The sequence below is a fragment of the Paenibacillus sp. JT22N1 genome (genome assembly GCF_059692155.1).
The window spans coordinates 1-57,671 of record NZ_JCAUAW010000029.1; the positions used below are offsets into that span (position 1 = coordinate 1).

57 protein-coding genes, 1 rRNA gene, 1 other RNA gene, 1 pseudogene and 2 riboswitches (1 of these 62 running past the window's edge) are annotated in these 57,671 nt (G+C 46.4%); of the genes and pseudogenes, 19 read left to right on the top strand and 41 right to left on the bottom strand.

What is annotated here, in order from left to right; genetic code table 11:
* The 17 genes from AC58UU_RS34845 to rpoE form a co-directional block, all read right to left on the bottom strand.
* Nucleotides 1-285 (bottom strand): 16S ribosomal RNA (locus AC58UU_RS34845); the annotation flags it as partial.
* Nucleotides 286-599: 314 nt separating this feature from the next.
* The gene (locus AC58UU_RS34850; protein ID WP_497322150.1) at nt 600-821 is read right to left on the bottom strand and encodes a pro-sigmaK processing inhibitor BofA family protein; all 222 of its coding nucleotides are present in this window, start codon (nt 819-821) and stop codon (nt 600-602) included.
* A gap of 48 nt (nt 822-869) precedes the next feature.
* On the bottom strand, nt 870-1,157 hold the full coding sequence (locus tag AC58UU_RS34855; protein ID WP_497322088.1) for a DUF2508 family protein: 288 nt from the start codon (nt 1,155-1,157) through the stop codon (nt 870-872).
* Nucleotides 1,158-1,288: 131 nt separating this feature from the next.
* Nucleotides 1,289-1,885 (bottom strand): recombination mediator RecR, encoded by a 597-nt coding sequence (recR, locus tag AC58UU_RS34860; protein WP_047685391.1) that lies wholly within the window; start codon nt 1,883-1,885, stop codon nt 1,289-1,291.
* Nucleotides 1,886-1,928: 43 nt separating this feature from the next.
* On the bottom strand, nt 1,929-2,240 hold the full coding sequence (locus AC58UU_RS34865) for a YbaB/EbfC family nucleoid-associated protein (RefSeq protein ID WP_307437747.1): 312 nt from the start codon (nt 2,238-2,240) through the stop codon (nt 1,929-1,931).
* A 20-nt stretch (nt 2,241-2,260) separates the two neighbouring features.
* Nucleotides 2,261-4,012: a DNA polymerase III subunit gamma/tau gene (gene dnaX / locus AC58UU_RS34870; RefSeq protein ID WP_497322089.1), complete on the bottom strand. Its 1,752-nt coding sequence runs from the start codon at nt 4,010-4,012 to the stop codon at nt 2,261-2,263.
* A gap of 78 nt (nt 4,013-4,090) precedes the next feature.
* Complete coding sequence (locus tag AC58UU_RS34875; protein WP_497322090.1) at nt 4,091-5,524, bottom strand: ATP-binding protein; 1,434 nt, start codon at nt 5,522-5,524, stop codon at nt 4,091-4,093.
* Nucleotides 5,525-5,712: 188 nt separating this feature from the next.
* An RNA gene (gene ffs / locus AC58UU_RS34880) (signal recognition particle sRNA large type) lies at nt 5,713-5,976 on the bottom strand.
* Nucleotides 5,977-6,033: 57 nt separating this feature from the next.
* Nucleotides 6,034-6,447, bottom strand: coding sequence for a hypothetical protein (locus AC58UU_RS34885; RefSeq protein WP_497322091.1), 414 nt, complete (start codon nt 6,445-6,447; stop codon nt 6,034-6,036).
* Between the two features lie 91 nt (nt 6,448-6,538).
* On the bottom strand, nt 6,539-6,736 hold the full coding sequence (rpmE, locus tag AC58UU_RS34890) for a 50S ribosomal protein L31 (RefSeq protein WP_029197218.1): 198 nt from the start codon (nt 6,734-6,736) through the stop codon (nt 6,539-6,541).
* Between the two features lie 120 nt (nt 6,737-6,856).
* Entirely contained in the window at nt 6,857-8,131 is a 1,275-nt protein-coding gene (locus AC58UU_RS34895; RefSeq protein ID WP_497322092.1) for a radical SAM family protein, read from the bottom strand.
* Between the two features lie 101 nt (nt 8,132-8,232).
* Complete coding sequence (rho, locus tag AC58UU_RS34900) at nt 8,233-9,528, bottom strand: transcription termination factor Rho (protein ID WP_307437722.1); 1,296 nt, start codon at nt 9,526-9,528, stop codon at nt 8,233-8,235.
* Nucleotides 9,529-9,590: 62 nt separating this feature from the next.
* The gene (gene murA, locus AC58UU_RS34905; RefSeq protein WP_497322151.1) at nt 9,591-10,850 is read right to left on the bottom strand and encodes a UDP-N-acetylglucosamine 1-carboxyvinyltransferase; all 1,260 of its coding nucleotides are present in this window, start codon (nt 10,848-10,850) and stop codon (nt 9,591-9,593) included.
* A gap of 351 nt (nt 10,851-11,201) precedes the next feature.
* The gene (gene fba / locus AC58UU_RS34910; protein WP_047685406.1) at nt 11,202-12,056 is read right to left on the bottom strand and encodes a class II fructose-1,6-bisphosphate aldolase; all 855 of its coding nucleotides are present in this window, start codon (nt 12,054-12,056) and stop codon (nt 11,202-11,204) included.
* Between the two features lie 129 nt (nt 12,057-12,185).
* Nucleotides 12,186-12,578: a response regulator gene (locus AC58UU_RS34915; RefSeq protein ID WP_029197213.1), complete on the bottom strand. Its 393-nt coding sequence runs from the start codon at nt 12,576-12,578 to the stop codon at nt 12,186-12,188.
* A gap of 157 nt (nt 12,579-12,735) precedes the next feature.
* Nucleotides 12,736-14,337 carry a CTP synthase gene (gene pyrG / locus AC58UU_RS34920; protein ID WP_497322093.1) on the bottom strand — a complete coding sequence of 534 codons (1,602 nt, stop codon included), beginning with the start codon at nt 14,335-14,337 and terminating at the stop codon, nt 12,736-12,738.
* A 275-nt stretch (nt 14,338-14,612) separates the two neighbouring features.
* Nucleotides 14,613-15,194, bottom strand: a complete 582-nt coding sequence (gene rpoE / locus AC58UU_RS34925) for a DNA-directed RNA polymerase subunit delta (protein WP_497322094.1) — start codon at nt 15,192-15,194, stop codon at nt 14,613-14,615.
* Nucleotides 15,195-15,807: 613 nt separating this feature from the next.
* Between rpoE and AC58UU_RS34930 the strand changes: the two genes are divergently transcribed.
* On the top strand, nt 15,808-16,968 hold the full coding sequence (locus tag AC58UU_RS34930; RefSeq protein WP_497322095.1) for a S8 family peptidase: 1,161 nt from the start codon (nt 15,808-15,810) through the stop codon (nt 16,966-16,968).
* A 321-nt stretch (nt 16,969-17,289) separates the two neighbouring features.
* Here AC58UU_RS34930 and argS read toward each other — a convergent pair whose 3' ends face one another.
* From argS to speE, 4 genes are all read right to left on the bottom strand, one after another.
* The gene (argS, locus tag AC58UU_RS34935) at nt 17,290-18,963 is read right to left on the bottom strand and encodes an arginine--tRNA ligase (RefSeq protein ID WP_497322096.1); all 1,674 of its coding nucleotides are present in this window, start codon (nt 18,961-18,963) and stop codon (nt 17,290-17,292) included.
* A gap of 5 nt (nt 18,964-18,968) precedes the next feature.
* Entirely contained in the window at nt 18,969-19,379 is a 411-nt protein-coding gene (locus AC58UU_RS34940; RefSeq protein WP_047682791.1) for a YwiB family protein, read from the bottom strand.
* A 208-nt stretch (nt 19,380-19,587) separates the two neighbouring features.
* Nucleotides 19,588-20,091, bottom strand: coding sequence for a DinB family protein (locus AC58UU_RS34945; RefSeq protein ID WP_497322097.1), 504 nt, complete (start codon nt 20,089-20,091; stop codon nt 19,588-19,590).
* A 222-nt stretch (nt 20,092-20,313) separates the two neighbouring features.
* Nucleotides 20,314-21,141, bottom strand: a complete 828-nt coding sequence (speE, locus tag AC58UU_RS34950; protein WP_029197206.1) for a polyamine aminopropyltransferase — start codon at nt 21,139-21,141, stop codon at nt 20,314-20,316.
* A 284-nt stretch (nt 21,142-21,425) separates the two neighbouring features.
* On the opposite strand from speE, the gene AC58UU_RS34955 reads away from it, so the two are divergent.
* A complete protein-coding gene (locus tag AC58UU_RS34955) occupies nt 21,426-23,528 on the top strand; it encodes a transglycosylase domain-containing protein (protein ID WP_497322098.1) in 2,103 nt (700 codons plus the stop codon).
* Between the two features lie 172 nt (nt 23,529-23,700).
* Here the strand turns inward: AC58UU_RS34955 and AC58UU_RS34960 are convergent, their stop codons facing one another.
* Complete coding sequence (locus tag AC58UU_RS34960) at nt 23,701-24,192, bottom strand: YwhD family protein (protein ID WP_497322099.1); 492 nt, start codon at nt 24,190-24,192, stop codon at nt 23,701-23,703.
* A gap of 286 nt (nt 24,193-24,478) precedes the next feature.
* Here AC58UU_RS34960 and AC58UU_RS34965 point away from each other — a divergent pair, with 286 nt between their 5' ends.
* The 6 genes from AC58UU_RS34965 (at nt 24,479) to AC58UU_RS34990 (ending at nt 29,517) form a co-directional block, all read left to right on the top strand.
* A complete protein-coding gene (locus tag AC58UU_RS34965) occupies nt 24,479-26,479 on the top strand; it encodes a M1 family metallopeptidase (protein ID WP_497322100.1) in 2,001 nt (666 codons plus the stop codon).
* Between the two features lie 115 nt (nt 26,480-26,594).
* Nucleotides 26,595-27,413: a hypothetical protein gene (locus AC58UU_RS34970; protein ID WP_497322101.1), complete on the top strand. Its 819-nt coding sequence runs from the start codon at nt 26,595-26,597 to the stop codon at nt 27,411-27,413.
* A 166-nt stretch (nt 27,414-27,579) separates the two neighbouring features.
* Nucleotides 27,580-27,718: riboswitch (cyclic di-AMP (ydaO/yuaA leader) on the top strand.
* 3 nt (nt 27,719-27,721) lie between these two features.
* A complete protein-coding gene (locus AC58UU_RS34975; protein WP_497322102.1) occupies nt 27,722-28,198 on the top strand; it encodes a C40 family peptidase in 477 nt (158 codons plus the stop codon).
* A 161-nt stretch (nt 28,199-28,359) separates the two neighbouring features.
* A riboswitch (guanidine-I (ykkC/yxkD leader) is annotated at nt 28,360-28,462 on the top strand.
* Nucleotides 28,463-28,552: 90 nt separating this feature from the next.
* Nucleotides 28,553-28,873: a quaternary ammonium compound efflux SMR transporter SugE gene (sugE, locus tag AC58UU_RS34980; RefSeq protein ID WP_497322103.1), complete on the top strand. Its 321-nt coding sequence runs from the start codon at nt 28,553-28,555 to the stop codon at nt 28,871-28,873.
* 93 nt (nt 28,874-28,966) lie between these two features.
* Complete coding sequence (locus AC58UU_RS34985; RefSeq protein WP_497322104.1) at nt 28,967-29,200, top strand: hypothetical protein; 234 nt, start codon at nt 28,967-28,969, stop codon at nt 29,198-29,200.
* 131 nt (nt 29,201-29,331) lie between these two features.
* Nucleotides 29,332-29,517 (top strand): hypothetical protein, encoded by a 186-nt coding sequence (locus AC58UU_RS34990; protein WP_497322105.1) that lies wholly within the window; start codon nt 29,332-29,334, stop codon nt 29,515-29,517.
* A gap of 59 nt (nt 29,518-29,576) precedes the next feature.
* Here the strand turns inward: AC58UU_RS34990 and AC58UU_RS34995 are convergent, their stop codons facing one another.
* From AC58UU_RS34995 to AC58UU_RS35020, 6 genes are all read right to left on the bottom strand, one after another.
* Nucleotides 29,577-30,221 (bottom strand): TetR/AcrR family transcriptional regulator, encoded by a 645-nt coding sequence (locus AC58UU_RS34995; RefSeq protein ID WP_497322106.1) that lies wholly within the window; start codon nt 30,219-30,221, stop codon nt 29,577-29,579.
* A gap of 34 nt (nt 30,222-30,255) precedes the next feature.
* Nucleotides 30,256-30,513 carry a hypothetical protein gene (locus AC58UU_RS35000; protein ID WP_497322107.1) on the bottom strand — a complete coding sequence of 86 codons (258 nt, stop codon included), beginning with the start codon at nt 30,511-30,513 and terminating at the stop codon, nt 30,256-30,258.
* Nucleotides 30,514-30,604: 91 nt separating this feature from the next.
* Nucleotides 30,605-31,498 carry a methyltransferase domain-containing protein gene (locus tag AC58UU_RS35005; RefSeq protein WP_497322108.1) on the bottom strand — a complete coding sequence of 298 codons (894 nt, stop codon included), beginning with the start codon at nt 31,496-31,498 and terminating at the stop codon, nt 30,605-30,607.
* Nucleotides 31,499-31,725: 227 nt separating this feature from the next.
* The gene (locus AC58UU_RS35010) at nt 31,726-32,682 is read right to left on the bottom strand and encodes a hypothetical protein (RefSeq protein ID WP_497322109.1); all 957 of its coding nucleotides are present in this window, start codon (nt 32,680-32,682) and stop codon (nt 31,726-31,728) included.
* A 2-nt stretch (nt 32,683-32,684) separates the two neighbouring features.
* Complete coding sequence (locus tag AC58UU_RS35015) at nt 32,685-33,755, bottom strand: ABC transporter permease subunit (protein ID WP_497322110.1); 1,071 nt, start codon at nt 33,753-33,755, stop codon at nt 32,685-32,687.
* A 145-nt stretch (nt 33,756-33,900) separates the two neighbouring features.
* On the bottom strand, nt 33,901-35,616 hold the full coding sequence (locus AC58UU_RS35020; RefSeq protein WP_497322111.1) for an ABC transporter ATP-binding protein: 1,716 nt from the start codon (nt 35,614-35,616) through the stop codon (nt 33,901-33,903).
* Between the two features lie 149 nt (nt 35,617-35,765).
* On the opposite strand from AC58UU_RS35020, the gene AC58UU_RS35025 reads away from it, so the two are divergent.
* From AC58UU_RS35025 to AC58UU_RS35040, 4 genes are all read left to right on the top strand, one after another.
* Nucleotides 35,766-36,548 (top strand): lipase family protein, encoded by a 783-nt coding sequence (locus tag AC58UU_RS35025; RefSeq protein ID WP_497322112.1) that lies wholly within the window; start codon nt 35,766-35,768, stop codon nt 36,546-36,548.
* 185 nt (nt 36,549-36,733) lie between these two features.
* Nucleotides 36,734-37,204: a hypothetical protein gene (locus tag AC58UU_RS35030; protein WP_497322113.1), complete on the top strand. Its 471-nt coding sequence runs from the start codon at nt 36,734-36,736 to the stop codon at nt 37,202-37,204.
* Nucleotides 37,201-37,707 (top strand): hypothetical protein, encoded by a 507-nt coding sequence (locus tag AC58UU_RS35035; protein ID WP_497322114.1) that lies wholly within the window; start codon nt 37,201-37,203, stop codon nt 37,705-37,707. Before AC58UU_RS35030 ends, AC58UU_RS35035 begins: the two co-directional genes overlap by 4 nt.
* 118 nt (nt 37,708-37,825) lie before the next feature.
* On the top strand, nt 37,826-39,361 hold the full coding sequence (locus AC58UU_RS35040) for an MDR family MFS transporter (protein ID WP_497322115.1): 1,536 nt from the start codon (nt 37,826-37,828) through the stop codon (nt 39,359-39,361).
* A gap of 84 nt (nt 39,362-39,445) precedes the next feature.
* On the opposite strand, the gene cysK is transcribed toward AC58UU_RS35040, so the two are convergent.
* Nucleotides 39,446-40,378, bottom strand: a complete 933-nt coding sequence (gene cysK, locus AC58UU_RS35045; RefSeq protein ID WP_497322116.1) for a cysteine synthase A — start codon at nt 40,376-40,378, stop codon at nt 39,446-39,448.
* 236 nt (nt 40,379-40,614) lie between these two features.
* Between cysK and AC58UU_RS35050 the strand changes: the two are divergent.
* From AC58UU_RS35050 to AC58UU_RS35060, 3 genes and pseudogenes are all read left to right on the top strand, one after another.
* Nucleotides 40,615-40,985 (top strand): annotated as a pseudogene (locus tag AC58UU_RS35050) (putative endonuclease domain-containing protein); the annotation flags it as partial.
* A gap of 103 nt (nt 40,986-41,088) precedes the next feature.
* Complete coding sequence (locus AC58UU_RS35055) at nt 41,089-41,847, top strand: exodeoxyribonuclease III (protein ID WP_497322152.1); 759 nt, start codon at nt 41,089-41,091, stop codon at nt 41,845-41,847.
* A gap of 72 nt (nt 41,848-41,919) precedes the next feature.
* Nucleotides 41,920-42,231 (top strand): DUF3817 domain-containing protein, encoded by a 312-nt coding sequence (locus AC58UU_RS35060; protein WP_497322117.1) that lies wholly within the window; start codon nt 41,920-41,922, stop codon nt 42,229-42,231.
* 247 nt (nt 42,232-42,478) lie between these two features.
* Here AC58UU_RS35060 and AC58UU_RS35065 read toward each other — a convergent pair whose 3' ends face one another.
* Genes AC58UU_RS35065 through AC58UU_RS35075 form a run of 3 tightly spaced genes read right to left on the bottom strand, consistent with a single transcriptional unit; the run spans nt 42,479 to nt 43,999 of the window.
* Nucleotides 42,479-42,787, bottom strand: coding sequence for a hypothetical protein (locus AC58UU_RS35065; protein WP_497322118.1), 309 nt, complete (start codon nt 42,785-42,787; stop codon nt 42,479-42,481).
* A 50-nt stretch (nt 42,788-42,837) separates the two neighbouring features.
* The gene (locus AC58UU_RS35070) at nt 42,838-43,347 is read right to left on the bottom strand and encodes a DUF4188 domain-containing protein (RefSeq protein WP_497322119.1); all 510 of its coding nucleotides are present in this window, start codon (nt 43,345-43,347) and stop codon (nt 42,838-42,840) included.
* 16 nt (nt 43,348-43,363) lie between these two features.
* Nucleotides 43,364-43,999, bottom strand: a complete 636-nt coding sequence (locus tag AC58UU_RS35075) for a TetR/AcrR family transcriptional regulator (RefSeq protein ID WP_497322120.1) — start codon at nt 43,997-43,999, stop codon at nt 43,364-43,366.
* Nucleotides 44,000-44,342: 343 nt separating this feature from the next.
* Between AC58UU_RS35075 and AC58UU_RS35080 the strand changes: the two genes are divergently transcribed.
* Entirely contained in the window at nt 44,343-44,999 is a 657-nt protein-coding gene (locus tag AC58UU_RS35080; RefSeq protein WP_497322121.1) for a DUF2306 domain-containing protein, read from the top strand.
* A gap of 105 nt (nt 45,000-45,104) precedes the next feature.
* Here AC58UU_RS35080 and AC58UU_RS35085 read toward each other — a convergent pair whose 3' ends face one another.
* The 6 genes from AC58UU_RS35085 to AC58UU_RS35110 form a co-directional block, all read right to left on the bottom strand.
* A complete protein-coding gene (locus tag AC58UU_RS35085) occupies nt 45,105-46,676 on the bottom strand; it encodes an ABC-F family ATP-binding cassette domain-containing protein (protein ID WP_497322122.1) in 1,572 nt (523 codons plus the stop codon).
* A gap of 49 nt (nt 46,677-46,725) precedes the next feature.
* Nucleotides 46,726-48,030 carry an MFS transporter gene (locus tag AC58UU_RS35090; protein ID WP_497322123.1) on the bottom strand — a complete coding sequence of 435 codons (1,305 nt, stop codon included), beginning with the start codon at nt 48,028-48,030 and terminating at the stop codon, nt 46,726-46,728.
* Complete coding sequence (locus tag AC58UU_RS35095; RefSeq protein WP_497322124.1) at nt 48,009-48,680, bottom strand: ArsR/SmtB family transcription factor; 672 nt, start codon at nt 48,678-48,680, stop codon at nt 48,009-48,011. Before AC58UU_RS35095 ends, AC58UU_RS35090 begins: the two co-directional genes overlap by 22 nt.
* A 281-nt stretch (nt 48,681-48,961) precedes the next feature.
* Complete coding sequence (locus AC58UU_RS35100; RefSeq protein ID WP_497322125.1) at nt 48,962-49,798, bottom strand: sulfurtransferase; 837 nt, start codon at nt 49,796-49,798, stop codon at nt 48,962-48,964.
* A 30-nt stretch (nt 49,799-49,828) separates the two neighbouring features.
* Entirely contained in the window at nt 49,829-50,302 is a 474-nt protein-coding gene (locus AC58UU_RS35105; protein ID WP_497322126.1) for a GNAT family N-acetyltransferase, read from the bottom strand.
* Nucleotides 50,303-50,383: 81 nt separating this feature from the next.
* Nucleotides 50,384-51,043: a hypothetical protein gene (locus tag AC58UU_RS35110; RefSeq protein ID WP_497322127.1), complete on the bottom strand. Its 660-nt coding sequence runs from the start codon at nt 51,041-51,043 to the stop codon at nt 50,384-50,386.
* Between the two features lie 45 nt (nt 51,044-51,088).
* Here AC58UU_RS35110 and AC58UU_RS35115 point away from each other — a divergent pair, with 45 nt between their 5' ends.
* Nucleotides 51,089-51,595, top strand: a complete 507-nt coding sequence (locus AC58UU_RS35115; RefSeq protein WP_497322153.1) for a GNAT family N-acetyltransferase — start codon at nt 51,089-51,091, stop codon at nt 51,593-51,595.
* On the opposite strand, the gene AC58UU_RS35120 is transcribed toward AC58UU_RS35115, so the two are convergent.
* The 3 genes from AC58UU_RS35120 to AC58UU_RS35130 are packed head-to-tail and all read right to left on the bottom strand — an operon-like array spanning nt 51,584 to nt 54,057.
* Entirely contained in the window at nt 51,584-51,895 is a 312-nt protein-coding gene (locus AC58UU_RS35120; RefSeq protein ID WP_497322128.1) for a 4a-hydroxytetrahydrobiopterin dehydratase, read from the bottom strand. The genes AC58UU_RS35115 and AC58UU_RS35120 overlap by 12 nt on opposite strands.
* Nucleotides 51,896-51,915: 20 nt before the next feature.
* Entirely contained in the window at nt 51,916-53,724 is a 1,809-nt protein-coding gene (gene recQ, locus AC58UU_RS35125; protein WP_497322154.1) for a DNA helicase RecQ, read from the bottom strand.
* Between the two features lie 39 nt (nt 53,725-53,763).
* Nucleotides 53,764-54,057 (bottom strand): hypothetical protein, encoded by a 294-nt coding sequence (locus AC58UU_RS35130; RefSeq protein WP_057304499.1) that lies wholly within the window; start codon nt 54,055-54,057, stop codon nt 53,764-53,766.
* 170 nt (nt 54,058-54,227) lie between these two features.
* Between AC58UU_RS35130 and AC58UU_RS35135 the strand changes: the two genes are divergently transcribed.
* The gene (locus tag AC58UU_RS35135) at nt 54,228-55,868 is read left to right on the top strand and encodes an SWIM zinc finger family protein (protein ID WP_497322129.1); all 1,641 of its coding nucleotides are present in this window, start codon (nt 54,228-54,230) and stop codon (nt 55,866-55,868) included.
* Nucleotides 55,856-57,671: the 5' portion of a DEAD/DEAH box helicase gene (locus AC58UU_RS35140; RefSeq protein WP_497322130.1), read on the top strand. 1,061 nt of this gene lie beyond the right edge of the window; 1,816 of the gene's 2,877 nt are visible here — the first part of the coding sequence; its start codon is at nt 55,856-55,858; the stop codon falls past the right edge of the window. The genes AC58UU_RS35135 and AC58UU_RS35140 overlap by 13 nt, the downstream gene beginning before the upstream one ends.

Genomic DNA, 57,671 nt, shown 5'->3' on the forward strand with positions numbered 1-57,671 from the left:
GCATCGTCGCCTTGGTAGGCCGTTACCCTACCAACTAGCTAATGCGCCGCAGGCCCATCTATAAGCCACAGATTGCTCCGTGTTTCATAATTCTCTCATGCGAGAAAATCAATTATCCGGTCTTAGCTATCGTTTCCGATAGTTATCCCAGTCTTATAGGCAGGTTACCTACGTGTTACTCACCCGTCCGCCGCTAACTTATCCCGAAGGATAAATCCGCTCGACTTGCATGTATTAGGCACGCCGCCAGCGTTCGTCCTGAGCCAGGATCAAACTCTCCATAATAGTGGACGATTGCTCATCCGTATATCTGAAAGCTGAAATGCTCATTGACTTGCTAGCGAGATTTTGCAATCTCTTTTTGAACGATTTCTCGTTCGTACTTACTCACTCGTTGTTCAGTTTTCAAAGATCAATTGTACTGTTCGTCCTACTCTCTCTCGAAAGCCGGAAGATCAATATAACACACTAACAATTCTTTTGCAACTTGTTTTTTCCAAGTTACTTCTTTATCCCCGCATGTCTCAGCGGCAACTTTTATAAGATACCACAGATGCTGCAGCCGAGTCAATACATGATTTACTTGAATGTTCTTCCATCTAGAGCAAAGTCAGTTTTAAACCTACAAGAAGTAGGATCCCAGGAATCCCTAGAACAGTAACCGTCCCTAGAGTGGCTGTATTTATAGGGAGTTCAAATTGTGTATAAGTACTCAATAAGTTCAATGTATATAAGAGAAATGCTGCAACAACAACATTCAACCCCAGTGCTGATAACACCCTCCCTCCGCCGCGACTACGAAATATCAGGAACACTAGCATGAGAGATGAGAGTATGAGTACCCCCCATATGACATATTTAAGATACACTTACTTCACCTCCATTAACCGATCACTGTCAATTAAACTTACACCTAACCTTTTGGCTTGTTTGATGAGCATTTCAAATCTTTTTTCTGCAGCTTCCATCGCATAGATGGCATAATCAATCTGATCCTTGTCCAAAGCAAACTCAAAGTGCGCTTGAGCCGCCACCCAAGTCGCATGAGCTGTACGAATCTCTTGGATCAGCATCTGCTTGTCCTTTTTCAGTTCTTCTTGCACGCTTTTCGTCTTTGGGTTCTTCATCCCGTACTTTCCTAATAAAGCTGGTCGCACAAGCAAACCTCCATTCCTCATATAACCGGATTGATTTATCCATATGGGAGAAACGGAGATTTTAGAACTTTAAGATACTTTTTGGGCAGTAAAAAAGAGAGCTTTGCAGCTCCCTGATTATTATGCAGTATTTATAATTCCCTGCGCCCTTCCATGGCTTTGGTCAGAGTCACTTCGTCCGCATATTCCAAATCTCCGCCTACTGGCAGCCCATGTGCGATACGCGTAACTCGGAGACCGAAAGGTTTAATTAACCTGGACAAGTACATGGCAGTAGCTTCTCCCTCGATATTCGGATTGGTAGCCAGAATCAATTCCTGCACTGTTTCATCACCCAAACGTTTGAGTAGTTCAGCGATATGAATTTGATCCGGTCCAATCCCCTCCATCGGGGAAATCGCACCATGCAGCACGTGATAATACCCTTCGAATTCTTTGGTACGTTCCAAAGCGACCAAATCCTTAGGTTCTTGTACGACACAAATGATGGAACCGTCCCTGCTCTTATCTTGACAGATGCGGCAGGGATCAACGTCCGTAATGTTACAACAGACGGAGCAGTAGTGAAGGTTCCGTTTCACATTGACAAGCGCCTTCGCGAAGTCAATCACTTCTTCTTCTTTCATGCGAAGAACGTGAAAAGCTAGGCGGCCTGCCGTTTTGGGACCTACCCCCGGCAGACGGGAGAAAGCATCGATTAACTTGGCGATCGGTTCGGGGTAATACAAAGGAAGACTCCTTCATCATTCAGAATCGTTATAATTGGTTGCCTTAGAACAATCCAGGGATATTCATACCGCCTGTGAATTTGCCCATATCTTTGTTTGCAATTTCTTCTGCTTTGGACATTGCATCATTTACTGCCGTAAGTACGAGATCTTGCAGCATTTCAACATCATCCGGATCAACAGCTTCAGGCTTAATTGTAATGCTTTGCACTTTTTTGTGTCCGTTAATAATAACAGTAACGACACCGCCGCCTGCTGTACCTTCGATCATTTTCGTACCTAGTTCTTCTTGGGCTTTCATCATTTGCTCTTGCATTTTCTTCACTTGTTTCATCATTTGGTTCATGTTATTCATGGTAGGTAGCTCCTTCATATTTAGTCTTCTTTAATTGTCACTAGCTCTTCGCCAAACAATTGGATCGCTTCAGAAATCCATTCTTCTTTGGCAGCTGTTCCGTTATCTTCGCCATCAGCGACTAGCTCCATCACTTCTGGAGCGCTACTAGCCGCATCATTCTTAGCGTCGTCCCATTCTTTACGCATAATCGTAAGTAAACGCATAGGCTTGCCAAGCACCGAAGTAAGCACTTGCTCGATTATGACCTTGTTTTCTGGCTTTTCAGTTGTATTGCGATGCATCTCATTCTTGAAAGCCACGAGTACGACATCATCAAGCATAGACACCAGATCACCATTAACGAACCAAGCATGTACGGTAATCTTCTTTTCTTTGACCTCGCCTAACACTTGACTCCACTTCATGAGAGCAGCTTTGGTTTCTGAACCCTCTGCGGCTTTCAAGTAACCATCCAGCTTGATGCCCGATTTCTTCGAAGGGGCTGAGGCCACCGGCACTTTGGCAGAAGCTGCTTGCCTAGCATTGGAATCGGCCGCTGCACCCGTTACTCCCGATTTTACCAGTGAAGCTATCTGTTCTTCAAGTTGTTGAAGTTTCTGGGTCATTTGGGCAAAAAGATCACCTTGAGGCAAACGCCCTCCAACTTCCGCCGGGATACTGACACTCGAACTGCTCTCTGCTCCTCTGTGACCACCGCTAATTTTCATAATCGATATTTCTAGCAGGGTCTGAGGCTGTACAGAGTATTTCATTTCGCTTTGGTAATGATTCAACGTCTCAATCATAGCCATCATTTCACTCGGTGAGAAGTGATTCGCTACTTCCCTAAGGTCACCCATATCAAAAACACGTTCTGTAATTACAGGTGAATTCGGCACCATGCGAACCATGAGCAAATCACGGAAGTAATTGATCAAATTTTCAATACATTTGTCAGCGCTCTTGCCTTCCTGCATAAAAGTATCGATGAGCTCAAGCGCAGCTCCAAGATTCTTCTCTTTGATGTAAAGAACGAGCTTCTTGAATTGATCGGAAGCTACACCACCGGTGATAGACAAAATGTCTGAGAGCTGAACTTCACCTGTCGCAAAGGACGCGGCCTGATCCAGCAGACTGAGCGCATCCCGCATCCCACCATCCGATAGTCTCGCTATATAATGGAGCGCTTCCTCGCTAACCGAGATCTGCTCTTGATCACAAATATATTGCAGCCGCAGAACCTGATCTTCCATCGAAACTCTCCGAAAGTCAAAGCGTTGACAGCGGGAAATAATTGTAGCCGGTATCTTATGCGGTTCCGTTGTTGCCAAAATAAACATGACATGCGCCGGAGGCTCCTCAAGCGTCTTCAAAAGGGCATTAAAAGCTTCGGTCGTGAGCATGTGCACTTCATCGATGATGTACACCTTCTGCCTTACTTCTGTAGGGGCATACTTTACTTTATCACGAATATCCCGAATTTCTTCTACACCGCGATTGGAGGCAGCATCGATTTCGACAACGTCCATGACAGCACCTTCGGTGATTCGTTCACATGCTGAACAAGCGTTGCACGGCTCTTCCGCAGGACCGTTTAAGCAATTGATTGCCTTGGCTAATATTTTGGCCGTACTGGTCTTACCTGTTCCTCGAGGTCCGTTGAACAAATAAGCATGTGTAAGTCGATTTTCTCGCAAAGAATTCTGCAGCGTCTGCGTGATATGTTTCTGACCGACAACTTCACGAAACGTCTGAGACCTCCACGTTCGGTACAGAGCGATATGTGCCATAGTGTTCCTCTCCAATAATCCCTGCATGGAATGACTGAATCCATTATACTATAACGCACCTATGGATGAAATAGACGATCAAGTATAAGGAATCGATATCGTAAACGTCGTTCCAAAGCCCTTGGAAGAAACACGTATCGTCCCACCCATATCATGAATGATTCGTTGGCACACCGACAGGCCTAATCCGGTACCTGTATCCTTGGTTGTGAAGAAAGGATCAAAAATTTTGTCAATCACGAACATCGGTATGCCAGAACCTGTGTCATGAATGTCAATGCAGACATTTCGTTCCACCGTGTCCACTTTCTCTGAAATCGTTAAAACCCCTCCATCCGACATAGCCTCGATGCCATTTTTACAAACATTTAAGAATACCTGCTTGAGCAGCTCTTTATCAGCAATCACTTCCGGCAAATGGTACGAGGCCTCATATTGAAGATTCACATCGTACAAGATAGCTTCATTATTGATAATAGGCAATATCCCTCGCAGCACTTCAGTCACATCAATCCTCTCATAAGAAACATGCTTCGGCTTACTCAGCAGTAGAAATTCGTTCACTAACTCGTTGATCCGATTGATTTCCTCCAGCATGACTACCGTGAAACTCTGCTCTCTCTCCATCCCTTTCACTTCAAAAGTGCGCCGAAGCACCTGAAGAAATCCTTTGATTGAAGTTAGCGGATTCCGAATTTCATGAGCAGTGCCAGCTGCAATTTGTCCAATCATAGCAAGTCTGTCACTTCTTTGAACCATTTCTTCCAGCGAGCGCATATTCGTGACATCCTTGAAGATGACATAAGCCCCTACAATGTTACCTTGATTATCTTTGAGGACATTTGAATCCAGCAGTAACTCAAACCGCTCTTGATTATTCGTCCATGAAACCGCATGATTGCGGACTATAGCACCATTCAAAATCGTTCGTTGGACAAGCTTATGCTGACTCGGGATCGCAGCAAAGATCTCATCTAAAGACTTATTAAGAATATGCTCCCTATCCATTCCTAGAATCTGGCAAGCCCGATCACTGACGTCAACAAGCGTAAAATTCACACTTATCAACAAAACACCTAAATTAATATCTTTCAAAAAAGCGTCCGAGAACCGCTGCAGCAAGCTTAATTGCGAGCTATCCTGATGCTTCATGGTCAAGAGATACATAAACTTATCACCGCGCATAAGCTTCAACATCGAGAATTGATAAAACATCGTTTCACCATTCTTGCCTACTAGGAATCCATGGGGCCATTCCCCTGGACTGGAATCGTTCTTAAAGTAAAATTCGTACAGCTCACGCAAAGATGCCCTCACTTTAAAAAGTTGAGGGAATGAGATATGCGTAATTTCCTCGGCTGAATAGCCCGAGTATTTCAAAACTTGATCTGTTGCTAAAATGATCTTGCCATCCTCATCCACAACGAGCATACCCGTTTGTATGCTATGGTTGAATAGCTTCCGCATTTCATCGATGGATACCATGTAATCTTGAGGGTCATGAATGGACATTTCAGCAACACCTTCACTTTCTCTCTATTCAATCGCAAAATGCGCAAACGTTACGTTACATGAATCTACATGTTATAACCATTCTCTTTAGAGCAAGAATTTTCCTTCCCTTGAAAAAAAGAAAAAACGCCCAAGATACTGGCGTTTTGTTAGGTGTCATTATGAAAGTTCACATATAATCATTAAAACCGTGCACCTGTTATTGATAAAGTGATACAAGCGAACTCTTACCGTTGGCTCAAATCAGGCAACCCCTCGGCACATGAAACATCTCACTTACGGCTGCTTCCTTCCAGACCTGACCGGGTTCATGAGCATTCATTGCGAAGGACCCGACTCTCAACACCACGTGTAAAAGCCAGACCTCACATCACAGTACCGCTAACAGGAATTCAACCTCGCTACAGCGGATTGCGAGTTACAGGGCACCGCTACCTCCCCATCTAGCACGGTAAAAATAGTATAGCTGATTCAATTATAAATAGCAACCGAGGGGAAAATCTACCTATTTAGGGAACCATTTTTACGATCACTTTGTAGCGCGGCATGTTGGTGTTCAGCGCCATTTGAGCTTGGGAACGAAGCTCCTCCACTTGCGCAGCCGTCAAAGATGGCCTTGGTTTTATTTTCACCTTAGCGGTCGGTCCGTTAATAGAGATATTGGTTTTCTCAATACCTTGCAGCTGTGAGAGCACGGCCTTCATTAAGTTCGAATCATCCTCGTAGTGATGATAAGTAGGGTTAAGCGGGTCGTTCGGATTCACACTCGTAATTCCCAAGTAACCGTCTTGCTTGTAATGCTGGGCTTTATAATTTGCATCATTGGTCTGAGGCGGGTTCTTGTTACCTGAATTAATTCCACAGCCAACTAAGCTTGTAATGAGCAGGCTGGCAACCGTAAACCTAAGCAGACCCCTAAACATAAAAACACCTCCCATTGGACTCTAAGCCTAAGCTTAGGATGACCAAGGGAGGTTGTCTTATGCTGATTGGCAGCAAAGTAATTGATGCCAATTAGATTCCGTATTTCTTTTTGAACTTGTCGACACGGCCGCCTACATCGATAAACTTCTGTTTACCTGTGTAGAAAGGATGGCAATTAGAGCAAATCTCAACGCGAAGATTTTGCTTAATAGAACCCGTTTCGAACACGTTACCACAAGCGCAAGTCACTGTGGTTGCATGATAAGTAGGATGAATACCTGCTTTCATGATGGTTCACCTCTTTCCGCCCTGAATCATTTGCTGAAACAGAGTTAATGGACGTACTTATGCATTGTATCATATTCGGAAGTCTTGATGCAATGGAAAAAAGACCATGGATGGCTTCCTTTAGAGCACCGTAGTGACCGTTCGGTCACTCGTGTAGAACTTCGGAGTATGCGAGTAGGAACCCAACACAACATCAGGAAGTTCTTGCTCGAAAATCTCAATCATTTGCTTCATCCCAAGCAGTTCACCTCTTGCTTTGGGGATAATGCCAAGGTAACTCTCGGGATCAATATTCAGGTTGCGCAATTGAATCAATTTTAGTCCCGTTCTTCGTACGAATTCGATCATCGCTTCGATCTCTTCTTCTCGATCGGTTACACCAGGGAATACAAGATAGTTGATCGAAGTTATAACTCCTTTATCCGTGGCGTAGCGGAGAGACTTCTCAACATTTTTGAGCGTATAAGCTCTTGGCTTATAGTAGGCGTTATAGTGATCATCCAGCGCGCTAATCGTACTAACCCGCATGAGATCAAGCCCGGCATCAACAATGCCGCGGATATGATCCGTGAGACCTGCATTGGTGTTGATGTTAATGAAGCCCATCTTCGTTTGCTCACGCACTTGCTTGATGGCATCGATAATAATCACAGCCTGCGTGCTAGGTTCCCCTTCACAGCCCTGTCCAAAGGAGATAATACTCTCAGGCGTCCGCAGATGCTCGAGCATGATCTGAGTGATCTCTTCGACCTTTGGCTTGAAGTTCATACGAGTCTGAGGCGCTACGAAGCCACTCTCATCCGGTTGTTCCGAAATACAGCCGAAGCATCCTGCGTTACAGGAATAGGATACCGGAACGGCCCCCTCCCAGCGCTGAAGGAACGTATTCGAAGCTGTCAGACATTCATATCCTAGTGCACAGTTGGACAAGTGCGCATATAATCGATTATCCGGATACTTAGCAACCAATCGTTTGACCTCTACCTCAAGCTCAGTAGGGTCACAATGAACGGGATTCCAGTAATAAGGATTATCTGTCAATCGAGCGGCTACATAGAAACCGTCATTTTTCCATACGACAGCCGTGTATCCAAACAGGGGCAGCGCTTTAGACTTGTCTGATTTCACATAGCCAGGGAGCAGAAGCCTAGTGAAGCCTTGCGGGAGCAAGGCCCCAACGGCGTGATAATCTCCCTCAACCAGCTTCATATCACCTGTTGCGGCGTCAATGCCTACCGGACGAGTAAACGGAAGACTGACTAATGTTGATCCCTCAGGCAGAGGAATTAACTCATCTTCTAAAATTTCTGTTATCATTTCAGCGTTTCGACCAAGTGCCAAGAAATCAGGATGGTCAAAAACGTTTCCTTGTAAGTCTGAATAAACCAAGTTCATAACGGTACTCCTCTTTGTGCGTCACGGATAAACGACATAAGTCGCCCTTAAGGACGACTGTGTTTGTCATGATTGATGCGAAGCATTTTATTATTGGAAGCTTATGAAGCTGAATTTTTGACTTTACCTTTGTTAACCCCTGTAGATCCTGCTGAAGGGGAAGCCAGAGAGTCCAAAAACTCTTGATTGGTCTTCGTATCGGCAAGCTTCTTAATGAAAGATTCTGTATATTCATGCGAATCATTCATCCCTCTGCGAAGCGCCCATACCTTCTCGAGCTCGTCTTTACCTAGGAGTGCTTCTTCGCGGCGCGTGCCGGATCTACGAATATCAATCGCAGGGAAAATACGGCGTTCAGCCATTTTACGATCCAGATGAAGCTCTAAATTACCTGTACCTTTAAATTCTTCATAAATGACGTCATCCATACGTGAGCCTGTTTCTACGAGTGCAGTAGCAAGAATCGTTAAGCTGCCGCCTTCTTCAATATTACGAGCGGCCCCGAAGAAACGTTTAGGCCGATGAAAGGCTGCAGGGTCTATACCACCCGTTAACGTCCGGCCTGAAGCAGGAACCACAAGGTTATAGGCTCTAGCCAACCTGGTAATACTGTCCATGAGAATGACAACATCTTTCTTATGTTCAACTAGACGCATCGCACGCTCTAGAACTAACTCAGCGACTTTAATATGATTTTCTGGGAGCTCATCGAAGGTAGAAGCAACTACTTCGCCTTTAACGGAACGCTGCATATCGGTAACTTCCTCCGGACGCTCATCGATAAGCAGAACGAAGAGTTCAATTTCTGGATAATTCGTGGAAATGCTGTTCGCTATTTCTTTCAGCAGCAATGTTTTCCCAGCTTTTGGAGGCGCTACAATCAGACCGCGTTGGCCTAATCCAACAGGGGCAAGCAAATCCATAATACGCATGGAAATTTTGTTAGGCTCAGTTTCGAGTGTAATCCGAGTGTCTGGATAAAGAGGTGTCAATGCTGGGAAATGAAGTCGTTCCGCTGCTGTTTCCGGCTTCTCACCATTCACCGCTTCAACTTGAAGAAGCCCGAAATAGCGCTCATTCTCTTTGGGCGGACGACATTTGCCCGATACAATGTCCCCGGACCGCAAATCAAATTTGCGAATCTGGGAAGCGGAAATATAAATGTCCTCTGAGCTTGGAAGGTAATTAATTGGACGCAAGAATCCAAAGCCTTCCTGAAGGATCTCAAGAACACCTTGCATGAACATTAGACCACTCTCAGCAGCTTGTGCACGTAAAATTGCAAAGATGAGTTCTTTTTTCTTCAGCGTACCGTAGTATTGGATCTGATGTTTCTTAGCTAGTTTATATAATTCAGTAAGCTTGAGTACTTCAAGCTCAGCAAGCTGCATGCTCATGTTTCAACCACCAAACTATTAAATTTTCAATTGGATTCTAGCATTGCCTGTTACTTGGTACTTTATTCCTCGCTCTCGCGCCAAACCTCAGCACCCAGTGAAGATAAGTTGAATACCAAGTTTTCATAACCACGATCAATAAACTCAACCCCGGATACTTCTGTGATGCCACCTGTTCTTACACTAAGGCCCGCAAGTACAAGAGAAGCTCCTGCTCTCAAATCCGTTGCTCTCACTTTGGCAGAACTGAGCTGTGAACCCTCAATAATGGCTGAGCGTCCTTCGACTTTCATCTTTGCTCCCATACGCACAAGCTCTGGAATATGCTTGAAACGATTGCTATAAACGTGGTCCGTTAATATACTAACTCCTTTAGCTTGGCAAAGTAAGCTCGCCATTGGAGATTGTAGATCCGTTGCAAACCCTGGGTAAATTAATGCTTTCACGTCGACACTTTCGTATTCAGGCTGACCCACAACACGAATCGACTCATCCATCTCATAGATATGAACGCCCATTTCCTGAAGCTTTGCAGTCAGAGCCTCCATATGTTTAGGAATGACATTGTCGACGGTCACATCGCCGCGTGTAGCCGCTGCAGCAATCATGTACGTACCTGCTTGAATACGGTCAGGAATAATGGAATGGCGGCAACCATGCATCTCAGTTACGCCTTCGATACGAATGGTCTCTGTTCCAGCGCCCTTAATTTTGGCACCCATCGAGTTTAAAAGCGTTGCCACATCTATGATTTCAGGCTCTTTGGCCGCATTTTCGATAATCGTAATGCCCTTAGCGCGTGAGGCCGCCAACATGATGTTAATCGTTGCTCCAACACTCGCCATATCTAAGTATATTTTAGCACCGCGAAGTTCTTTGGCGCGTATCTTTAATGCGCCATTCTCATTGCTAACCTCGGCACCCAAAGCTTCAAAACCTTTAATATGCAAATCAATCGGACGCGGTTCAAAGTTGCAACCACCCGGCAAACCAATCGTCGCTTCTCCAAATCTTCCGAGCAGCGCTCCCATTAAATAGTAGGATGCTCTAAGCTTCTTTACTTTGCCATTCGGCATAGGAAGTGATTTCATTCGACTTGGATCGATCGTCATCCGATCCTCGTTCCAGTCTATGGTAGCCCCTAAATCCGTCAAAATTTCTGTATATATAGCCACATCGCTCAGATGAGGCAGATTATCCAAAGTAACCGATGTTTCAGCAAGAATGGCGGCTGGAATGAGTGCAACTGCACTATTCTTAGCCCCGCTAATTTGAACTGTTCCCCGTAGTGGACGTCCCCCGACCACCATTAATTTTTCCAACATGATTCTCCCCCTAAACCAGGTGCCTACTTACTAGGTAGTAAATCAAAGCAACCAAATACAACCTAACCCCACACAAACTACTACCAAAGATATTCGACTCCACCGCGTCCTTTAAGACTAGCGACCGTCAAAAATCAAGCGAACGAGCGTATAAAATTAATAATTTCTTATAAATCCATATAAAAAAAGCGACCATTTACAAAATAAAACAGCTACGGTTCTCTCGGAGAACATAGCGCAAAAAAATAGAAGAAGGAAACGCTCGTAACGACACAGACGGACGACATTCTTTCGTCTATCCTCCGTCTGTGCCTTACTGCATTTCCTACCCTGTCTATACAATTGGAATTAAGCTTGGTTGCTGCTTCCGAACAATTGAATTTTGGATTTTACTACTTCGATCATAGCGTTACGTGCTGGGGTGAGATATTTACGAGGATCATAAATTTTAGCATCTTTAGCCAGAGCTGCGCGGATATTTTCTGTACAAGCCACTTGGTTCTCTGTGTTAACGTTGATTTTGCCAACGCCTGCCGCGATAGATTTACGAATCATTTCGTCAGGAACGCCGGATCCACCGTGAAGAACAACAGGAACTGGAATCGCTTTGGAAACCGCTTCGATAATATCAAAGTGAATGTTAGGCTCGCCTGCGTACATACCATGTGCAGTACCTACAGCGATAGCCAGACAGTCAACACCTGTTTCTTCATAGAAACGGATAGCTTCTTCTGGTTTTGCAAGGTTAGCGTGCTCTTCATCAACAGAGATGTCGTCCTCAACGCCGCCAATTGTTCCGAGCTCACCCTCAACGGATACGCCCATTGCACGAGCTGCTTTTACGACTTCTTTCGTCAAACGAATGTTTTCTTCGAAAGAATAGTGGGAACCATCGAACATCACGGAGCTGAATCCTGCACGGATACATTTCATTGCTACTTCAAAGGAACTGCCATGATCTAAGTGTAAAGCGATCGGCAGACCGGATTTTTTAGCTGCAGCTTCAGCAATTGCTACTGTAAACTCGATGCCCATATATTTCAGTGCGCCTTCGCTAACACCATAAATGAACGGGGATTTTAATTCGATTGCAGCTTCCACAATCGCTTGAGCGAATTCAAGGTTGTTCATATTAAATTGACCCACCGCGAATTTGTTCGCTTTTGCTTTAGGTAAAAATTCATTCATTGAAACCAATGCCATGTTTCTCTTCCTCCTAGAACCTATAGTATTTGCGCATACCGCTCTTTGTCATACCTGAGTTATTATAGCACATAAATTTTCAAATGATAACCAAGCCCTCGTTTTTTGGCAACAAAAAAGACCCTATGACTAGGATCCCACTGCAAAACCGCTGCTTGATTCATTATTAAGCTGCATATTAACCGCCATACGCAATTCATCAATATCAAAAGGCTTCGTAAAGTGCATAATCGCACCCAAATCTGTTGCTTCTTTAATCATATCGAGCTCACCATAAGCTGTCATCATAATTACTTTGATCGATGCATCAATGGCTTTAACATGTTTCAAAATATCCAGACCGTCCATACCAGGAATTTTCATATCCAGTAGTATAAGATCAGGCGAAGAATTTTTCACGATTTCCAAGGCCAACTTGCCATTCGAAGCCTGATAGGTATCGTACCCTTCGTTACTGAATACCTCCATGAGTAGTACGCGAATTCCATTTTGATCGTCGACAATCAATACCTTTTTCTTCATCAGCCTATTTCCCTCCCGAAAACGAATAACAAACTCCCATGTATATGTTTCTAAAGTTATTCGCTATTCATTTTCGATTTCCTTCTGAGGGACAAAACTAATTGAAAAGTTTTACAAATAAGTTGGTTATCTGGAGCGACAACCGTTATAGCAGGATTTAACGAGTGATCAACTGAGCGGCTTTCACGAATTCACGGAAAAGCGGCTGCGGACGATTCGGACGCGATGTAAATTCCGGATGGAATTGAACAGCAAGGAACCAAGGGTGACCTGGAAGCTCGACCATCTCAACCAATCGACCGTCCGGTGACGTACCGGAAATGCGCAAACCAGCAGATTCAATCAATTCGCGGTATTCATTGTTAAACTCATACCGGTGACGATGTCTCTCATAGATAAGCTCATCATTGTAACACTGTTCAGCAAGAGAGCCCGGAACAACCTTACACGGATATAAACCAAGACGCATTGTACCGCCTAAATTCTCGATATCCTTCTGCTCTGGCAGTAGATCGATGACCGGATAAGCCGTTGTAGGATTAATCTCGGAGCTGTTCGCACCATCCAAGCCTGTAACGGAACGCGCATATTCAATGACAGCAACCTGCATACCTAAGCAAATCCCAAAGAACGGAATTTCCTTTTCACGGGCATAGCGGATCGCTTCCACTTTACCTTCAATACCGCGATCACCGAATCCACCAGGTACAAGAATACCTTGAACACCTGAAAGAAGCTGATGGACATTATGCTCAAAAATCTCTTCTGCATTCACCCAACGGATATTAATTTCGGAGTCATTATCGATGCCGGCATGACCTAGTGCTTCAACAATACTTAGGTAAGCGTCATGCAGCGCAACGTATTTCCCCACGATCGCAATCTCTGTCTTCTTCGTCAATGATTTAACTTTACGAACAAGGCTTTCCCATTCCTTCATGTCCGGCTCGTTCGTCCGTAGTTTCAGGTGATTAACGACATAATCGTCAAGCCCTTGCTCGCGAAGCATCATCGGAACTTCGTATAAAGTTTCTGCATCCTTACACTCAATAACAGCAGCAGGATCGATATCACAGAATAAAGCTAACTTACGTTTCATATCTTCCGTTAGGGAATGCTCCGTACGGCAAACGATAACATGAGGCTGAATCCCTAGACCGCGTAGTTCTTTTACACTATGCTGTGTAGGTTTCGTTTTCACTTCACCAGCTGCTTTAATATAAGGAATCAGCGTAACATGAATGTACATAACATTCTCGCGGCCGATATCATTTTTCATTTGACGTATGGCTTCTAAGAAAGGCAAGCTCTCGATATCGCCCACGGTTCCGCCAATTTCTGTAATAACGACGTCAGATTGAGCTTCACGGCCTGCACGAAGGACGCGATCCTTAATTTCATTCGTAATGTGCGGGATAACTTGTACTGTACCACCCAGATATTCGCCTCTACGCTCTTTGGTAATGACGGAGGAGTATACTTTACCTGAGGTTACGTTGGAACTTTTGGAAAGGTTAATATCAATAAAACGCTCATAATGACCTAAGTCCAAATCCGTTTCTGCCCCATCGTCGGTTACGAACACTTCACCGTGCTGATAAGGACTCATAGTTCCCGGATCCACGTTAATGTACGGGTCAAACTTTTGAATGGTAACTTTTAAACCTCTGTTTTTGAGCAATCTCCCTAAGGACGCTGCTGTAATTCCTTTGCCAAGGGATGAAACTACGCCTCCCGTAACGAAAATGTATTTTGTCACTATGTACGCCTCCTAGAGTTTTAGTATGGTTTTGTAATATAAGAAACTTACGTTGTAAGGCATAAGCTTATCTTTTGCCAGAAGAATGACTTTGTAAGCATTAGCTTCTGCTAAATAAGGCTTTTCATGAAAATAAAGTGAAAAAACACTAAAAAAACAAAAAAAGTGACACCCGTAGTGACGGGGCACTTTTTGAACGCTTGAGCGAAATGTTAAGATTCTTTTAAAGCCCATGCAATAGTTTACTCTGAACAGATAGGGGCTGTCAAGACAAGTTATTTGCCGTCTTCAGCCTCTTCATCCAAATCGTCTTCCTCGTCTTCCTCATCGGAATCCCCATCTAAATCGTCTTCACTATCTTCGTCTGTTTCTTCAATACCCGCTTCACCAAGATCCTCTTCGATCTCTTCATCTTCGAAGAATTCAGTATCCTCTTCCGCCTCTTCCTCTTCGGTTTCGGTACCAAATGTATCGTACTCATCTTCTTCTGCGTATGTATCTTCTTCCTCAGCGTAGATGTCTTCATCCAGATCGTCATCTTCGTCGTTAATGATTCTCGGACGCTTCGCGTTACCAACCGCATCGTCTGATTTCTCGACAGGATACCAGCGTTTCAACCCCCATAGGTTCGTACCCACGCAAGCAAAACGTCCATCGATGTTGATTTCCGTATATAGTTGGGCAATCACTTGCATAACATGCTGCTCGGACAGCCCTTTTATTTTAGCAATTTCAGCCATCAGGTCACGATAGTAAAACGGCGTATTCGCCGACTTCAGTAATTCAAACGCCAAATCCACCATGGGCATTTCGCGCGCTTGCTCTGTGGTGATTTTGAGTGTGTATTCGCTACTCATCTAAGGCACATCCTTTTCGATCGTGATCGTCTTCTTCAGTTCTTCTATCTACCTTATCCAATATCTTCATTAAGTAAAACCTATTTTTTCTAAAAATGCAACTACCCCTAAAATAAACGGCTACGCCGTCCTCTTAGGACGAGTGCGTTTATCAAAAATATAGCCGACTTATTGTGTGAAACATATAAATTCTTATATTTCAAGGATAAACTATTTCCGTCGTCCTGACGACGAGCGAGTTTGTCAAGTTTGATGCGGAACAAGAGTATAGAATTCATACTTTCGTTTCAACTTAGAAACCTTTCGAGCAGTTGCCTTATACACCCCTTCGCAGAGAAGAAAGCGTTCCCCCTAAAATGAATACAAGCGAAGGTCCCCCTCCGCTTGCGACTGTATCCTAAGGAAGCGGCGTGAATGAATCACAGCCGTTTCCACTACCTGAGAAAGAGACACTCCTGCCCGCGCCTCTCTATTTATCCTATGTAAAACCTACGCATCTGACACGGCTTCGCACCCATTTATTTCTGTAGAGACAATGACACGGTCATTCGGGGTGACCTGTACATATGATAGGGGAGATTCGATTCTAAGCTGTCATGGGGGGGATGGCACGATGGATATAGCCACCTTTCTTCATTTGCTTCATGAGGAAATCGGTCTCACCAAGCATTCTGGCAAGAAGCATCTCATCCATTTCTCATCGGCTAAGGACTACTATGCATGCAAATCTGCGCTGAAACGAATGAAGTCTCAGTTCACAAATCTTTCCAAGGTCCGCGATCTAAGAATCATTCACGCCTTCTCCTGCACGCTTCGTCCCGATACCAAGCTCAGAGGTATCTCCGGTATGCCGAACATCGAGGAAGATACCAAAATAACCGTTCACCAAGCGATGGGTAACAAAATTACCTCCAGAAGATCAAGCAATTTATCAGGCTCTCACACGATACCTTGGGGCATCGATCAAGTAGGCGCGCCTGAAGTCTGGAACAAATCGGTAGGTCAGAATATTCGGATCGGAGTCATCGATACCGGAATTGATTACAATCATCCTGACTTACGCAATTCGATATCACGGGGCATCAATTTATTAAACCGCAGCATGCTGCCCTATGATGACAATGGACATGGCACGCATATCGCTGGAACCATCGCGGCGGCTGGCCTCCATTCAGGGATTATCGGCGTAGCCCCTAGAGCCATCGTTCATCCGGTAAAAGCATTTGACCACGCTGGAAGCGCTTATGTCTCGGACATTATTGCCGGTATCGATTGGTGTGTTCATAACGACCTCGATATTATCAATATGAGCTTCGGTATGAAGTCCTACAATCGTTCTCTCGAGCAAGCTGTCATGAACGCGTTTTACAGAGGTAAAGTCATCGTGGCTTCGTCCGGCAATGACGGCAAAAAGAAATCAGTCGATTACCCTGCCCGCTTCCCCCAGGTCGTCTCCGTTGGAGCCACAACTCGGTTAGGCAAAATTGCTCCCTTTAGCAATCGCGGGAAGCAAATTGATATTTACGCACCAGGCGAGCGGGTCTACTCGTCCTGGCTTAACGGCAAATACAACGAGCTAAGTGGCACTTCGATGGCCACTGCCCATGTCAGCGGCGTCATCGCTTTGATGTTATCGATCAAGCCGATGTCGCCGCCGCAGATTAAAAGTGCGCTGCGGCGCTGCTCGATTGGTCTTAACAAGCGAGAGAGCACGCGCTGGAAGCCCGGGCATTTGAACGCTCGGCGAGCGATCCGGGCGGCGCGGCAGGGCTGAGGCGGGTTGGAGCTTGTGCTGTGGTCCTACGAATATTGCACAAAATACAACATTATCACTCAAAAATGGCCAATTTGGATGAAATACTGCTATTTTGTTGCACGGAATACAACAATTCTCTGCTTGGAGCGAAAAAAACGGGGAAATTGTTGTACGTTTTACAACAATTCCACTCGCATGCCAGGAATAAAAGGGCCTGCGTTTGCGAAGAGATACTCCACAAGTTAAGTCCACCATACTTCTGGTATTAACAAAAAAAGGGACGATCACTCATGTCTGCGTAGACATGGGGATCGTCCCTTCGGTTTTGCGGAGCAGATGCTACATCCGCTCTGGGGCGGATACGCCAACCACGCGAAGCGTGTTGGCTAAGGTAATGCGAAGCGCGCCAAGCAAAGCGAGGCGTGCCTGGGTCAAAGCCGCGTCATCCGTGATGACATAGTGGCCTCTGTAATAGCTATGGAACTGACTTGCCAGTTCATAGACATAGCGGATGAGCCTATGCGGCGCATATTGATCGGCCGCATAGGCGATTTCCTCAGGAAGCTCGCCCATCTTGCGCAGCAAGTCGAACTCAGCTTCCGACGTAAGCTGGGTAAGGTCTACCTGCTCCAGCGGCAGCACCTGGATGTTCTGCTCTTCCGCCTGACGGAAGATGCTGCAAATCCGTGCATGTGCGTACTGCACATAGAACACAGGGTTCTCATTTGACTGAGAAACCGCCAAGTCCATGTCAAAGTCCAAATGCGAGTCCATGCTGCGCATCGCGAAGAAATAACGAATCGGGTCTACGCCGACTTCGTCCATGAGATCCTCCATCGTGACTGCTTTGCCAGTCCGTTTGGACATTTTCACCTTTTCCCCATTTTGGAAAAGGCTCACCATTTGGGCAATTAACACAACGAGTCGATCAGACTCAAAACCAAGCGCCGTCATAGCCGCTTTCATCCGTGGAATGTAGCCATGATGATCCGCGCCCCAAATATTAATCAAACGCTCAAAGCCGCGCCCAAATTTATTGCGATGGTAGGCAATATCGGGAGTAAGGTAAGTAAAGGACCCGTCATTCTTAATCAGAACGCGATTCTTGTCGTCACCCAACGGTGTTGTATTTAACCAAGTTGCGCCTTCTTCTTCATATATGTGTCCATTATCCCGCAGCTCTTGTAGAACGGGTGGAATGAGGTTATCTTCATAAATCGACGTTTCGGAGAACCAGTTGTCGAAATGAACACCAAAGCGACCCAAATCGCGTTTGATTTTGTCGAGTTCTTTTTTCAACCCATAGGTACGGAAATAGGCACGACGCTCATCTTCTGGCAAGCTAAGAAGACGATCTCCCTCTTCCGCAGCAAGATCCGCGGCAAAGCCTTTGATATCTTCACCGAAGTACCCGTCTTCCGGCATCTCCGCTTCTTGTCCGAGCGCCTGCAAATAGCGGGCTTCGATTGATTTGGCCAAATTGACCACTTGGTTGCCGGCATCATTGATGTAGTACTCTCGGGATACGTCGTATCCAGCGAGATCGAGCACGTTGCACAGCACGTCCCCCACTGCCGCTCCACGAGCATGTCCCAAATGCAAAGAACCCGTTGGATTCGCGCTTACGAATTCCACTTGCACTTTAAGCCCTTGACCGACGTTCGTCGCACCGTACCGATCACCTAGTTTTTGAACATTTTCAATAACCGGGTATAGGTACACTTTGTTCATTTTAAAATTAATAAAACCAGGACCCGCAATTTCCGCTTCTGCGATATTGGCTTTATCCTTTTGCAGGTTAGCGATAATTTGCTCGGCAATTTGTCTTGGGTTCTGCTTAGCAATTCGGGTTAGCTGCATCGCGACATTCGTTGCGAAATCCCCGTGTGTCTTCTCTTTCGGGACCTCAAGAATAATCTCCGGTATTTGCGCCACGTCTACGATGCCTGCAGCTGTAACAGCTTCTATAATGGCTTGTTTAACTATGGCTTTAACTTCGTTTAGTACATCCATTCGTCTTACTCCTCCTGAATTAACAACTTGATCCTGTATGTTCCCGCATGAGTGCCTGATGCATATAAATCATAGCTCCACCTTGTTATACCGATGCCATGTACGGCTTCCGAGGTTAGCTCATGTGTCTCGATTTCGAGTTCCAATCTACCTTGGGGTGTTTGATAAAAGCCAATCCTCTTCTCGCCGGGTAGAAATGTTTGCTCTGCTTGCACGTCTCCTTGGCGGACGATTCGTATCTGATTATCTTCCAGCTTAATGAGCGTCACTGTTCGTCCAAGTTCGTTCGGCTCTTCTTCATAGCGGATGTACGTGTGATTGCCTTTACGATAAAGATCCCCTCGTGCTTTCTGCACGGTTGTCTCGCTCCCGCTTCGACTTTCAATTCGGATCCGCACGCGTTGCTTAGCCGTCATGGTCCGTCATTCTCCTATTCTGCTGGTCCTGTGTGCACCTTATGTCAAGATAAGGCATGTTAGGTAATAGTTTATATGAAAGGTTCGCCGAATTCAATGTACGGAAGAGATTAGTTCGTTGTCATCGTTAACGAAAAGAAGCCCCCTATCCACTGTAATGCGGATTTAAAGGCTTCCCATCTCTACCTATTCAATTTTATCTGCACTTTTAAAAAGCAGGAATCGGCATTCCTACGTTTGCCCATTGCTCCTTCGCTGGACCATATGCTCCAATGACAGGCACACCCGCTTGGCGCATAAGTATCGTCAGCTGGCCGCGGTGGTGAATCTCATGCTTAACGTAGTTGTACAACGTCTCGCTGATCGTCCACTGCATACCGAACATATGAACAACTTCTTGCAGCTTTGCGTCAGTAAGTTGTGTGCGAACTGCTTCGATAATCCCCTGTGAAGTAGCTCGGTAGGCGTCCGCAATCGCAGCGGCATGTGATGGTGGTTCGCTGGACGCAGATGGCGCTTCAAACTTCCAACCAGCCATATGCAGCATACCCTTATCATTGTGAACCAAGTGCCACGCTATAAACCCAAGCGTTCTATAGCCTTCGGCTTGAGGCTGCTGCAGAGATTCATCCGTTAAGGCATCAAGCAGTTGTTGCGTCGTAGCGGATTCTTGCTGATATTCTTTAATAAAACTTTCTACCGTAGCAAACATCACTATTACCTCCATGGGTGGTACAGGATTGGCTGGATTCCCATTAGGTGATTCTTCATCCTGTCCTACTGTTATTTATTTCTAGTATATCTTGGATTGACTGACAACGGTATGACAGTATTCTAAAGTTATTATGAAGTTTATTCATTCCAAAAAAAGCCGTCAGCTCCTCTAAATATCAAGATTAGCTGACGACTTTACTATGTTGATGTTAATGGAGTCTTATTTAATCAAATCTTCAACAAATTTAGGCAATACAAATGCCGCTCTATGTAGGCGCGGTGTGTAGTACTTCGTTGGGAATTCTGGGATTGCTGCTTCCTCAACTTGCAGTGGATCGTGCTTTTTGCTGCCCATTGTGAAGGTCCAGAGACCGCTTGGGTACGTAGGAATGTTCGCGCTGTACACACGTACGATTGGGAAGATTTCTTTGACATCCCGGTTAACCGTTTGGATCAGGTCTGCTTTGAACCAAGGGTTATCCGTTTGTGCAACGAAGATCCCGTCTTCTTTTAACGCATCAAAGATACCTTGGTAGAAGCCTTTGGAGAACAGCTCAACAGCTGGACCAACAGGTTCAGTGGAATCGACCATGATAACGTCGTAGGTGTTTTTGTGATCGTGAATGTGCATGTAGCCATCGTTAACAATGACTTCTACACGTGGGTTGTCCAGTTCGCCGGCAATGGTTGGCAGGTACTTTTTGGAGTACTCGATAACTTTACCGTCGATATCAACAAGAACAGCTTTTTTCACTTTCGGGTGTTTCATGATTTCACGAATTACTCCGCCGTCGCCGCCGCCTACTACAAGCACGTACTCTGGGTTCGGGTGGGTAACAAGCGCCGGGTGCGCAACCATTTCATGATAGACGAATTCGTCTCTGACCGTTGTCATAACCATACCGTCCAGGGTAAGCATTGTTCCCCATTCTTCGGTTTCGATCATCGAAAGGTCTTGGAAGTCCGTTTGTTCTCTAACGTATGTCTCTTTTACTTTTGCTGTAATGCCGAAGCTATCGGTTTGTTTCTCTGTGTACCACAGTTCCATGTTTATTCCTTCTTTCGCTGCTATATTTGGATGAATAAATCCTGACATTCGTTGTCTCTAACAGTGTTCCACCAGTTGGAAAAGTCATGCGAAGCGGCGCTGTTATTTCCAGTCCCTTCATACGCACAAATTGTATTATAGTTCATTACCCCCAAAATGCAATATTTTCCTAGGTTTTTTAAACATTTAATAAAAAATATTTACAATTCGTTGAATACGGACTGCCATGCTTTTCCATACTGGATAGTAATGCCTTAGAGCATGGAGAAAGGAGGTAAGAAGAGATGTCCGAGAACGAGAACCATCGTCAGCCATCCACTGGCACACCACAAGCACCTAGGGAGAAAGAGGTACCTGCGTCTATGCGCTGGATGCGTCGTATCAAGAAAATGTTCTCATTCCTATTCACTTCCTGCGTTCTGCTCCTCATCGTGGCCGCTGGCTTTCTCGTCTATTTACGTACTCAAACACTGCCCGTCACCAAAATGCTGCAAACCTCCCAAATGTACGATACACATGGCGAACTGATCGACACCTTCTATTCGGGTCAAAATCGACAGGTCGTCTCGCTGAGCGAAATATCGCCTTATCTCATTAAAGCAACGCTCGCTGTGGAGGATCAGCATTTCTATGATCATTTCGGCGTAGATGTGAAGGCAGTAGCAAGGGCAGCTGTTGTCAATGTACAAGCCATGGCAAAGGTGCAAGGTGCAGGAACGATAACTCAGCAATTAGCTAGAAATTTATATTTAAATCATGATCGTACTTGGTCGCGTAAAATCAAGGAAACCGTGTTCGCTGTGCAAATGGAAATGCAGCTGACGAAGGATGAAATTCTGACGAATTATTTGAATCAGATCTACTACGGTCATTCGACGTATGGGATTGAAACGGCTTCCGAGCTTTTCTTCGGCAAGCATGCCAGTGAATTAACGCTGGCGGAAAGCGCGATGATCGCTGGTGTTCCTAAAGGGCCTCGCTACTACTCGCCGTATTATGATCTGAAGAATGCGATGGATCGGCAAAAGGTGGTGCTGCAGACGATGGTGCGCAGTGGCTTCATTACTCAAAGCGCTGCTGACGCCGCAGGGAAAGAGAAGCTGACGATTCAGCCGCTTACGAAGAAGAAGCCAGCAGCAGCCCCATACTTCCGAGATTATGTGCGCGCACTGGCCACGGATAAGCTGGGCATACCCGAGGAGCAATTCGATGAAGGCGGCATTCGCATTTACACGACGCTCGATAAAAATGCGCAGCAAATCGCTGAGAGTGTTATCACCAAGCAGCTCACGGGTAAAACAGACCTTCAAGCCGCTCTAGTGGCAATCGACCCAAGGACAGGAGAAATTAAAGCGATGGTCGGCGGTCGCGACTATTCCGAGAATCAGTTCAACCGTGCACTCTCGAATACGAGACAGCCGGGGTCCTCTTTTAAACCCATTGTTTATATGGTCGCTCTGCAAAATGGCTATACACCTGTGTCGCAGGTAAAAAGTGAGCCGACGGTGTTCACCTACGATGAAGGCCGCCAACGGTACACACCCAGAAACTTCAACGATCAGTATGCGAATGCAAATATTGATATGCGCCAGGCGATTTCGAAGTCTGACAACATTTATGCGGTGCATACGATTCTGGATGTCGGTCCTGCGAAGGTTATCGAGCTGGCCCGCAAGCTGGGCATTGCTTCACCGATGAAGCCGCTGCCGTCACTGGCTCTGGGGTCTTTCCCCGTAAGCCCTCTCGAAATGGCGTCAGCGTTCGGTACGATTGCGAATCAAGGCGTTCATCAGGAGACGACGGCGATTGTGCGGATTGAGGATGCGAACGGTCGAATCTTATATGAAGCGACCCCGCAAGCTGAGCCTGTGCTTGATCCAGCTGTCGCCTATGTAATGACGAATCTGATGGAGAGCGTGTTCGAAGAGGGCGGAACCGGTAACCGCGTAGCCAGTACGATTAAGCGTCCGATAGCAGGCAAAACCGGTACGACCGATACCGATGCGTGGCTGGTTGGCTTCACACCGGAGCTCGCAACTGCCGTATGGGTCGGCTATGACAAAAGTAGGGATATTTCCACGGTTGAATCACATTTGGCTTCTCCGATTTTCGCGGAATTCACAGAACAAACGTTAGAGGCGATACCGCCTAAGTTGTTCCCGATTCCTGAAGGGGTAACAAGTGTCTATATTGATCCGGTGAGCGGCAAGCTGTCCAATGAGGACTGTCCGAACTCACACATGGAGGCTTTCCTGGTTGGCACGGAGCCGACAACGTTCTGCACAGGCAAACCTGCGAAACCAGCTTCGAACGATGATCCAAAGGGAACCCCCAAAGGTCAAAACGGCTCTTGGTGGAATGATATCAAACGCTGGTGGAACGACTAATCCATCTGTTTCCAGAGAACACAAAAAGGCAGAACTAAGCGCGTCTTAGTCTGCCTTTTTGCTGTCCTAGTATATGAGGTAACATACACTAGGGTCTAGTATACTCGGTTCACCCAAACGTAACAATGGATGACACATAATGTTCATAATCTCGATTTATGCGTGTAATCGCTTATGAAAGTGCATCTTTCAATGCTTGATCCGAGCGATTCCACCATTCCTCGTTGTGTGCGATCAGCTGATTTTTGAGCAGCGCCCGCTCCTTGTCATCCAAGCCGTCGAAGATGAATTTACGCTTCATTGCAGCATCCATCTTGTTCACATGCTCGGCTAGAATTTTCCACCCTCTGCGAGCTTCTGTGTCAATCAACATTTCGCAAGCTGTCATACCAGCGTAGTAAGCTCCTTCTTCCGTACGGTCGACTGCCACCCAAACGATCCAAGCTTTACGCCCGTTTGGCACATCTTCTTTGTTTATTGAGAATTTAATGCCTTTTTCGATCTTGCTTTTGGCATGAAGTGTACCTTCGTCCAGGTAGGCTTCATCCCCATCAATAATGACACCAGATACGTTGCTTAGGTCGATTGCTCCGGCACCGAATCCTTTATGATTCACTTTGGAACTTACTATATTTAAGGCCAGCTTCTTTTTATCCGCTTCCATGAGGGCACCTTCCAGTCTTCGTAATGTTAAAATGACGCTTTGCTCTCATTGTAGCTAAAGTCATCCTCCAGAACAAGGGCTGGTTGCAGTTAGAACCCCCGGTCATCAAACCTCATCAGCGTGGGGAACCCTTATTCATCGATTTCAACACCCTTTATACCTTATAAACTCATTAATTAGCTACTTCGTTCCCCTCCTTCTAACAATTCTTTTCCAAGCTCAGAAATATTCCCTAGGTTGTCTACATATACATGCTGTAGATGCTTGTTTAGGCGGGGTGGATATCATGAGTGTTCTATTCAAAAACCGCAAGGTTCAATGGTTCGTTGTCATGCTCCTTGCAGCAGGCACTGTCCTGCTGTCTGAAAATTTGCTCCCATCTGCAAGTAAATGGGCCGTTCCAGTCGTCTCTAAGGATGAAAAGTCTGCTCCGGCGCCGGACATGCAGCCTGCAGATAGCGCCAAGCCATTAGAGAAGCAAGCGCCAACAGCGCTTAGCTATCGTATTGCGGAGTATCACATGAACGTTGCTTATACGCCCGAAACGAGGGAGCTCAATGGGCAGCAAACGTTGACTTGGGAAAATCCGGGAACTGTCCCTGTGCAAGAGCTTTACCTCCATTTGTATCCCAATGCATTTGCCTCAAAGAAAACGACGTTTATGCGTGAATCAGGTGGTAAGCTCCGTGAAGATGAAGCCAAGGCAGACAGTAGCGGCAGTATGAAGTTGCTTTCTGTGAAAACGGTTGACGGAGAGGATCTCAGTATGCGCATGGCGTTCGTGCAGCCCGATGACGGCAACAAGGACGATCACACGCTGCTCAAAATTCCGCTGCCTAAACCGGTAGGAGCCGGAGAGAAAGTCACAATCAAGACGGAATTCCTCGTCAAGCTGCCTGCCGCCTTCGCAAGAATGGGCTATGTGGATGACTTCGTCATGGCCGGACAATGGTTCCCTAAAGTTGCTGCCTATGAACGTATTGGAACAAGAGGACGTACGGAGCCGGGATGGAATCTCCACCAGTACCACGGAAATTCGGAATTTTATGCCGATTTCGGGATGTATGACGTGAAAATTCAAGTGCCGGCGAACTACACCGTAGCAGCTACCGGTTTCCCGGTTAAGCCTGCTGTGACCGACAACGGGATGAAGACGTACCAATTTTATGCGGATGATGTGCATGATTTCGCTTGGTCGGCATCGCCTCATTTCGTTTATGTGGAAGAACCCTACTCGACCGCACAAATACCTGGGGTCAAGATCAAGCTCTATCTCGATCCCAATCATCAGGACTTGAAGGACCGTTATATGTACGCTGCCAAAAAGGCACTTTCCCGCTACAGCCAATGGTACGGATCGTATCCTTATTCGACCCTTTCGATTGTCGTACCTCCCCCAGGAGGCAACGGTGTGGGCGGTATGGAATATCCGACTTTGGTAACGGCGTGGGATGCTAGTGACAAGAAACCAGATCTAGAACTAGAACGTGTCGTAGTTCATGAGATTGGACACCAATTCTTCTATGGACTCGTAGCTAGCAATGAATTCGAAGAAGCTTGGCTGGATGAGGGCTTTACCTCCTATGCAGAGGATAAAGTCATGGAAGCAGAGTACGGGGTGTCCCCTAATTTACCTGTCGAATCAAGCTTTATTACATCTCCACATACCCTCCAGCAGAACTCGTGGGCCTATAAGGGACATGATCAATACGCAGAGAATGTGTACACACGAGGTAAGCTGGTGCTTAAAGCCATTGAGAAGCAGGTTGGCAGCAAAACAATGGACCGCATTATGCGCACTTATTTCCAACGTTGGGAATTTAAACACCCTTCTACGAAGGACTTTCAGAACGTTGTTGAAGAAGTGACCAAAACGAAGTGGGATGATTTCTTTAATCAATACGTATACGGCGCCATGATGATGGATTACGCCGTGGAGAGCATTCGCGTCAAATCCGTGGGCAGCAAAGGGGCAGAGTCCTACGAAAGTGCCGTTCTCATCTCCAAACGAGGCGGCAATTCGCCAGAGGTGCCGATCCAGTTCCATTTCTCTGACGGCACAGTGCTTGATAAAACATGGGATGGTAAAGAAAGCAGTATCGAATTCAAACTAACCCACAAGACTCCTGTAGACTGGGTTCGAATTGATCCTAATTACTCGCTCGTGCTGGAAAATAAACATATTAATAATTTTATGCAAACGCAAGTGGATGCCAAGTGGAAAATCCGTTGGAATCTCGGTCTCATTCAATTCCTGCAAGCCATATTCGGCTGGGTCGCCTGGTAAGCGGCTAAAGCAACACCCAGGTACATGCTTACGAAGTAAGTTTTCCTACTGAAAACTCTTAGATTATGCTTTCGATGCCAGTTTTGCTAAAGCAAAACTCTTAGGAGGGACAACTGTGGCAACTTATATCAAGTCTGGCTTCAGGGCGGCTTTACGGCAACCTTTCGCCACGATCGTCTTGTTCCTGTATCAGATGGGCTGGGGCATCCTGCTGTATAAGCTTGTGCAGGGTGTTCTCGTCCCTCTCATGCACCGCTATCCAGGTGGCGAGCAGCCGAAGCAAGCGCTGCAGTTATTTCTAGCTGAAGGACAGTTCCAACTGGTCAAAACCGATCTTAGCCATTCCTACCTTTGGTGGCTGGCTGCTTTACTTGTTATTCGCATGCTGCTCACCCCAATGTTGAATAGCGGCGTCTACTACTCGCTGACCCATTCCCAGCAAAATGCCGGCTATCGCTTTTTCCGAGGCATCAAGGAGCTCATGCTCCCATTCCTAATCGCGTATGTCGTTCGAATCTCGCTTTCCTTACTGCCGCTCATATGGCTGTTTCCTAAAGCGCAAAAACAATTCGCACATACCACATCGTATGAGCAAGCAGCCCTCCAATTGCTGCCATGGCTTCTCGGCTTGCTCGTCTATGGCTTTCTCTTACATCTTCTTTTTATGTACGTACAGTTCGCGATTGCTGCCAAACTTGGCATTTTGTCCACCGTTATCACTTTCGTTCGCAGTTTGTTTCCTATTATCGGGCTTGCGCTTATCCTCCTGTTCGCCTCGGGACTATTGGCAGGGGTCACAGTCACAGCAACTTACATATGGGCAGGTCTGGTAGCGCTAATCATTTATCAGATCTTCCCGCTTTTCCACATTTTTATCCAAATGTGGGCCATAACTTCCCAATATCAGCTTCTATCTGCCAAAATGGACAGTTAATCACCTATAAATAAGCTGAAATTAGCACATTTTCTCCCCCCCTTTGCAAAAAGGGGCTTTTTTTTGTCTATTTCCCTAACAAACTTGCATATTTTAATTAGAAGACTCATAGAAAGGAGGATTTTAAAAGTTTATGACGAATTAAAAGGTCTAGCATCAAAAAACCAAATATTTCATGCCGAATTCTCCATTTTTTGGAGAAACGGGGGAACCACACCGGGTGAATTGATCTTGCCAGACAGGGATCATAGGGAACCTTCAACCGAACCCTCCAGCTAACCTCGTAGGCACCGGAAGGAGACAAGCAGTTGAAAAAGATTGTTGCTCTTGTTTTTAGCCTTGTTTTGTTTTTGAGTATCGGTTTAGGAAGCGTGTCAGCGGCACAATCCACTTTGGATGAAACAGTTGACGGATTGCTCGGAATTCCGTACAGAACGGCGGGAACGACCACAAAGGGCTTTGATTGCTCTGGTTTCACCTCCTACGTTTTCGACAAATTCGGCATTGATCTTCCTCATAGCTCATCATCTCAAAATAAAGAAGGTTACTGGGTTGACAAAAAAGATCTTCGCAAAGGCGATCTAGTGTTCTTTGACACAAGTGGCGGTAATGGTATTTCTCACGTAGGTATCTATCTTGGAGACGGTGAATTCATTCACTCTGCATCCAATGAAGGTATAGTGAAAAACAAACTTAGCCAATCTTATTACGCGAAGCGGTATGTATCAGCCAGACGAGTTCTGTGGGATGATATCTACAATCAACTAACTGCTGAATCCAAGTAAACTCTGCAAGACTCATGAATAAAGCCCGGAAAAGCCCTGCTCGAAAGAACAGCTGCTTTCAGGGCTTTTATTCTTTTCTGAGGGTTCATTCAAAATGAAATTATTCCTACATCCCAATTCTTCTAACTTGACATCGCATGTTAGCCGTTCTATAATAACGGCATATTGTTTTCTAGGGTTCCGTGGCGTTCATCGCCAGACTGGTCCGAGGGGAAACACGCAGCGAATACGCTGTGGTCACGGAGGGGAAAAAGCCCGGGAGTCATGTCGCTTTAGCGATATAACTTCCAGGCTATTTCCTTTTTTTTTGCGGCAAAATAGTACGTATAACAAATTCAAGAGGAGTGATTCATCATGGCATGGTTATATCTCGTCATTGCAGGTGTATTTGAGGTAGCATGGGCGATCTCATTGAAATTTTCTAATGGTTTTACACGGTTAGTTCCTTCCATCGTCACGATTGCAGGGATGATTGTCAGTTTCTATTTTCTAGCGGTAGCAACGAAAACTCTCCCCATCGGCACAGCATACGCGGCTTGGACTGGAATTGGTGCTGTCGGTGCGATTATAATCGGCACCCTTTTTCTAGATGAACCCATTAGTTTAACAAGGATCTTGTTCATGATTCTGATCCTAGTTGGCGTTCTCGGCCTTAAATTTACTTCTGGGCATTAGAGATTTTGTATAAATCGTTCCCTATCTATGCAAATTAATCCTTACAAGGATGGAGGAGCGTTATGATAAGAATGTTTAGGAGGGAAATTTAACGTGAATACACCTGATGATATCAATCGAAAACAGAATCGTGAAGACGGATTGCTCGTAGAGGGGCTAGAAGTTGACTCCGATGTTAACGAGGATCGCAACCGAGAGCAGCAATTGGACGATTCGTTTCAATATTGGTACCGTAACGTTGGTTACTGGGTGCAGCAAAAGGAAGATATAACACAGGTGCCGAAAGAGAATGTCTTCGATGCCGCCGCTGGGATGGATGCCGAGTAATCACTATAGCCAATACCCTCACCAAAGCTGAATGACTCTAAAATCGAATTTTAGAGTTATGCGTACCAGTTGTGAGAAAGCATAGTTAATCAAACGACAGTCTCTCTAGAATATCATTGGAGGAATGAACGATGTCTGACAATACGAATAACGTTGATGTTAACAAAACGAGTATCTTTAAAAACGGGGTTCAATCCGCAACGAATTATGTACAAAACGCCATTGAAAACGTAACTGGATCCACACAAGACGCAACTCAAAACTTAGTGAATAACGTAATGAAAAGACGACAAAATGAAAGTGAAAATAATAAATAATAATAGGGAATAAAGCTTAGTCAGAAGCAGCCGAAGGGCTTTGACTAAGCTTTTTTTGTTTATTTTAAATCGTGAGTAATTGCTACCAATAGACTATCTATATTATCCATATATGCTTCTAGCAATGTCTGAGATTCCAACATATGAATATGAACCTGAAATGGAATCCCATAGAAAAGCGCTACCAACTGGCTCGAAAAGAGCAATATCTTAGATTCCGACAAGTTCTCTATTTGCGATAGATAGACATGAAATAAGGCTTCTAAAGGAAGAATTTGAATATGAATTCCTTCTATAGAGTTTTGCGAGATAATATAGCGCTCATATTCACTGAGTTCCTTTTTCGTTGGTTCAGCTTTTAATTTAGAATAGTATTGAATGATGGCAATCAGAATTTTCTTAGCATGAGGTATCTCTGCTGCAGTTCTAAAAACTTGACGTATGCCATCTATCCCGAAATAGGTTCCCTTATCTATCTCAACGCTTCTTTGATAACACCATTGCAGTACAAAATAGTCGAGAACTTCCTCTTTGGAAGTAAAGTACCTAAAAAAAGTTACCTTCGAAATACTTACCCGATTACATACATCTTCAATATGGATTTCATCAAAATGATGACTTTCAAGCGAAAGTAAAAACTCATCTAGAATACTTAACATCGTCTGATATTTTTTTCGTTCTCTTAAAGGAAGATTATTATCCATTTGACCACCTTACTTAGAGTTTGGAAACCCGCCTTCAATTTTCCTTTTTCGTTAAATATAATTTCCGCCCCGTTTCCCCAATTGTCTCTAGGAACGATGTAACGTATTGCGGCGAATAACCCGTAGTCATTAAGTCAAACATTTTCATGCCATTGGCCTTATTCTGAATAGCTGGAATGGTCACAAACAACATAGTAAAATACACGATTTGTGAGGCAACAAACCATGCTAATGCTTGAATCCAAGTTGATGTTGCCATAAACCACTTACTTATTTTCGAAAAAATGCTCATTGTTAACTCCCTCCAAATATGTTACTCATTTAACAAATGTAACTTGAGTAACATATTTGGTCAAGGGATATTTTACCTATCATTCTCTATTTCAAGCAACTGTGTAGCTGACATACCAGAAGCTACTTCCAACAAATATTCGCAAATGCTGAGATAAAGGCTTAAAAATATCGTTCAGTTCCTCATATGAGTAGTAGTTTTTGATAATTTCATGCATCGATCCGTCAGCCAGCTCGCGTCTTTTGTAGGTATCCTCGCTATGTTCATTCGTTATCAGCTCTCCGCCTCTTCCGGGTACGTAAACATTATCGGCGATAAAGACACGGGCACCTGTGCCTAGACGTTGGTGGAAACTCTGGAGAAATGACTCGATCCGATTCTTCGGAATATGCGAAAACCAGAAGTTGGCAAGACCAAAGTCGAAGGCACCCGTCACTTCGGAGAGCTGGTACGCATCCCCCTGAACAAATGCTGTATTTGAAGCTGGCCAAGGCTTGGACTTAGCAATTTGCAGCACTTCAGGACGAATATCAACACCAACTATGTGCTTAGCCGTACTCGCAGCAATTTCGGTCCAATACCCGGTCCCACAGGCTACCTCAAGAACGTTGCGACCTTCCACCTGCTTCTTCACCATTTCGCTCAAGAGTCCAAGCTCTTGTTGGAACTCAGCGTCCTCTCGGTGATAAATCCGTTCATACTCTTCCGCTCGGGCACCGTAGTATTCTTGCATTTTCACTTTTTCTTCGTTTAAAAGCTGATGCTTATCCTTCACTTCGTGGAGAATTCGTTGTCTGGCTGCCAATAAATCAGCGAAAATAGCACCACCCTGTGCGGAGTAGTTGGCTAGCAGGCCATGCGTGGCCATCACAATTAACTGTGTCATCGACAGACCCGTTTCGTCGGCCATTTGCTCCAGATCCGACTTTACTTTCTCCGGTAAGTAAACAGAGAGCCTTTTGGTTTTATCATTTTTTTCATCCACGCTAGGTATCCCCCTCATGATTTTCATCATTTTAACATATATTATGTGTTATAGTAACATTTAATTTACGTTTTTATGTCGAGTGAAAATTGGGGCTATTTATTAGAACTCTATCAGCAGCTGGCGTAGCTGCTAGATTGGACATCCAACTCAGCTCATTACGATAATTCACACGGAAAAGGCCGGAGCCCATCCTTAGGATGGAACCCCGACCTTTTTCTTTTGCTTTACATCAATTGACGTTCACTGCCGTAGCGGCGTTTGAGCTGATTCAAGAAAAACTGCAGCGCCAGGAAGAGTCCTGCGAAGCTGGTACCTGCACTCAGAATAATCCATGGATGCAGTCGAATGTACCTTGAGCCATAGGCGATTAGCGATAACCATTCACCCGATGTTGTGATGGCGATGGAATAGCCAGCATCGCTATCACCAATTGTCTCAATGCCGCCAAGCACAATGTTAAATACAGCCAACTGCCCTAACAAGAAGAGCACCTGCATGAATTCGCTGAGGAAGATAAACAACATCTCATTTCTCATACAAGGAACCAAATGTCGCATCGTTCGGTGGAACACAGAACCGCCCATTAAACGAGATGCTTCAATAAATAGTCGTTCATTATAATAACGTGTCCGATCTGCCACCTGATGGGCTAATGGGAATATCCCAATGAATGTGACTAGGCTAACAAAAGTAACTGTGAACAGCAGCTGGTAATGCGGATCCGCCCTCAGCCCCTGATCGAGCCGCAGTCCAAAGTACATGCCTGCTAAAGGCGGGAACAAGAATACAAATGCAGGCATAGAGGAAACGACCCACTGCATGGAGCGAAGAATGCCCCATCCTTTGCCCGTGGTCCCGCTCCAGAATCCCCATGGGAGGGCCAAAACAAAGCGAAATACGGTTAACGCTAGCGCCGTACCCAGTGTATATTTCAACCCATTCAACAATAAGCTCAGCACATCAAAGCCCCTATGATCGGTGCCCAACAAGAAGGTGCTATTGGGCGAGTATGGCGGAATGCTATATCTCGTTTTACCGTCTTCTTGATATTGGATCATATTAATCTTGTCATCAGGTGTAATCCCATGGGGCATCAGCCATGTACCGAATATCATCACAAGCAGGATGAGCACGATGATTGCAATCGAACAGTAGTAAGCAGTTGATGAGCGTTTCATCATCGTCAACCCACCTCCCCTGTCCGAACAATAAACTTCTTGCGCAGCAGTGCGTAGAATACATGAAAAGCCATAGCGACTAGCGCAAGTGCCATACAGATAGCCGATATGGAGGAGACATTCTGTAAGGCTGGGGAGACGATAAAGCCACCCAAACCGGAGATTCCGCAGATAGCTTCCGCAACAGCCATACTGGCCAGTGCCAGTGTGGTCGCTTTGGGTAAGATCGCCAGCAAATCAGCCATTACATTCCGCATAACATGAGAGATGAGCACCTCTCTGCGGGTTAACCCTTTTGCTAGAGCGGTAACGACATAATCCTGTCCAAGTTCGCGTGCGATCGCGATGCGTAGGGTGCCGTAGATGGTGACCGAGGGAATCAGCGCGATCGTGAGAAACGGGATGAGAAACGGCGTCTTATCGCCGACTTGAACAATAAGCAACACAAAGTGCCCCAAATATTTCGTCGCATAAATCGCCCCCAATTGTATAAGAACGATTAAGAAAAAATCAGGCAATCCAACAAGCAAGCCATGCGTACCATCCATCAAGGCACCTAATCGGCGGAACATGGATGCTATCATCGCAAATAGCACACTAAGCACAATCGCCAGCAGTAAACCAGGAATGAAATAAGTGCATGTGCGAAGAAGCATGTTAGGGAGCTCCCCAAGAACAGCAACCTCTTTCCTATTGAAAGGATTGCGGAATTTGCCAAAGTCACCATGAGCGAAACCTTTGATTTGCTCTTTCATCGAATAACCGTAATAACGCCAGGAAATAACGGGATGCTCCAGCGGAACCGTGGTCGCACGAAATATGCCTTTGATCGACATTGTCTTCCCGATATAATCCCACGACTTTCCATAAGGAACAGACATTAAGCCAGCTTTTTCATTTAGCACTTGACTGCCAGGCAACTGCTCACTTATTTTCTGAATGCTCGTATCCGGACCTATTGCGACTCGAATCTGATCCGGCTGCGTAGATAAAAAGGCGTTACGGATATTGCTCAGAAAGAAGATGCACACAAGTGTAAATAACCCAAGCAACAGCCATCGAAATATCGACTTCAACTATCGTCACCTCGTTCTATTATTCACCGTTGGTAGATAACCATTTCCATAGTTTATCACGATTCATTTGGAAGTTCTATCCTATCTTTGGGAATAAAAAGAGGCTGCAGCGAACTAGCCAAAACTAGCTTGCTGCAGCCTGGGATCAAGAGCTGAACTGCGCTTGGTGTAAGCGGCTGTACACACCGCCCACAGCGATGAGCTCCTCATGCCCGCCCTGCTCGGTAATGCCTTGCTCCGTCACGACGACGATACGATCGGCATTCTTGATCGTCGCCAGCCGGTGGGCAATGACTAGCGTCGTGCGGCCACGCGACAGCTCGGAAAGCGACTGCTGAATCGCCGCCTCTGTCTCCGTGTCGAGTGCGGACGTCGCCTCATCGAGGATGAGAATCGGCGGATTCTTCAAGAACATCCGCGCGATCGCGAGGCGCTGCTTCTGACCGCCCGAGAGCTTGACGCCGCGCTCACCGACAACCGTATCCAGCCCCTTCGGCTGGGACTGGATATAACCCTCCAGCTGCGCGCGCCGCGCAGCTTCCCAGATCTCCTCATCCGTCGCGCCAAGCTTACCGTACGCGATGTTCTCCCGCAAAGTGCCGGAGAACAGGAACACATCCTGCTGCACGATGCCGATCTGACGGCGCAGCGACTCCAGCTGGATGCTGCGAATATCGAGGCCATCAATGGAAATGCTGCCCGCACTCACATCGTAGAATCGAGGCAGCAAGCTGCAGATCGTGGTCTTCCCGGCACCCGATGGACCTACGAAAGCAACGGTTTCCCCAGCCCGGATAGATAAGCTGATATCATTCAATACACGGGCTTCATCCCCGTAGCCGAATGACACCGAGTCGAACGTAATTTGACCATCGAGATGACTAACCTTCACTGCATTCGGCAGATCAGCTACCTCAGGCTCCGTATCAATGACTTCAACATACCGTTTAAAGCCGGCAATTCCCTTGGGGTAGCTCTCAATGACATTATTAATCTTCTGAATGGGACCCAGAAAAACGTTCGTTAAGAGAACGAAAGCAATAAATTCTCCATAGGTAATCTGCTTGTCAATCACGAACCATGTACCGCAAATAAGGACGAAAACCGTTACCAGACGCATCAAAATGTAACTCAGCGAAACATTCCACGCCATGATTTTATAGGAAAGCAGCTTCGTCAACCGGAACCGTCCGTTGTTATCCTCAAACAGTTTCTTCTCGTAGGACTCATTTGCGAAAGCTTGAACAACTCGAATCCCACCAATATTGTCTTCGACTCTTGCGTTAATATCGGCAAGGTCGCCCATCATTCGACGGAAAGTCTTCGTCATTTTTTGATTAAAATACACCGCTATCCACAGCAAGAATGGGACGATAACGAAGGTTAAGAGCGCTAACTTCATATTAATATGAAGCATAAGCAGGAGTGCACCGATCAGCGTCATTACCGCGATGAACAAGTCCTCTGGGCCATGATGCGCAACTTCACCAATCTCAAGTAGATCATTTGCCATACGGGACATCAATTGACCCGTTTTGTTATTGTCATAGAACCGAAACGAGAGCTTCTGCAGATGATCGAACATCTTTTTCCGCATATCCGTCTCGATATTAATCCCTAGCTTATGCCCCCAATACGTGACTATGAAATTTAGCACCGTGTTGAGCCCATAGACAGCAAGCAAACCCGCGCAAGCCCAAAGAATCCAAATCCAATTCCCGGCAGGAAGCAATTTATCGACGACCTGATTAACGGCAAGTGGGAAACCCAGTTCTAGGAGTCCAGCCACGACCGCACAGGTAAAATCCAAAATAAATAAGTGCTTATAGGGCCTATAATACGAAAAAAAGCGTTTTAACACGTGCATCTCCACCTTCCTTCGCCTATTATACCTGATAGGATCAGCCCGCTGAAAGTCTCCCAGAAAATAGGCGATTGTCGGAGGACAGGTGTCCACTATTTTCATATATATAGGAGAACAGCAACCTGTGTGTATGGAGGAATGGACTTATGCTCAGCAACTCATTAGATACACGGACGGCGATCTTTCTAGCAGCTATGTGCAGCCAAAGCTATAACCAATTTGAAAATGGTCCCGAAAGCGTTATTATGCCACCCCATTACCGAATGGTTTCTTCCTTCAAGGCAACTTCCATCCTGAGTGAAAAAGAGCTGTTCGGCTTTATTGCCGAATCCAATAGACAAATTGTCATCGTATTTCGAGGTACGCATACGAGATCCGATTGGATCTCCGATGCCATTGCCAGGCAAACTCAGTTTCCTTATACAAAAGAGCAATGCTTCGTACATGAAGGGTTTCTCGACATCTATCGTTCAGCCCGCAAATCGATTATGACAGCGCTAAACAAGCTCTCCACGGAGAAAACGCTGTACATTACAGGACACAGTCTTGGAGGAGCACTCGCAGCATTATGCGCGACCGATATTTCCACAAACACTACATTCAAGAATCCTTCCGTGTATACTTATGCTTCACCGCGTGTTGGAAATCAGGCATTCGCTAGTCTTTTCAACCGCAGGACCGGACCTCACTATCGGATTTATAATACCAACGACTTCGTCCCTTTGCTTCCGCCCTTCATCTATACATCTCCTCGAACAGATAAAATTTACCACTATATTCATGTGAAAAAGGGGGTTGAATTAACTTTTCAAGGGGGCTCCGTCTCCGCTAACCACGCAATTAGCAATTATTTTGTTGAACTTGCCAAGTTGGATCCCCGCTTCACGAAGCAGTTAAAAGCCCAGACTCCGGGATTTTGTCCGAACTGAAAAAGATTGCCAACCACCTGACCAGAATGGCCGGGTAAAAGGCAATCTTTATTTTGTTACTTAGAGGTCAACTATCCCTTCCTAAGAGGAAGGTTTAAACAACTCAATAAAGGTAAAAATAGAAGACGATACTTATTTGAATCTTTTAACGCTATTCGATTATTTTGTTGCAAAGGAGCCCTGCCTTGATTCTAGTCATTTGCCTGCTTTTTGTTTGGTTTAGTCTCCTTATATTTGCCTTTCTGCCCAATAAATTGTCTGTCATTACGAACGTGCTGCTTTACATGCTCTTAGCTATCGTGGACATTAACAAATTAACGATCTTAAGCGACACTTTAGGATTTTTCCAACTTAGCAAAAAGGTTCCTGAATTCCTCTCGATGATTTTACATAGGGACTTCACCTTTTCAATAACTCTTCTCACTTTTGCTAATGTCTATCTGACCACATTGAAACGAAGTACAAAAGCAGGCATTACTCTGTATACATTCTCTTATCTCTTCTGCACAGGCCAATTCCTAAGATTCAATGGTGTATTAACCTATGAGAGATGGAACATTTTCTATGAGTGCTTACTCATTGTATCAATGATGGTTCTCACTTATTGGATCGGCCGTATGTTAAAACACCTACAGCAAAAGGAGATATCTCTATGAACGACGTAATCATTTACGATAATAGATTTAACGGAAATGAATGGTTCGTCATTGCGATGATTGTCGTAGGGATCCTTGCGATTTGGATATTGCCAAAAAAGTTCACCTTAACTCAGAGCTTGTTTAATTTGTTGATTGGGGTCGTTTTTGGTCTTATGTTTGATCATACCATTGCCGTCCCGCCCTTTGATTTCTATGATGTGGGTGACGAATCCCGTTATCAGCCGTTTGATATTTTCTCCTATTTGATGTATGCACCATTTGGTTATATATTTATTTATTTTTATAAAAAATGGGGTGTGCATGGTTTTTACACGATACCCTACATCTTACTCTGGACGTCTATGGGCATAGGTGTCGAGTGGCTTAGCGTACTTGTTGGTATTTTTCATTACAAGCATGGGTATCAGCTCGTTTATTCCATACCGATTTATTTATTTTTGCAATCCATTCATTTATTACTTTACCGAATATTTTTTCCGGAGCATAAGACGATTTCATAGACAACTTCTAGCGAACATTCTTTTCCTCATACGCCTTCAACCCTGACAGACTCTTGTCAGGGTTGTTTGTTTATAATCGGTTTATACAAATCAATGATTGAAGAAGGGAAATGATCACATGACGAAATCAACGAACCAAACCGGTATTGTTTTAGCCGGATTACTCTTAGCCATTCTAATGGCTTCGATGGATAATACAATCGTCGCGACAGCTATGGGCTCCATTATCGCAGACCTCGGAGGACTCGATAAATTCGTTTGGGTAACTTCGGCTTACATGGTCGCTGAAATGGCAGGGATGCCGATTTTCGGTAAACTATCGGATATGTATGGGCGCAAACGTTTTTTCATCTTTGGTATCTTAGTGTTTATGCTTGGATCCGCTCTATGTGGAACAGCCACCTCGATCGTACAGTTAAGCTTATACCGGGCCATACAAGGCATTGGCGGCGGTGCTTTGGTACCTATCGCCTTCACAATCATGTTCGATGCGGTTAAACCGGAAAGCAGAGGCAAGCTAATGGGATTGTTTGGAGCAGTGTTTGGTATGTCCAGCATCTTCGGGCCGCTCCTTGGCGCTTATATGACCGACTATATTAAATGGGAATGGATTTTCTATATTAACTTACCACTTGGACTGATTGCCTTCTTGATGATTGCCATCTTCTATAAGGAATCCCTCCAGCATGCTAAACAGCGTATCGATTGGGCCGGCGCATTCTCGCTTGTTGGTGCCATCGTCTGCCTAATGTTCGCCATGGAGCTAGGAGGTAAACAATTCGCGTGGAACTCCGCTCAGATTATTGGCTTATTTACTGGATTTGCTCTTCTCACTTTTAGTTTCCTCTATGTGGAGACGCGGGCAGAGGAACCTATTATCTCCTTCCGGATGTTCCGGGATCGCCTCTATTCGGCAAGCAATGCGATCGCGATGTTAAGCGGAGCAGCCTTCATTACGGCTTCTGTCTATATCCCGATCTTCATTCAAGGTGTTCTCGGAGGAAGCGCAACGAACTCCGGGCTCGTACTTCTGCCTATGATGCTCGGCACTGTTGTTACAGCTACCGCAGGCGGTTTCCTCATTAGTAAATTTTCATATCGAGCCATCCTGATCTCCACCCTCATTCTGCTTGTGGCAGGTATGGCACTGCTGATTACGTTGACACCAGATTCATCGCGTTTGCTTATCACTATCTATATGATATTAGTCGGCTTAGGAATCGGCGCTTCATTTTCTGTGCTCAGTAACGCTGCTATACATTCCGTACCTGCCAGTCAACGAGGGGCTGCGAGCTCTACGCTGAACTTCCTTCGCTCACTCGGCATGACGATCGGAATCACCATCTTCGGCATTATTCAAAGCCATTCGTTAACCCGGCATTTATCGGATGCCTTCACGGGGAGCGGCCAATCCGCGATGCCACAGGGTCTAGACTTTAAGGACCCGCATGCTCTGCTTGACCCGGCGACTCGTACTCAAATTCCGGAGCAAGTACTTGGGAAAATATCAGAAGGACTCTCCTCCTCCATCGTGGCCACATTTGCGTGGGGACTTATCCCTGCAGTACTCGCTTTAGCTGCCGCTTTTGCCATGAGCAAAGAGAAGCTCGTGATAGAAACGGATAAAGAAACGTTCGTTGCCGCAACGCATTAAGGGCAGTTTCCGTATAAACCGTGTAACACAGAAAGACCAGAGATCCGCCGCGGATTTCTGGTCTTTCTTTTGCGTTTTAACATATCACTCATCAAATAGATTCGTAGACAAATACCGCTCACCGGTATCTGGCAGGATAACTACGATGGTCTTCCCTTTATTCTCAGGTCGTTTAGCAATTTCTCTTGCTGCGTAAGCTGCCGCGCCGGATGAAATACCGACCAGCAGACCTTCTATTTTGGCCAGTTCACGGGCCGTTGTTATGGCATCCTCATTGGTTACTGTAAATATTTCATCTACAATTGATCGTTGGAAATTATCTGGAACAAACCCGGCACCTATACCCTGAATATGATGCACGCCACGACTGCCACCTGACAAAACGGGTGAATCGGATGGCTCAACAGCTATCACTTGAACGGATGGATTTCTCTGTTTCAGTTTCTCACCCACACCCGTGATCGTCCCTCCCGTACCAACTCCCGCGATGAAAATATCGACTTTACCGTCTGTATCTTTCCATATTTCTTCGGCAGTGGTATTTCTGTGAATCTCCGGGTTGGCTGGATTGCTAAATTGCTGCGGTATAAATGAGTTTGGCATCTTTGCAGCCAATTCCTCTGCTTTTTTAATTGCCCCTAACATGCCTTCAGAGGATGGAGTGAGAACGAGTTCTGCACCTAGGGCCTTTAATAATTTCCTACGTTCAATACTAAAAGAATCAGGCAATATAATGATTAACCGATATCCTAGTGCAGCCGCTGCAAAAGCAAGAGCGATTCCTGTGTTTCCGCTGGTAGGCTCAATAATGACAGTCTCTTTATTGATCTTACCGGATTTTTCAGCCTCTTTAATCATAGCGAATCCGATACGATCTTTTACACTGCCAGCCGGGTTAAAATACTCCAACTTCGCGACAACTTTGGCATCAAGTCCATGCCGATTATTATAATTCCAGAGCTCAAGCAGCGGCGTATTACCGATTAACTCTGTCAAATTGCTATAAATTTTCGTCATAAGAAAACCTCGCCTTCTCATCTATTATTAAACCTATGAACTTAATCGGATAAACACAGTATATCACGCATGCGATTGAAAAAATAAATCAATAATGCTGATAGATAGGTATGCTATTTTCTTATATTATGCTTATTTGGTATAATAATCGTAGACGAAGAACGTCCTTTAGCCTTTTGGCGAAGGGCGTTTTTTTATTTTTTCAGAGTAGGTTTTCACTATTGAATTTTGAACTTATGCACCAAAAGTACATTGATTGTCATGCCGCTCTCCGAAGCGGAGAAAGAAAGGGGCGCCTCATTAGGAGACATTTATTCGCAGAAAGCTATTTCTCCAGAATGTCTGGTATCCTCTGTTTGGTCATCTCGACCACTTGCATCCGGAGTATGAAATTTATGATTGGAATCGCAAATCTCAATTTATCGATTTCGCTTACATAACGCCCTTTGGTCGTTTTGGTATTGAATGTGACGGTTTCCAGAGTCATGTCAAAGATATGGCTCGCGAGAAGTTTAGTTACTCATTGAATCGTGAAACGTTTCTAACCGCAATGGGATGGAAAATGATGCATTTCTCCTTCGATGATATACAGAATCGTCCCGAGGTATGAGAGTAGAAAATCCCCCATATCTTCATAAATCGCCGACGAGGATACACTTATGGTACACTGAACTATATATGACTGTAAGCAGCAAGGGGAAAAGATGAAAATGAAACTTGTATCCTGGAACGTTAATGGGTTGAGAGCATGTGTAAATAAAGGGTTTATTGATTATTTCGAGCAAACGCAGGCAGATATATTCTGTCTTCAAGAGACGAAGCTGCAGGAAGGACAAATTAACCTAGAACTGGGCGAAGCCTATACACAATATTGGAATTATGCGGTTAAAAAAGGGTATTCCGGCACCGCCGTTTTCACAAGAATTCAACCGCTCTCGGTGAGATATGGTATGGAGGAGAACGAAGAGCCAGAAGGTCGGATACTCACGTTGGAGTTCGACAATTTCTACCTTGTGACCGTCTATACACCCAATGCAAAACGTGATCTCTCTAGGCTGGATTACCGAGTGGAGTGGGAAGATCGCTTTCGCACCTACCTCTTGCAATTGGACGCCCAAAAGCCAGTTATCGTTTGCGGCGATTTGAATGTTGCTCACCATGAAATTGACATCAAGAATGCGAAAGGGAATCTCAATAATTCGGGCTTTACCCCTCAGGAACGCGGCAAAATGACGGAATTGTTGGATGCGGGATTTATTGATTCGTTCCGACATCTCTACCCAGATCGGACAGATGTCTACTCTTGGTGGTCTAATATGCCAGGCGTAAGAGCGCGGAATGTGGGATGGAGAATCGACTATTTCCTTGCTTCCGCGAGACTAGGTCCTAAGATCACTGATGCAAAAATCGACTGCGATATATTGGGCAGCGATCATTGTCCTGTCGTATTGGAACTCGATTTGATCTAATTAAAAATATATTCAAAAAACGTTGAAAACGAGATTGGAGCGATTATTATACTAACCTCTTCCTTAGGGCGTTTGCGTCTAACAAGCTATATTGAAGGTATATCCTATCTTTTCCTACTATTTATAGCCATGCCGTTTAAATACTTCTTGGACCAGCCTCAACTCGTTTCTGTCGGCGGTATGTTTCACGGCGTGATGTTCGTACTTTACATCTTAACGGCGGTGCACGCTTTTGTGAATAGACGTTGGAACTTGAACCGAGCGCTCCTAATTATTGGCTGTATTTTCATCCCGTTCCTCTTCATCAAACAAGATCGTATGATCCAGAACGAGGAGTTGGAGCTGAAGAAGGGTCATCCAATCGACCCGAAAAAGAGGGCCTAGACAATGTTCAAGCCGCTTATTTCATTCCAAAGAACTTCTTCGAACCCCTCTATGGGGTTCTTTTGCTATTCAACAAGTCTTGATTTTCAAGACTCCAGTAACACAAAAAAAGGCTGCAGCAGCCTGCCCTAAGGCAAACTGTCACAGCCCGCAAACCCGAACGCCACAAAGGATCGCGGTCTTATATCCTCACGATTCGCAACTGGCTTATCCTCGTACGAAACCCACTTTTACATATGGATAAAAACTAATACTCATATGTATTATGATGTGAGTTTCGACTGCGAATGTACAATCTGACGGATTTATAGCCATATATGCTAAGCAGCAGCAGCTCGAGAACCCAAATAATGATGGTCGAAATATTGCTTAGTTCGTATTGCAAATAATTAAACTCCGCGAAGTGCTTTCGCTCGAACTTATCTGCTACCATTTGAGCGACATGATCAATAATCGGGATAAAATCCTTAGTCAGGCTCTGCTCCCTCATATAATCTTGAACCTCAAGCTTCAATATATCGACCTCGCTCCAAGAGAATGCGTAAGCACACTTCATGGTTCCATCCGGTGCTGGGCTGAAGCTAACAATGAAATCACTTCAATCGCTTATGCCGGATTAGAAGGTGTTGGAACGGCAGGCTCCCCATCCCGCCCAAGCCTTCTGCTTGCCGTTTCTCGTTTACCGACAGCGGGGACGTGACTTCCAGCCTTTGCAAGACCGAAGACAGGCATGTTGTTATAGACACACTCGTAATTTCCTTCAGGAATCAAATAAGTTTCATGGTAGATCCCGACCACGCCGTCCGTTCCAACCGTTTTATTAAAATGACGCCACGCTTCTAAATGGGTTGCACCATGCCTAGCATAGTTCTCTAATTGCTCAAACGTTTTCCAATATTGAATAAGGGTCACGCCTCGCCAAGAGAGATGAAAGCTGGCATCTACAAAACCTAATTCAGGGTTGCGATACAATTCTTGAAGCATCGGATTCATGGCCTTGGCCACAGGCAGCCACTTATGTAGAGCCCATAATTTGTTAACTCTCATCCCAATGATAAAGACAACGAAAGAACCATCCATCTGCGCCGTAAACCTGCCCGGAATTACTTTACTCATGAATTCATCGCTCCTTTTACCTATTTTCAAGCAATTGTAGATGAGTGTTATAAAAGCCCTTAATATCCTTAGAACCATATAGTTGAGCGGTCAAAAATGCTCCGTAAAACACCGTAAACAACACCTTTACCGCTGTTTCCACCGTAAATTCTTTTCTTAGCTTTCCTTCTGTATCCGCCTCAGTCATGCAACGATGAAAAAGTTTGTACATGTCAGGTGTCTGCGCACCAACTTCCTCATGACCAGGGAACAGCAAATGAACCTCCGCTTCACTGAGTTCTGGCATGCAAGGATGCATGTTCATTTCTGCCAGAAAAGATATCAAACTTGGCATCAATCCTGCTCTTTCCTCGGTCTCTTCCGCCACTTTATGAAGCACATGCTGGATAACCGAGAACCCACGTTTACCCTCCGCTTCGATCTCAATGATACGTTCCGTTAACCAAACACGCATAAAATAAACGAGCAAATCTTCCTTTTTTTGAAAAAACTTAAAGAACGTAACCCGGGATATTTCCGCCTTCCGGCAAATATCATCGAGCATCATGTCACGAAACATCTTGTCTCCTATTAGTGACAAACTGGCTTCATATAATGCCACTTTGGTTCTAGCCTTTTTTAATTCCCTTAGAGAAAAAGCTGACCGATCCATGAGTTATCTCCTATATTTATAGTTAACTTTAGTAAATATATTAACATGTGTTAATTTATTCTGTCAAGGTAAAGCAATTTATAAAATGCCCCCTAAGAAGGGCTCCACGGCAGCTCCATCCCCGACTTTGGGTGGGGTCTTCACTCCGTCTGAGGTCGCTTTTGAAGGCGGTCACCTTGATGATAGAATCAACTCAATGATGAGAAAACCTCTATCGAAGCCATTCAAAGATGAGCGACCGCGTTTAGAGGTAGGTTTTATCACCAAAAAGAAAGCGGTTTTCGTGAACCGAAAACTTATACTTTCTTATGTGGTAAAAAAGACCGAATGTGAGGGATGAATAATGGGAGTAAGACGAAGTACGATTCGCGCTTGGGCATTTGGACTATTGGCTTTTTTAGCTTTGGCAATTGGAGCTTATGCTTTGGTCATGTATGGAACGCCTGACCATCTCCATAAGCAGCCGCTCGTAACGGGAAAAGGCAGTTTGCCCGATTTGTGGTACAACATCCTCTGGGCGCATGCCATCTCGGCTGGAATAGCACTTGCAATAGGCTGGCTTCAGTTTATCAAGAAGCTTCGCCATCATGCACCGAACATTCATCGTTTGATTGGCTATTTGTACTCGACAATGATAACAATCGGGGGCATAACCGGTCTGTACTTAGCTTTTTATGCGAATGGCGCTTGGTTCGCGCAACTTGGCTTTGGATCGCTGTCAGTCCTATGGCTTTACACACTCTTCCGCAGTCTAAAGAGCATCATCGTCGATCGCGATACGGCTGATCATGGCCGCTGGATGGTACGAAATTACGCGCTTAGCTGCGCAGCAATCACCCTACGGATATATACCGCGCTGGCTGCGGTATTTCTGGGACTGACCGATACGAACGATACTTTCTTCGTTATCGCCTGGATTTGTTGGATACCCAATTTGTTGTTCGCAGAGCTTATCATTGGTGAAAAGAAACGTACGACCGGAAGGACGTTTGTACGGTAGTTATGAGTGGACATTAAAAAGAGCCAACCCATTAAATCTGTTTGCAAAGAAACCAAAAAGGGCCGCAGCAGGCTACTCATCGTAACCTGCTACAACCCTTAATTCCTATAGATTCTGTTCGCTTATCCCCAATTCCGGGTCGAAGGTCAGCATTTTCGTCCCGATTTTGTCAATAAAGAACCGATCATGGCTTACCGTAATTACGGCACCGGGGAAATGGATCAATGCCTGCTCCATAACCTGAATGCTCGTTAAATCCAGATGGTTGGTTGGCTCATCCAATATAATGACCGCGGCACCGGAGAGAAGGCATTTCGCTAGCGCGACCCTGGCCTTCTGTCCGCCGGATAGGTTGCCGATGAATTTGCTTAGATCCATCTCCGAGAATTGCAGCATGGCTAGAAATTTGTTCACCTTTTTCCGGGGGGCATCCAATCCCAAACCGTACGTATTCACCGCGTGGCTAACGGTATCCTTAGGATTAAGCTCCTCCCACATCCGGTTGAAGTAAGCGTAGCTGACGCCCTTCTCCCAGATCACCTCGCCGGATTCTGGCTTCTCCTGACCCGTAAGCACCTTAATGAGCGTGGACTTCCCGCTTCCATTTGGACCAACGATGACTAAGCGGTCTTCCTTCTGAATGTCGAAGCTGACGTTCTGAAAGATCAGCCGATCATCGTAGGTCTGCCCTATTTTCTTGACTTCGCATAGCTTGTCCGGAAAGCGCAGTTTCTCATAAATATCAGTGATTAGAACATTTACGGGGTGCGGCTCTATCCGCTTTTTGTTATCCGCCAATTGGCGGGACAGACGGTCTTTTGAAGATTTCTTGCTTGCACGACTGTCAATGGCTTCTGACTCCATGAGAAGAAGCTCTTCCTCCCACTCGAACTGGCGGTCCAATTCCTTCTTGCGCATCTTCTTTTTGCGGATGTAGTCGGTGTAATTCCCTTCATATTCCTGAAAATGATAGTTCTCGATCTCGATCGTTCGCGTGACTACTTTGTCAATAAATTGCCTGTCATGTGATACCAGAATCATAGCGCCTTTGAAGCGATACAACCACTGCTCCAACCACGCAATACCTTCCATATCCAAGTAATTCGTCGGTTCGTCGAGCAAAACGACATCAGGCAGCTCGATTAGCATCTTGGCGAGCGCGGCACGGTTTCTCCAACCCCCGGACAATTCATCGATATGCTGATTGCGCGACCTCTCGTTGAACCCCAGCTTCGTAAGAACTGTGTTAATCTCGACAGATACGTTCCAGCCATCCAAATGCTCCATTTGTTCGAATAGCTCCGCCTGCCTCGTCAACAGTCGATCCATTTCACCGTCTTCGGTGACCAATCCCAGCTTTTCTCCAACTTCCTGCAGCTCCCGTTCGATAAGTACAACCTGCTCGAAGCACATTTCCAGCTCTTGTTGAACGGACAGGCTTCCGCGCATTTCCGAGAATTGGGAGAAGTACCCCACTTTAACTTGCGGATCTATTTCCACTTTCCCGGACGTTGGCTCTTCTTTTCCCATAATCAACTTAAAAACCGTCGACTTACCGGCACCGTTCCGTCCGATTAGGCCGATACGCTCTCCTTGGGTCACGCGAAAATAGATATCGCGAAAGATCAGAGACTCTTCATATTTCTTAGTGACGTTCTCTAAACGAATTACACTCATATCTATCACCCTTCTAACTCCGTCAGTCTAGCGTGATTATAACACTAGATCACTGTGTTAATCTCTTCTCGTTTTGATCTATCGACCGATCCCTGCGTAACCAGATCATAACCGGGATCAGCAGTAGAGACAGGAACCCACCCGCCAGAGAGAGGACGGCGAAGCTGGAATTGGCGACGACCATGCCCGACAACGCTCCACCCGATGCCCCCGCCAATGATACTAGGACATCCACGGTTCCTTGTGTCTTGGCACGTGTGGCAGGGGATGTCGCATCGATGATCTGCGCGGTGCCGCTGATCAGGCCGAAGTTCCAGCCGAGTCCAAGCAGTGCCAGAGCGACGATGAGCCAGACCATCGAATCGGCCGGCGCCCATGCGGCAAGCAGTCCCGCCAACAGCAGCGTGAACCCCGCTGCGCAGGACATGAACGTACGCCCGACCTTGTCTACGAGAACCCCCGTTATCAAGGAAGGCAGAAACATCGCCGCGACATGAATGCCGATCACCATGCCGACCGCGTTCAACCCATGTCCATGATGCTTCATATGTACCGGCGTCATCGTCATGATGGCGACCATCACGATCTGCGTCAAGACCATCACGGTTGTCCCGATGATGATTCCCCGGTTACGGACAGATGGCGCCATGTGATTCGCATTATCCGTCGCTTTGGATGGATTCGCTTCTTGCGCTTCGGCAATCGCTTTAGCAACGAGATACGGATCTGGACGGAGCAAAGCCCACATCACCAGACCCGCAAGAATAAAAGCGGCCGCCGCGAGCATAAACGGGCCCGACAGAGCAGGGGCGCCGACAGAAGTCGCGAATCGTCCCATGACCCCCACCAGGTTCGGCCCCGCAACTGCGCCAAACGTCGTGAATACCATAGCTAAGCTGATGGCTCTCGCCCGCTGCTTAGGTTGAGCTAAGTCGGTTCCCGCATAACGCGCCTGCAGGTTGGTCGACGTGCCGGCACCATAGATCAGCATCGAGACGAACAAAAGCGGAAGGTTATTAGCGATGGCTGCGAATACGACTCCGATCGCGCCAATCCCTCCTGCAAGAAAACCTGCGGTTAGGCCTACCCGACGGCCGAGACGCCCAGAAAGCCGTCCGACAAGCAGTGCCGACGAGGCCGCGCCCAGCGTCAATAGCGCCGCAGGAACCCCAGCTAAGCTATCCGTCCCGAGCATATCCTGAGCAAGCAGTGCTCCGACCGTGACGCCTGCCGCGAGTCCCGCTCCGCCGAATAGTTGGGCGATGATTACGATCATCAACGATTTCCGATAGAGCTGCTGCTGTCTCTCAGGAGAATGAATGTATTCTCTAATCAATTCGCTTCCTTCAGCCATTCATGCTCTCCCCCCTCCAGCTTGTATGCCGTGATCCCCTCCCGCTGCAACTTGGCTACAGCCTGTGTCGAACAGATGCAGTAAGGGCCTCTGCAATAGACCGCAACTTCAACGGGCCCAGGCAGATTTCGAAGGTATGGTTCCAACTCCTCCATCGGTACAGAGATGGCTCCCGGGAGATGGCCAGCCTCGTATTCGTCTCTCGGTCGTACATCGAGCAGGATGATCGCTCCGGCCTCTAACCTCGCCCTCGCTTCCTCCAAAGATAGCGTCCTCACATCCTCATAATGGTGTAAAAATTCCTGTCTAATCCGCGAGACGTCCGCAAGCTGACTTTCGCCAATGCGCCACAAAGCAAACAAAAACGCGGCTATGGAAGGGTCAGCCAACGAATAGATGACATATGTACCTTTCTTGCTGAACTTCACTAGCCTGGCATCGAGCAAAACCTGCAGATGACGGGATACGTTAGCCACGCTCATCTCCGTAACTTGGGCCAGCTTCTCTACCGACTTAGGCCCCTGAGCAAGCAAGCTCAAGATTTCAAGCCGCTTGTCGCTGGATAGACACTTCCCCACCCGAGCTAACTGCTGAAACAGATCATTTTTAAATTCTTTTGCGGAAGGGATTGCCTCGGATACAGATTCCATAATCGTTCATCCTTTCATATTCAATTCATTAATTGAATATTAGAATGTAAGTAGGCTGTTCGTCAAGAAGTAATATCATCGTCATCTGGCATTGACTCAGATGCGGCACTTCGTTTCAAGCGTGCTCTTTTGGGAAAAGCTATTCTTCATAGGAGGTTCAGGGGGGGGAGACTTCGGGAACGAAAATAATTACTCTACAAACCAAAAGAGGGCCGCAACAGCCCACCTCTCGGCAACCTGTCACAGCCCTCAAACCCGCGTACGACGCGGCTTCCCAGTTCTTACTCTTCACCCTTCGCAATCGGATTGTCCTCATACGAAATCCAATCGCTCCAGCTTCCGCTATAGAGCTTCACATTATCGAAGCCCGCTTCGCTAAGGCCCAGCACGTTCGGGCAAGCCGTCACGCCGGAGCCGCAATAGACGATGATTTCATCGGCATCGCGCAGCGCGGCAAAGTGCCGTTCCTGCTCCGCAGCTGACAGCCAGGCGCCGTTCTCACCGAGAACGCCTTTCCAGAAGAAGTTGCGCGCGCCCGGGATGTGGCCAGCCACCGCATCGATCGGCTCTTCCAAGCCGAGGTAGCGGCGCTCCTCGCGCGAGTCAACGAGCACGGTACCTTGGCGACCGAGCTTATCCTTGACCTCATCCATGCTCGCAAGCATGGCGCGATGCACCTTCGGTGAGAAGGTCCGCGGGAACACAGCGGACACTTCATCGGTAACCGGGTAGCCAGCAGCTTTCCATGCTGTATACCCTTGATCTAATACGTATACCTCGGAGTGACCGAGGAATTTCAGCATCCACCATAGCCGCGAAGCCATGGCTCCGCCTTGATCGTCGTAAGCCACGACGATCTTCGTTCCATCGATCCCGAGGTTGCCCACGAGGATAGAGAAGGCTCCTAGATCAGGGAGCGGATGCCGACCTCCGTGCGCCATTTTGGCACCGGAGAGGTCTTTCTCCAAGTCTACATACACAGCTCCGGTTATATGGTCGTTCTCATAATTCTGTCTGCCTGATTCTGGTTGTCCTAGCGCAAAGCGGCAATCCGCAATCACGATGTTCGCATCGCCAAGCTGATCTAGCAGCCAAGTTTGACTTACGATATTTTCCACAGTTTCATGCCACCATCTTTCGTCATTCGATTAATCGCCCATTCCACTCGTTGGATTAGCGGAGTACGTCTGCCAATCACTGCGATCTCCACCCATTTTATCGTAAAATGCTTGGGCGCGGAAGTTATCTTTGGCTGTTGTCCATGTTAAATTGGCATATCCATTTCTCGCGGCATATCCTTTGCAAGCAGCAAATAGTTTCGCTGCCGCACCCTGGCCACGTTCAGCCTCGATGACGAATAAGTCATTCATAATCGCTATTTTGGAAGCACGCAAAGTGCTGAAGGTAAAATATAAGGTCGCAAAGCCGACCAGCGTCCCCTCTTCCGTCTCCGCTACGAATTGAATACCTTCCTTCTGCTCAAGCAGTAGGTGAATCAATCCGTTCAACTTCTCATCCTCGGGTTGTCGATACTGATAGAAGTCCACAATATAAGCGAGCATTAACGTTTTCAACTGCGGAATATCTTGTATTACCGCTTCACGAATCGTAACTTGGGTCATTTAGGGTGACCTCCTATTCCTATTAAGTCTATATACTCATTGTACCCCAAATCTTGCCTTTATGATGAAAGGTATCCTCGGTTAAATGTCATCCATTTCCTTCCGATACAGGAGATAAATGATCCACCCAAATAGTAGGCATAAGCCTGCTGTGAAATAGAATATGGACGTTATTTTCAACGTAACCCCATAATAAGTCAATGAGAACAGTACAACTGCCAAGAGAAACACATGCAGCAGGACATTTTTCTGTGGAAGCCAAGCACTTTTCGAGCTTAACTCGATTCGAACGGTAAATCCTAAGCGTTTCTTAACCAGAACCAAAGCCGTGAGGAAAGCAAGCGATGCGGCCACCATTTTCAAAGCACGATAAGAGGAATCAAGCCCCTCAAAATAAGTAGCAATTGAAATATGGGTAATGAGTGGCATGATAAATAGAACAATGGCCAAATAAATCGTATAGCCAAGCGATCCGAGAAAGGCTACCATAAGCGCATGCAGCTTTCGCAAGCGAAATATATAGTGAATAAAGACCGCTTCTATTACAATAATGAGCATAGGATGCAAGCTCTCCGCCCACTGCTGGGAAAGAAATAAACTAAATAAGCTAGAAGTAAAGAAGGAAACAAGCAGCACAAGTGGCCATTTTGTTCTCAAAGAGATTCGAAATAGGGTTAATCCCAATATGAGCATGGACAATAATGTAATTGTGCTAATGGGTATATCAACATACCAAACCATTTAAACCTCCAGCCAATAGAAGAAAGGGTGCTAACTGATTACATGATGGTGAATGCAAGCTTACCATGGCGCGTCTTACCCCTAAATGAAGCGAATTGCCAGGAGCTCTGCACTTGGAAGTATTCGCCTCCCTACGATTTATACAATTGGTCTCCTTGGGCGACTATGCTTCAAGAACAAGCAGAATTCGCTGACCCGCAAATTCGAGCAGAGCAGTATCGAGCTGTGGTGGATGAAAACGGAATATTGTCTGGGTTCGTTCAATTCTTCCCCATTGTTGGGGTGACACGTTTAGGACTAGGACTTCGACCTGATCTTTGCGGGAAAGGGAGCGGAATCGGCACCCAATTCGTCCAACTTCTTGTTCTAGAAGCTCAGCGCCGGACTCCCATGCAGGAGATTGATCTAGAAGTTCTCGTCTGGAACGAACGTGCGATCCAGACGTACGAGAGAGCTGGTTTTACGATTACTGACACGTATGAAAGGTTGACTCCCACGGGGATGGCTGCCTTTCACTGCATGGTATATAACGGACCGAACTTAATCAGGTGATCCACTGCCAGTAGTAATGTCAGCAAAAGCCTGATCAAATTTAGCAGCGGCTTCGAAATCCAAATCGGTTAAGCCGCCTGCATGCCAGGACGTAAGTCGGAGCGTGACCATCTTATAATCGATGGCGATCATGGGGTGATGGTTAACGTCTTCCGCTATGCTGGCGACTTCATTCACGAAGTTTATGCCCTGCATAAATGCCGTAAATCGATATTTACGCACAATCCATTTGTGATCGTCTGTCGTCCAGCCAGTCACCTCCGCAAGCTTCTGATCAATGTCAGTGTTCCCAAGCTTCACCTATCACCACTCCTCTGATTTTAATCAAAATCATAGGCGACCGCACCCAATTCGCCCTCTCCTGCATACGTGCGAAGGAGGTCTAGGAACGGCTTCCCGTAGTTTCGGTATTTCACTTCGCCGACACCTTTGATTCGCAGCATGGCGGATTCCGATGTCGGACAAATCTCACTCATTTCACGCAGCGTGCTGTCCGAGAAAATAATATATGGCGGCACCTTCTCACGCGCGGCAATTTCCCGACGAAGCAGGCGAAGCTGCTCGAACAAGGTGTTATCGATAGCGGCAGCTTTAACCTGCTGCTTACGCACTTTCTGGTTCACCTGCTGCTTCCCTTGAAGCACTTCTGCTGCGGGCTGCATCAGCCTCACAACTGGGTATTGACCATCCGATAGCTGCAAATACCCTTCTGAAATCAACACGTTGATCAGATCAGAAATCTCCTTCTCCGGGAGATCTCGCATAATACCATGGGTAGGCAGACGATCGAAGCGATAGTCGACAATCTTCTTCGCCTTCGAGCCTTTGAGCACGGAGGCGACCATCGAGATGCCGAAGCGTTCCCCCATCCTGCGGATGCAGGAGAAAATCTTCTGCGCTTCGACAGTGATATCCACCGTATCGCGATCATCTTTGCACGAGCTGCAATTGCCGCATGTATCTTTAATATTGGTTTCGTCAAAATAGTGCAGAATGACGTTGCGCAAGCATCGTGGCGAATAGCAAAAGTCGATCATGGTCTGCAGCTTTTTGTACTCGTTCGCTTTACGCTCCGGCGAGAGCTGATTCTGCTCGATCAAAAACTTCTGTGTCATAATATCCTGCGCGCTAAACAGCAGAATGCACTCACTCGGCTCTCCATCTCGACCTGCGCGACCGGCTTCCTGGTAATAAGCCTCCATATTTTTCGGCATATTGTAATGAATGACATAACGGACGTTGGACTTATCAATGCCCATCCCAAAAGCGTTCGTCGCGATCATCACGCGAATATCATCATATAGAAACGCCTCCTGCATGTAGGAGCGTTCCTCGTCGGTTAGACCTGCGTGGTACTTCCCTGCGGCGAAGCCTTTTTTGCGTAAGGTTTCATATAGCTCTTCAACATCCTTACGCGTAGCAGCATAAATAATACCAGGCTGATGCGTATGTTCTTTCACATAATTCTGAATGTAATCCCGCTTATTCTCACCGCGCAGAATCGTCAATTCCAGATTATCCCGTGAAAAACCATTGACGAATATACCCGCTTGATCCAAATCAAGCAGTCTCGCAATATCGGCTGTTACTTCGGCAGTAGCCGTAGCTGTGAAGGCTGCGACAATCGGGCGATTAGGCAGCTCACGAATGAACGGAGCAATCGACACATAGCTCGGGCGAAAATCATGCCCCCATTGCGACACGCAGTGCGCTTCATCAATAGCCACAAGCGGAAGGTTCAGCGCAGACATTCGAGCACGGAATCGTTCCGACTCCAGCCGCTCGGGCGCGATATAAAGCAGTTTATATTTGCCCTGCATGGCGCCTTGCATCCGCTGTTCCACTTCTTTAGCTTCTAGCGTACTGTTAATGAAAGTTGCCGGAACACCTAGCACACTTAACGCATCCACTTGGTCCTTCATCAAGGAGATCAGCGGTGAAATAACCAGCGTCACTCCCTCCATGAGCATGGCAGGAACTTGATAACAGATCGATTTACCTCCGCCCGTCGGCATAATGCCTAGCGTATCTCGACCTTCAAGCAGATTCGTAATGATATTCTTCTGGCCCTCGCGAAATTCCGGGTACCCATAAACTTGTTGTAAGACCTTCCTTGCTCCATCCAGCATAACTTCCATACACCTTTCTATATCACACTTCTGTCTTATTTAGACCAAATAGATGACGGAAACCAACTTCTCCCCGTCATGAACCTTCAGCACGTGATTATTCGGATCATGGCGGACGGATCCCGCTCCTACATGCATCACAGGCGCATTTCCTAATCCGTAAAAAATATCGTCAGCCAGCGTTCGCAGGCATTCTTCCTGTTCGTCCTTTTCAAGCTCCTGCCAGTCGTCCGCATTCATTTCCAACAGTTCATAAAATCCATCAACCATCTCAATGCCACGCACGAAATCAGTGACGATATCCTTATATTCTCTGCCAAATTTAATACCCATCGCGCAGTCTCCCTTCAAAAGCATTTCGTATAGCTTCACTTTATCATATTATAGGCAGGAATGCAGGGTTAAGCCCTTTTACCCCGATGAGAACTTATTTTCTGATGTGTAAAAAAAACCACTTTGGCATAAACTGTGGAAATGGGCAATTTCGGGAAAAATCTGTTACTATGGAAGAAGGAATGTACCGCTCGGAGGGTAGGAAAGCACACATGCTGAAACTGCAGATTCCCAAAAATCGAATGAACTACCTAATCAAGCAAATCCCGCTTCATTTCGACGCTGTCGTTCTGGAGCAGGGGTGGGAGTATTATCATAAAGGTCGTGTGACTGAGGTCGATCTGAAAGGCCTGAACGTTCAGGCGACCGTCGCAGGCAAAAAAATACTAAACACAATGCTTAATTTAGAAAATTTCGCCACTAGTGAGTGCAGCTGCTCCTATGATGGCTTCTGTAAACATATCGGTGCCACTTTCTTCAGCTTGTATGCGCCTTATGGACGTCCGGAACTGCTGCTTCAACAGTTAAAACAACAAATACACACACGGAAAAAGCCCGCTCGCGGGGCAGCTTTGATACAGGAACGTAAAGCTGCTGCGGCTGCACAGGCCAACGTGCCTCTTGAAGAGGCTATGCCATTAGATTGGCATCGCTTTTTTGAAGGGAAATTCCATGGATTCTCCATTTCTCATCAGCACTCGATTGAAACCTTCTACGACTCAGCACTGGAGTCCTTGCCCGGCTATGCGGCAGATTGGAGAAGTTCAACCCGCGAGCTCTATATGTTCCATATCGTGCTGTTCATGATGCGGAAAATCGAACAATTTTATCAAGAAACGAAAAGCTCTTACTTGTCTTATTATCACGAGAACGGTTGCAAAATTGCCGCGAAAAATTGTGAGGATAAGCTGGTTGAATTCGTAGAACGAACAGATGTGAATACCTCTTTCGAGGCGGAACCCAAACACTGGTTATCCACCATGAAAATGCTTGGAGAATTCGCCCTGCAGGGCAAGGATAGCCCGATTGATTGGCTGTTTGTGTACCGCTTTATTTGGTGGAAACTAACGAATCATTCTGCAGCTCAGAAAGAGGAAATTCAGCGTCTCGACGCACTTCTCACGAAGAAGGACCTCCTAGCTCGGAAGAAGGATACGCTTCTGGCGGCAAGAGCGCATTTTGATATTATGCAGGGGGATACGGCAAGCGCCTTTGAGCGTCTTGGGCAGCTCACTCATCCCAACGCGAAGGATTACTTCCTTTACCTGAATTATTATTACAACGATAAACAGTGGAACAACATGCTTGTTTGGCTGCGTTGGCTGTTCGCGTCGATTGCGAATGCAAATCACGATGATTTCCGGACCTTTTGCCAATACTGGCTTGATACGACCAAGCATCTAGAATCCGATAGTGAATGGGTACAGGTGATGGAGTCCCTGCTGCCTCGTTCCTATTATTATTACACGGCATATTTATTGCAAACGAAACGGTATCGGCAGTGGGTAGACTTGCAATTAGCTAACCGCATATCACCGCTGAGCTTATATGGTATGGAGCTTAAAGCGATTGAAGAGCATGATTCGGCTTTACTCCTCCCCCTCTATCACCAAGCGGCCGAACGGGCTGTTCTGGAGAAAAATAGAGCTTCCTATAAGACGGCTGTTCGACTGCTTAAGAAACTGCACGGCATCTATAAACAATTAGGCCAGGACGACCGCTGGGAGCACTACGTATATCGATTAGCGGATAAGTTCTCACGCTTGCGTGCTTTCCAAGAAGAGCTCAAGAAAGGAAAATGGATTCGATGATCGAAACCAGCGCGCTGACAGTTCACGTAAGCTCCATACCTAATGGTTCTTTGTTTCTATGGGGTACCCGCGAGAACGGCGGCATTTGGGATGCTCTTGATTTGAAAAATATGCTGTTTGCCTGGCATCGCGCCTCTTTTTTCGGCACGTTCATGGAGCCCAGCGAGTGGCAAAATCGGGAAGGCATCGAGCTCCTGCCGCTCGACGCGCTCGATTATTTCAGCGATCCGCAGCCTGTGCAGCATCTACAGCTTAGCTGGCATAAGGACTGTGCGGATTTGATGCGCCTTGCACCAGCTGTTCGAGAGGCGTTGGCGTCCGGTAGTTTCATGCCGGACTATGAAAAGTGGAAAGCCGGTGAGATCGGCTGGAAGCTAGAACTTCCTGAGGAACTGCAGGCCCTAGAATCACCAGCCGTATCGCGCTGGATTCATGCGCTGATTCCCGAGTGGGTGGACGCCGACGGCCTCATGAAAGACAATCTGCGCAAGCTCGAAGCGGCGCATCCTCTAATGCGCCGCGGTGAGATCGGCGCTGATCTGTGGCTCGACGAGGAGGATTGGCTCGTTGCCATTGGTTGGCGCCAAGACCGGTCGCCCATGCGTACCTGTCTGCAGCTCGTGGAGCCGGACCTGGCGCACAGCACCGGCTGGCAGCTGCGCGTGCTGCTGCAGGACCGGCTTGCGCCGGAGGTGCTGCGCACGGTGACGCCCAGCGGCGAGCCGGTCGAGGGCGAGCTGCCGCTGCCGGAGGCGTGGCAGCCGGAGCTTGGCCGCGTAGAACGTGACGCGGCGAAGTGGGTACGCATCCTGCCGTGGCTGGATGCGAGTGAGGGTGCTGGGCTCCGTCAGACGTTGACGGAGGAAGAGGCTTGGCGCTTCCTCGCAGAGGGAAGTGTGCGTCTTGTTGAGGCCGGAACGAGCGTGTTCCTGCCAGCCTGGTGGGAGCGCATCCGCAAGATGAAGCCGAAGCTGCGCGCGAAGATCAAGTCTTCCGTCGGTTCTGGACGGGAGACCATGTTCGGGCTGACCCAGCTGATGCAGTTCGACTGGAAGCTGGCTGTGGGGGATTTGGAGCTGACGGAAGAGGAATTCCGACAGCTTCTGGAGGAAAAGCGCAAGCTGATCCAGATTCGCGGCAACTGGATTCAGCTCGACCCGCTGTTCATGGCACAGGTCGAGCAGATAATGAAGCAGGTGCAGAAGAAGCAGGGCCTCTCCTTCCGCGATGTGCTTGAACTGCACTTCGCAGGCGATGCCGGCGGTCTGCTGCCGGCTGAGGATGACCCCGAAGCGATGCGCTACATCGAAATGGAGGTAGAGCTGAACGAGCAGCTGCGCCACATGGTCGATCAGCTTACGCAAGTGGAGTCCATTCCGACCATACAGCCACCGCCTAGCTTTCAAGGTTCGCTGCGTCACTATCAAGTGGACGGTATTTCATGGCTTTTGTTCCTGCGCCGTTTCGGCCTAGGCGGCTGTTTGGCCGATGACATGGGTCTCGGGAAGACGATCCAGTGGATTACGTATTTACTCACGGTGAAAGAGAACGAGAAGCCTGACACACCTTCCCTTTTGGTATGTCCGACGTCCGTGCTTGGAAACTGGCAGATGGAGCTTAAGCGTTTTGCGCCGTCGCTGAAGGTTCATCTTCACTATGGCCCTCAACGATTAAAGGGACCTGCTTTTAATGAACAAGTCGTTGGCAAGGTTGATTTGGTTTTGACATCCTATACGCTTTCCCATCTGGATGAAGTTGAGCTAGGCTCAATTGCCTGGAACTCCATCTGTTTGGACGAAGCCC

What these genes read in the sequence shown, in the direction of transcription:
- AC58UU_RS34850 (WP_497322150.1), bottom strand. Translation starts at nt 821, where the DNA reads ATGCTAGTGTTCCTGATATTTCGTAGTCGCGGCGGAGGGAGGGTGTTA.
- AC58UU_RS34865 (WP_307437747.1), bottom strand. Translation starts at nt 2,240, where the DNA reads ATGAATAACATGAACCAAATGATGAAACAAGTGAAGAAAATGCAAGAG.
- dnaX (WP_497322089.1), bottom strand. Translation starts at nt 4,012, where the DNA reads ATGGCACATATCGCTCTGTACCGAACGTGGAGGTCTCAGACGTTTCGT.
- AC58UU_RS34875 (WP_497322090.1), bottom strand. Translation starts at nt 5,524, where the DNA reads ATGTCCATTCATGACCCTCAAGATTACATGGTATCCATCGATGAAATG.
- AC58UU_RS34885 (WP_497322091.1), bottom strand. Translation starts at nt 6,447, where the DNA reads ATGTTTAGGGGTCTGCTTAGGTTTACGGTTGCCAGCCTGCTCATTACA.
- rpmE (WP_029197218.1), bottom strand. Translation starts at nt 6,736, where the DNA reads ATGAAAGCAGGTATTCATCCTACTTATCATGCAACCACAGTGACTTGC.
- AC58UU_RS34895 (WP_497322092.1), bottom strand. Translation starts at nt 8,131, where the DNA reads ATGAACTTGGTTTATTCAGACTTACAAGGAAACGTTTTTGACCATCCT.
- rho (WP_307437722.1), bottom strand. Translation starts at nt 9,528, where the DNA reads ATGAGCATGCAGCTTGCTGAGCTTGAAGTACTCAAGCTTACTGAATTA.
- fba (WP_047685406.1), bottom strand. Translation starts at nt 12,056, where the DNA reads ATGGCATTGGTTTCAATGAATGAATTTTTACCTAAAGCAAAAGCGAAC.
- AC58UU_RS34915 (WP_029197213.1), bottom strand. Translation starts at nt 12,578, where the DNA reads ATGAAGAAAAAGGTATTGATTGTCGACGATCAAAATGGAATTCGCGTA.
- rpoE (WP_497322094.1), bottom strand. Translation starts at nt 15,194, where the DNA reads ATGAGTAGCGAATACACACTCAAAATCACCACAGAGCAAGCGCGCGAA.
- AC58UU_RS34930 (WP_497322095.1), top strand. Translation starts at nt 15,808, where the DNA reads ATGGATATAGCCACCTTTCTTCATTTGCTTCATGAGGAAATCGGTCTC.
- argS (WP_497322096.1), bottom strand. Translation starts at nt 18,963, where the DNA reads ATGGATGTACTAAACGAAGTTAAAGCCATAGTTAAACAAGCCATTATA.
- AC58UU_RS34940 (WP_047682791.1), bottom strand. Translation starts at nt 19,379, where the DNA reads ATGACGGCTAAGCAACGCGTGCGGATCCGAATTGAAAGTCGAAGCGGG.
- AC58UU_RS34945 (WP_497322097.1), bottom strand. Translation starts at nt 20,091, where the DNA reads ATGTTTGCTACGGTAGAAAGTTTTATTAAAGAATATCAGCAAGAATCC.
- speE (WP_029197206.1), bottom strand. Translation starts at nt 21,141, where the DNA reads ATGGAACTGTGGTACACAGAGAAACAAACCGATAGCTTCGGCATTACA.
- AC58UU_RS34955 (WP_497322098.1), top strand. Translation starts at nt 21,426, where the DNA reads ATGTCCGAGAACGAGAACCATCGTCAGCCATCCACTGGCACACCACAA.
- AC58UU_RS34960 (WP_497322099.1), bottom strand. Translation starts at nt 24,192, where the DNA reads ATGGAAGCGGATAAAAAGAAGCTGGCCTTAAATATAGTAAGTTCCAAA.
- AC58UU_RS34965 (WP_497322100.1), top strand. Translation starts at nt 24,479, where the DNA reads ATGAGTGTTCTATTCAAAAACCGCAAGGTTCAATGGTTCGTTGTCATG.
- sugE (WP_497322103.1), top strand. Translation starts at nt 28,553, where the DNA reads ATGGCATGGTTATATCTCGTCATTGCAGGTGTATTTGAGGTAGCATGG.
- AC58UU_RS34990 (WP_497322105.1), top strand. Translation starts at nt 29,332, where the DNA reads ATGTCTGACAATACGAATAACGTTGATGTTAACAAAACGAGTATCTTT.
- AC58UU_RS34995 (WP_497322106.1), bottom strand. Translation starts at nt 30,221, where the DNA reads ATGGATAATAATCTTCCTTTAAGAGAACGAAAAAAATATCAGACGATG.
- AC58UU_RS35000 (WP_497322107.1), bottom strand. Translation starts at nt 30,513, where the DNA reads ATGAGCATTTTTTCGAAAATAAGTAAGTGGTTTATGGCAACATCAACT.
- AC58UU_RS35010 (WP_497322109.1), bottom strand. Translation starts at nt 32,682, where the DNA reads ATGATGAAACGCTCATCAACTGCTTACTACTGTTCGATTGCAATCATC.
- AC58UU_RS35025 (WP_497322112.1), top strand. Translation starts at nt 35,766, where the DNA reads ATGCTCAGCAACTCATTAGATACACGGACGGCGATCTTTCTAGCAGCT.
- AC58UU_RS35035 (WP_497322114.1), top strand. Translation starts at nt 37,201, where the DNA reads ATGAACGACGTAATCATTTACGATAATAGATTTAACGGAAATGAATGG.
- AC58UU_RS35040 (WP_497322115.1), top strand. Translation starts at nt 37,826, where the DNA reads ATGACGAAATCAACGAACCAAACCGGTATTGTTTTAGCCGGATTACTC.
- cysK (WP_497322116.1), bottom strand. Translation starts at nt 40,378, where the DNA reads ATGACGAAAATTTATAGCAATTTGACAGAGTTAATCGGTAATACGCCG.
- AC58UU_RS35055 (WP_497322152.1), top strand. Translation starts at nt 41,089, where the DNA reads ATGAAACTTGTATCCTGGAACGTTAATGGGTTGAGAGCATGTGTAAAT.
- AC58UU_RS35065 (WP_497322118.1), bottom strand. Translation starts at nt 42,787, where the DNA reads ATGAAGTGTGCTTACGCATTCTCTTGGAGCGAGGTCGATATATTGAAG.
- AC58UU_RS35070 (WP_497322119.1), bottom strand. Translation starts at nt 43,347, where the DNA reads ATGAGTAAAGTAATTCCGGGCAGGTTTACGGCGCAGATGGATGGTTCT.
- AC58UU_RS35075 (WP_497322120.1), bottom strand. Translation starts at nt 43,999, where the DNA reads ATGGATCGGTCAGCTTTTTCTCTAAGGGAATTAAAAAAGGCTAGAACC.
- AC58UU_RS35080 (WP_497322121.1), top strand. Translation starts at nt 44,343, where the DNA reads ATGGGAGTAAGACGAAGTACGATTCGCGCTTGGGCATTTGGACTATTG.
- AC58UU_RS35085 (WP_497322122.1), bottom strand. Translation starts at nt 46,676, where the DNA reads ATGAGTGTAATTCGTTTAGAGAACGTCACTAAGAAATATGAAGAGTCT.
- AC58UU_RS35090 (WP_497322123.1), bottom strand. Translation starts at nt 48,030, where the DNA reads ATGGCTGAAGGAAGCGAATTGATTAGAGAATACATTCATTCTCCTGAG.
- AC58UU_RS35095 (WP_497322124.1), bottom strand. Translation starts at nt 48,680, where the DNA reads ATGGAATCTGTATCCGAGGCAATCCCTTCCGCAAAAGAATTTAAAAAT.
- AC58UU_RS35105 (WP_497322126.1), bottom strand. Translation starts at nt 50,302, where the DNA reads ATGACCCAAGTTACGATTCGTGAAGCGGTAATACAAGATATTCCGCAG.
- AC58UU_RS35110 (WP_497322127.1), bottom strand. Translation starts at nt 51,043, where the DNA reads ATGGTTTGGTATGTTGATATACCCATTAGCACAATTACATTATTGTCC.
- AC58UU_RS35115 (WP_497322153.1), top strand. Translation starts at nt 51,089, where the DNA reads ATGGTGAATGCAAGCTTACCATGGCGCGTCTTACCCCTAAATGAAGCG.
- recQ (WP_497322154.1), bottom strand. Translation starts at nt 53,724, where the DNA reads ATGCTGGATGGAGCAAGGAAGGTCTTACAACAAGTTTATGGGTACCCG.
- AC58UU_RS35130 (WP_057304499.1), bottom strand. Translation starts at nt 54,057, where the DNA reads ATGGGTATTAAATTTGGCAGAGAATATAAGGATATCGTCACTGATTTC.
- AC58UU_RS35135 (WP_497322129.1), top strand. Translation starts at nt 54,228, where the DNA reads ATGGAAGAAGGAATGTACCGCTCGGAGGGTAGGAAAGCACACATGCTG.